The following is a 57671-nucleotide window of genomic DNA, read 5'->3' on the forward strand; positions in this document are numbered from 1 at the left end:
GCCCCGCAGCCGCAACCGCAGGCCCAGCCGCGCATGGCCGCCGAAACCGTCGTGTTCGCCGGCGGGCAGCAAGCGGCGACCCCCATGCCCGCGCAGGCCGCGGTGCGCGCCCGCCTCATCGACACCACGAACAACCGCGCGTACGACCTGGCGTCGGCGCGCCTGCTCATCGGCCGCGAGTCGAAGAACGACATTGCCGTGCACGACGTGAACGCATCGCGCACGCACGCCGAGCTGCGCTTCGAACCGCAAGGCGTATGGACTATCACCGACCTCGGCTCCACGAACGGCACCCTGGTGAACGGCCGCGAGGTTGCCACCCAGCCGCTCTCCGAAGGCGACCGCATCACTATCGGCATGACGAACTTCATGTTCACCCAAGCCTGAGCGGAAACGGAAGGATAACCCGTGATCGACGTCGTACTTCTTATCGTACGCCTCCTGTTCGTCGCGCTACTGTACCTGTTCCTGTTCGCAATTATGAAAACGGGCATCGGGCTGGTGCGCGGCCAGCGCAAGAAGGAACGCACCTGGAACCTCTCGGTGGAGAAGGGGCCGAAGGAGCTGCGCGGCGTATCCATCGTCGTTCGCGGGCCCGTCATCGTGGGCCGCAGCCCCGGAGCCGACATCGTGGTGGGTGCCGGATACGTGTCCGGCCGCCATGCGCGTTTCCAGCTTATGGGGCAGAACCTGTTCGTTGAGGACCTGGGATCCACGAACGGCACGGGCGTGAACGGCCAGCCCATCACCGAGCCTACCGCTCTTCGGAACAACGACGTCGTGAACGTGGGCGACGTGGCCATTCGCGTGAGGTTCGCCTAATGGCCGCCGATCGTTCGTACAAATCCACTCCGCGCACCCGCAAGGGGGCGCTCACCTCGTTCGGCAGCCGCACCGACATCGGCTGCCTTCGCGATCACAACGAGGACAGCCTCGTGGTCACGCCGCCCCTGTTCGCCGTCGCCGACGGCATGGGCGGCCACGCCGCAGGCGAAGTGGCGTCCGAGATAGCCGTGCGCGTGCTGTCCGAACTTGCCCCCGAACATCCTGACGGGGAAGCGCTCGGCCGCGCCATCGAGGAGGCGAACCGCGCCGTCATCCAAGCAGCGCGCGAAGGGCGCGGCCGCCAAGGCATGGGAACCACCATGACCGCGGCCATGCTGGAAGGCGAGCGACTGGTCATCGCCCAGGTAGGCGACTCGCGCGCGTACCTGCTGCACCAGGGCAAGCTCCAGCAGCTCACGCGCGACCACAGCCTGATGGCCGACATGATCGAGGCCGGGCAGCTCACGCCCGAAGAGGCGCGCACGCATCCGCAGCGTTCGGTGATCACGCGCGCGCTGGGCAGCGACGCGCACCTCCACCCCGACATCTACGAGATCAACGTCGAAACCGGCGACCGCCTGCTCATCTGCTCCGACGGCCTGTCGGGCATGATCTTCGACGACCAGATCGAGAATACCCTGCGCCGCGTGCAAGACCCGCAGCGCTGCGCGTCGCAGCTGGTGAACGAGGCTATCGCGGCGGGCGGCCACGACAACGTCACCGTCATCGTGGCCGACGTGACCGGCTACGCCGAAGTGCGCCGTAAGAAGCTTGCGCGCAAGACCAAGCTGTCCATTGCGCTGGTGCTGGTGCTGTTCGCGGCCATCGTCGCCGGAGCCGCCTGGGGCACGCAAACCTACCTGAACACCGCCGCTTATCTGGCAAACGACAACGGCAAGGTGGCCGTTTATCGGGGGGTTCCCGGCTCGGTGCTGGGGCTGTCGTTCTCGCACCTGGAACGCACCACCGACGTGACGGTGGCCGATCTGCAACCAGGCGTGGCTAACCGGCTGAACGAGGGCATTCGCGTGGACGACATGGAAGCGGCCGATGCTCTCGTGAAGGAGTACGAGGACGAGATCGCCGCACGCTCCAAGAACCAGGCGGAAGGCGGCAACGCCGAAAGCGGCCGAAACGCGGACGCGAAGGATGCGTCGGACGCTAAGAACGGCGGTGCCGCGTGACGCGCCGCAATGTAGAACTCGTCCTGCTGCTGGTGGCGGCGCCCGTGGTGGCGCTGCTGTTCGCCATGATCGCCATCAACCAGGGGCAATCGCTCGACATGACCACCCTCGGCGTGCCGGCGGCCATCTTCGTGGCCTTCGTCATCGCGCACCTCGCCGTGCGCAAGTTCGCCGCCAACGCCGACCCGGCCCTGCTGCCCCTCTCGTTCGCGCTGTCCGGAATCGGCATCGCGTTCGTCACCAGCCTGGCGCCCAACCTGGCCGTCGGCCAGGTGATGTGGTTGTTCGTGGGCGTAGCGTGCATGGTGCTGGTGCTGGTGTTCGTGCGCAACCTCGACAAGGTGGCGAACTACAAGTACACGCTCATGATCGTGGGCTTCCTGCTGCTGCTGTCGCCGCTGGTTCCGGGCCTCGGCCAGGAGATTTACGGCAGCCGCATCTGGCTGCATATCGGCAGCTACTCCTTCCAACCGGGCGAGATCGCCAAGATCGTGATCGTGCTGTTCCTGGCGGGCTACCTCGCGCAGAACCGCGAGATGCTGTCGGTGTTCACCTGGCGCGTGGGCCCGTTCAGGCTTCCCGACATCCGAACGTTGCTGCCGCTGCTGCTGATGTGGGGCATCGCGCTGGTCATCGTCGTGTTCGAGAAGGATCTGGGCAGCGCGCTCGTGTTCTTCTTCGTGTTCCTGGTCATGCTGTACGTGGCTACGGGAAAGAAGTTCTACCTGGTCATCGGTTTGGGTCTCATCGCCATCGGCGGCATCGGCGCGTTCATGGCCTTCGGCCACGTGCAGGTGCGCGTGAACACCTGGCTCGACCCCTTCGCCGATGCGCAGAACACGGGCTACCAGCTGACGCAGGCCATCTACTCCATCGCCGACGGCGACTTGTTCGGCGTCGGCATCGGGCGCGGCCTGGCCGAACAGATCCCCGTCGTTGAGAGCGACTTCATCTTCGCGGCCATCGCAGAAGAGATCGGCCTTCTGGGCGCGGCCGGCGTGCTGCTGCTGTTCCTGTGCTTCGCCGTGCGCGGCTTCGTGACGGCGGCGCGCGCGAAGAGCGACGTCAGCTCGTTTGTGGCCGTGGGTCTCACGTCCATGATCGTGCTGCAGGCGTTCATCATCGTAGGCGGCGTGACCAGGCTCATCCCGCTGACGGGTCTTACCCTGCCCTTCATCAGCCAGGGCGGCTCGTCGCTTTTGGCCAGCTTCATCATCGTAGGCTTCCTGCTGCGCTGCGGCGACGAGGGCACGGGCGTGGGTCAGGAGATGGCCAGCGCCACCACCTCGCTGCACGCCAACAGCGTACTGGGCCGCGTGTCGCTGGGCAAGCGCCTGAACCACAGCATGCTCTTGTGCTCCGCCCTGTTCGCGCTGCTGGTAGCGAACCTCACGCTCATCATGGTGGTGCAGGCCGACTATTACCAGAACATGCCGGGAAACAACCATACGCTTGCGAAAGAAGCGCGCTCGGAGCGCGGCACCATCGCCACGTACGACGGCGTGGTGTTAGCGCGCAGCGTGAAGGAGGAAGACGGCACCTACGAGCGAGAGTACCCGGCGGGCGACTTGGCCAGCCACGTGGTAGGCTACTCGTCGCCTCAGTTCGGCAACTCCGGCATCGAGAAGGCGTACAACGACACGCTGAAAGGCGAAGAGAACTTCGCATCGTGGACCGACGTGCTGAACTCGTTCGCCGGCATCGGCACCGCGGGAAACGACGTGACGCTCACCCTCAACTCGAAGATCCAGCAAGCCGCGCAGGATGCGCTTGCCGGACGCAAGGGCGCGTGCGTGGTGATGGATCCCGACACAGGCGCCATCCTGGCCATGGCCTCGGCTCCCACATACAACGCGGCCGACTTCGCGGCGGTCATCGAGCAGGCGAACGCGAACCCTGACGACAGCACCCTCGTCGATCGCGCGGCAGGATCGCTGTACGCACCGGGCTCCACGTTCAAGATCGTCACGCTGGCCACCGCGCTCGAGGACGACGTGGCCGACGAGGACACGGTGTTCTCCTCGCCCGGCACCATGGAGATCGGCAACGCAACCGTCTCTAACTTCAACAAAGCGAACTACGGCAGCCTCACCTTGGCCCAAGCAACCGAGCTTTCGTCGAACACGGTGTTCGGCCAGCTAGGCGTAGAGATGGGCGCTGACAAGCTGGTCGCCGGAGCCGAGAGCTTCGGCTTCAACAAGGAGATCGACTTCCCGCTGTACACGCCCGAATCACTCATGCCCTCGGCCGAGGACCTGCAAAAGAGTCCCTGGGAGCTGGCATGGGCAGCCGCCGGCGAGCCGGTGGGAGACACCACGCGCCCCGGCCGCGAGAGCCCGGCCGGCCCCCAGGCCACCGTGCTCGAGATGGCCATGGTGGGCACAGCCATCGCCAACGACGGCGTCATCATGCAGCCCTACCTCGTCGACAGCGTGAACAACGCCAACGGCGAACGCAGCTTCTCGGCCTCTCCGACGAAACTGATGCAAGCCGTCAGCAAGACCACGGCCGGACGCGTGCGCGACGTGCTGCTGGGCGTCGTGCAGAACGGCACCGGCACCGCGGCCGCCATCCCCGGCATCGACGTAGCCGGCAAAACCGGCACCGCCGAGAAGGAGAACGGCAACGACAGCTGGTTCGTGGGCATGGCGCCGGCCGAGGATCCGCGCGTCGTGGTGGCCATCGTCATCGAGGACGGCGAAGAGGGAGTGGGAACCGCTAAAGCGCAGAATGTATTGAAAACAGCTTTGGAAGTTCAGGGACTTTTGTAGATAAGGTATGCTGATGGCCCGTATACTGTCTGGAAGAAGTATACAGCCCAGCATGTAACCTAAAGGAGCTAAAACGTGACCGGAAACATGATAGGCAGGGTATTCAACAACCGCTACCAGATAACCGAGCGCATCGGCATCGGCGGTATGGCAGAGGTGTACCGGGCGCAGGACAACGTGCTTGGCCGTCTGGTCGCCGTGAAGGTCATGCTGCCCCAATACGCCGCCGACCCGAACTTCACGCAGCGCTTCAAGCAGGAAGCCGCCGCTGCAGCCAACCTCCAGAGCCCCTACATCGTGAACGTGTACGATTGGGGTCAGGACGAGGGCACCTATTACATCGTCATGGAGTTCGTGCGCGGGTCCGACCTTAAAACCGCCATCATCGAGCGCGGCGCCATCAACCAGCGCAAAGTCGCCGAGATCGGCTCGCAGGTATGCCAGGCGCTTTCCGTGGCGCACGGACTGGACATCATCCACCGCGACATCAAGCCGCAGAACATCATGGTGCAGCCCGACGGCAACGTGAAGGTCATGGACTTCGGCATCGCGCGCGCGAAGAATTCCGTCATGACCCAAACCTCCTCGGTGCTGGGCACGGCTCACTACATCTCCCCCGAGCAGGCGCAGGGCAAGGACCTCACCGCCACCAGCGACATCTACTCGCTGGGCATCGTGCTGTACGAGTCGGCCACGGGACGCTTGCCGTTCGACGGACCCGATGCCGTGAGCGTGGCCATGAAGCAGGTCAACGACCTGCCCGTGCCGCCGCGCGAGATCAACCCCGATATCGATCCCGCGCTCGAGGCCATCATCATGAAGGCCATCGCGAAGAACCCGGCCGACCGCTTCGCCACCGCGAAGGACATGCGCCTCGCGCTGAACGACTACCTGGCCGGACGGCCCGTCAACCTGGGCGAAGGCTTCACCAGCGCCGAGACCGTGGTCATGGGCGGCGTGGTGCCCCCCGTCGGCGTGGCCGACGGCACGGCCGTCATGCCCGCGATGGGCGGCGTCAGCCCCGCATCCCCCACCGCGGCGCAGCGCTCCTACAACGCGAACAACACCAGCGGGAAGAAGAACAACAAGAAGACCATCGCCATCGTCATCGGCATCATCGCGGCTCTTGCCGTGGTAGGCGGCATCGCGTTCGCCCTCATGTCGGGCAGCGGGAACGACAAAGACAAGGTCGCCGTTCCCAGCGTGGTAGGCCAGACGGTGGATCAGGCCACAGCCGCCATCGAAGGAGCCGGTTTCGAGCTGGGGAAGGTGGAGGAGTCGTTCGACGACAAGGTCGAATCCGGCAAGGTGATCAGCCAGGATCCGAAGGGCGACAGCAAGCAGGCCAAGGGCACTAAGATCAACCTCACCGTGTCGAAGGGCGTGCAAGAGATCACCGTGCCCGATCTGACGGGCATGACTGCCGATCAAGCGCAGAAAGCGCTCACGGCCAGCGGGCTGAAGTACGCAAAGGGAGCCGCCGAGTACTCCGACACCGTCGAGAAAGACCACGTGGCGCGCCAGGACATCGCAGCAGGCGAGAACGTAGCCAAGGACACCGTGGTCACGTACTACCTGTCGCTAGGCTCCGAAGGCATCGAGGTTCCCAACGTGGTGGGCATGTCGCGCGGAAACGCCGTGACCACGCTGAATAACGCAGGCCTGATCGTGGATACCGACAACTACACCTACGAGGCCAGCGACCAGCCGGAAGGCACGGTGCTCGCCCAAACACCCGCAGCAGGCTCGAAGCTGCAAAAGGACGGCTTGGTGGCGCTAACGCTGAGCAAGGGGCCCGAGAAGAAGACGTTCTCCGTCGCGGTCAACGCGAATGGAGGCGGCAAGATCTCGGCCAGCGCTTCGTCGGTAACCGAGGGCGACAGCGTCACCATCACCATCACGCCCGATAGCGGCTACGAAGTAGCATCGGCCAGCGGCTTGGACGACGTGCCGAAGTCAGGCGGCACCTTCACCATCTCGAATGTGAAGGCGAACGTCAACGTGAACGTGACCTTCCAGGCAGTTACGCCATCCCCCACGCCGGATCCCAAGCCAACCGACGACACCAACAAGAACTAGGAATCTCCGCGATGCGTCTTCGGGCGCATCGCTTTTTTTATGCGTCCTGCAAGGCGTCCTGCAAGCTCGGGGCAAGCCGGACGATTAATGCTACAATATCAAACGCGCCTCCGTAGCTCAGGGGACAGAGCACCGCTCTCCTAAAGCGGGTGCCGCGCGTTCGAATCGCGCCGGGGGCACCATCTGATCGCAAAACGGCGCCTCTCGGGCGCCGTTTCTTCTTGCAAGCCGGAAGCGCGTTCCGCCCTCCTCCTACTGGTACTCGCGCAGAGCCCCTTCCTTCAATACGAGGATCACGCAGGTTCCCTTGCCGAGCTCGCTTTCCACTTCCATATGCGTACCGGGACCGAAGTAGCCGCAGATTCGATCGTGCACGTTCTTCACCGCGATGCCGAGGCCGAGCGACGATTCGGGATGAAGAATGTTGCAGCGCGCCTCTTCGGTCATACCCACGCCGTTGTCGCACACGCGCACAATCACGTCGTTGCCCGTGACCTCGCCCGTCACCTCGATAGTCAACTTCCCCTCGCTCGGCATGGCGTGGCGTACAGCGTTCTCCACGAGCGGTTGCAGCAAAAAAGGCGGCACCAGCATGTCTTCCACACGAGGATCGATCCGCATCTCCATCTCCACGCGGTCGGCACCGAAACGCGCCACTTCGAACGTGAAGTACCGCTTCGTTTGCTCCATCTCACGCGCGAACACGATCAGATCGGCGGAGTCTTCAAGCGTTCGGCGATAGAACACGGCGAATTCGCGCAGCAACTTGCGCGCCGTTTCGGGGTCGGTGCGAATGAGTGAGGCGATGGTGTTGATGGTATTGAACAAGAAGTGCGGATTGATCTGGCTTTGGAGCATCTTCAGCTCCATGCGCGTGGCCAACTGCGTCTGCTCTTCCAGCGCCGATGCCGCCATCTGCGTGGACAGCAGTTTGCCGAACCCTTCGGCGATGGACTTCTGCGTCTCGCTGATGTGCTTCGCTCGGCGATAGTAGAACTTGAGCGTGCCCTCGACGTTGCGGCCTACGGCAAGCGGCACGATGATGGCCGCCTTGATATTCGACGACTCGCTGGGGAAGCCGATATCTTCGGGCGTGAACAGGATGCGCAACTTGCCGTCGGCGAGCGTGGCATGGGTCGCGTGGGTGCGGATGATGCTGCCCGGCAGGTTCTGAGCTTCCTCGAAGCCTGCGTATCCCAAAATCTGCTTTTTGTCGGTGATAGCCACGGCGATAGCCGCGGTGGACGGCAGCAGCAACCCGCAGATCTTCTGCGCGGCCTTGTAATCCATGCCGTCGTTCATGCAGGTCAGCGTTTGGCTAGCCAGCTTCAACATGGAGTCAGACTGACGAGCGCGCACCGAATCGGGATCCATGATGAGACGGATGACCACCACTATGGACAGCGTGAACACCACGCCTGCGCATACCATGATTGCCACATTGCGATACGGCACCGCGATGGACCACAGCAACACAAGACCCGAAAGCGCCGTCACCGTGAACATGAACATCTCGAGCGTGAAGAAGCGCGGCAGCGCCGATTTCGACTCCCTGGTCTCTTCCTGCATGGTACCTCCCCGCGTTGCTCAACCCTGCCCAAGCAGCGCGCTTGAGCCCATCAGCCCAGTATACCGAATTCGTTGAGAACAAGTATGACGGCGGCCACAATCAGGAAGAAGCCGAAGACGAAGCGCAATGCGAGCTCGGGAACCACCCGCACAAGACGCGCGCCGATGACCGCGCCGGGAATAGAGCCCACGGCGATGGCAATGCCCGCCGCGTAATTGATGTTTCCCAGCAACGCCTGCTCGACGACGCCGGGAATGGCGAGGATCATCACGGCGATCAGCGACGTGCCGGACGCCTGGCGCATCTCGATGCCGATAAGAGACAGCATGAGGGGCACCATGATGAACCCGCCGCCCACGCCGACGTAGCCGGATGCCACGCCCGCGCCCAGGCCGATCCCTGCGCCGATGAGCAGCTGCTTGCGCGTGAGTTTGCGCGGCACAGGGTCGACGGCAGCGCCAGCCTGTGCGCTCACCTTCGTCGGATCGTCAATCGCGTCGTCGTTCGCCGCAGCGTCGCCTACACGCTCGATGGCGGCTTCGTCCGGCTCGATCGTGCTGCTCGACGCTGCATGCTGTTGCGTGCGGTTCTGCGAGCGCATCTTGAAGGCCTTGCCCAGCATTTTCACCGCCGACCAGCCGATGATGAGCGCCGCAGCCACCATAATCATCCAGGCGGGCGAAATCTGCGCAAGCCACACGCCCAAAGGCGAGGTGAGCGCTCCGCCGAGGCCTGCCGCCACGCCAAGCGACACGATGCACGTTTTATGGCGTATATGGGATGCCGCGCCCGATATGGACGTGGGAATAATGGCGAACAGCGACGTGGCCGTGGAAACGACGGGGCTCATGCCGAACGCCAAACGGAAGATGGGAACCATGACCGTGCCGCCTCCGATGCCCAGCAATCCGGACAAAATTCCGATAGCCACGCCGGCAATAGCCGGCAGCACGAACATAGCGAGCACATCCATAGTTTGACGCCCGATCCTTTCCCGATCTCTCAACACGCGAGCCGCTCAACTGCACGCCATCGTACAGCTTAGACTGCGCCCCGTGGAGGCTCCGTCATGCAAACGTTGCCGAGCGTGCTTATTTATTCCGCGACGTTCAGGCGAATCTCGCTCGTCACACCCGGATCGATGCCGGCCGCCGCGATGGCCGCCTGCGCCGAAGCAAGTCGATCGGCTCCGTTGCCGGCGCTGGCCTGGCGCTGCGCGGCCGACTGCATAAGCGCCGTACGCAGGATCTGATCGTTCTCCATGCGCGCCATCAGCTCCGGCCACACGAACTGGAACTCGAAGTACTTCGAGCAGTTGCGCTGGGCATACGTCGTCGCTTCGCCGGTGGCCGCCTTCGCCGCTTTCCGGTACGCCTTCTTGTCGGGGCGCGCCAAGCTCCTCAGAAAGGCGGTCAAACGAATGCGCTTCGTGATGCCTGGCTCAAGGAACGGGCCCGGATACGGCTCCAGCGAAGACGGCTTCACCTGCAAAAGGTCGATCTGCGTGCGGCTGTACTCCATCTTCCGGTATTCGTAGAGCCATCGGAAGATATCCTGACGGAAGCGCGTGCCCTCGCTCTCGGTTTCGGGAGGAAGGTGGCGCAGGCTCCACTGATTGTCGAACCAGATGTCCGAACCGTACATACGCAGGTCAAGCATGTAATCGAGATCTTCGCCGCGCGCGATCCAAGGATCGAACGACAGACGCTTGAACGCCTCTTTATGCAAAGCAAGGCAGCCGCCGCACGTATGGTTCGATCGGGAAAGACGAGGGCCGCGCATGGCCTTCGAGATCCATTTGTTGAAGGCCTTTCCCTGCTGCCAGAAATGGTTGTACCACTTGTCCTGGCTCTTCGACAGGTAGGAGCCTTCGGAATTGAAGTAGAAGCCGGTCTTGGCCAGGATGGGAATGCCCTTCTTCGTGAGCTTGCCCAGGCCGTACATGGCCTTCTGCAGGAAGTCGGCGTCATCCACCACTTCGTCGTCGTCGAGGAACACCACCGAGTCGAAGCCCAGCACGTCGGCCATCACCAGACCCAGGTTGCGCACCGCACCGTAGCCGGACAGGCCGATCTCCTTCTGCAGCTTGCCCAAACCCAGCTGCTCCATGCGCTGCTGGATAAGTGCCAGCTCGGGAGCGCCGATGACCACGGTGTTCAGCGAGGGAAAGCGCGAGACAACGCTTTGAACCTTCTCGGCCGCCTGGTTCTCGATCGACGGCTCGCTGACCACGAGCACGATGATCTGGCCGGCGCCGCGCACCTTCTGCAACGACGCAAGCAAACGCGGGAGCTCGCCGGGTTGCGAGATGGGAGTCGCGTGATCGTAGGTCGTGAGCACGCTGCCGCCTTCTTTGCGGCGACGCGCGGACACGAAAGTGGGGATCACAATAACGGGGTTCATGCACGTCCTTCACTCGGGTACAACTGCGAGGGCTCGGCCCAACCCCATATTGTAGCGATATACGCCCCGCAGCCTTGTCAATTCATCGAATCAGTGAAGGCGAGCTATTTGGTCATATATTAAAAGAAAGCAGGCGCGGCTCACGCGTTCCGCGCCTGCTTTCCCGCTAGCGGGCTACTGCCTTCTTCACCACGTCGAAGCGCTTGAGCGCGGAGAGCAGCGGAAGCCCCAACACGTAGATGACCAGGGCTTCGCCGAGACCGGTGGCCACCACGCCGAACAGGTACATGGGCAGGTACAGCCCGTCGAGCGCGATAGACGTGAACGGGATGGTGTAGTAGCCCAGGCCTTGCAGCAGAAGGGGTAGATACGCAGGCACGATGAGCGCGTTCGCGATCACGGGGCCCAGCAGCGCCAGCTTCGGACGCTCGCGCATTTTCCAACACCACAGCGCGCCAAGGAACGTGGCCAGGCTGCCGAACACCACGTCCAGCATGCCCAGCGCCCCCGTTCCGTTGATGGCGAGCGCCATAAGGTTCGCGATGATGCACCCGACAGTGAGGCCGGGCACGGCCGCCGGCGTAAGCACTGCCAGCACGCACACCGCCTCGGAGATGCGGAACTGCACCGGCCCCCAAGCCAGTCCTTGCAGCGCCAAAAGCGTGATGAGGGTGGCAGCCGCGTACACGGCCGCGATCATGCCCGCTTGGGCGACGTACGTCGTCTTCTTGTTCATGGATATGCTCCTGTTCTCCGCGCGGCGCGGTGCCGCGGGCTTTGGGCAGCTAGTAATCCGCGAGTGCAGGGCCCAACGATGCAAACGCGGAGCCGTCGACGGATGCGAGCGTGAGTTTCGCAACCGGCAAAGGCCGAAAGGAAGTATAGCAGAGGCGCGGCCGAGGGCGCACGGTAAAAGCACGAGGGGCGCCGCATGTCGCAAGCATCGAACACGGGGACGAACCGCCCTGCTTGCTATGCACGCCATGAAGCGCTTTTTGCACAAAAACCCGCGACGTTCGATAACAAGAAGGCCCGAAAGCGCGCCCAAGGGTGCAGCTTTCAGGCCTTCGATTATGCACGATGCTCTGACCTGGCGCTTCACATTATCGCGCAGAAGCCTATCGCAAGCGAACGGTCGGCGAAATCACACATCGGCGCTTTTTGTGCGTAGAAGCACGCGGAGCGTGCATCACGCTGGATTCTGCACGGCATCGCCTACGCGCCCGGACTCCTCCTTGCGGCGGTCGACCGCGGCGCGGCGGATGCGAAGGACGGCGTAGCCTACGAACACCACCGAGTACACGGCGACGGCCATCTGCGCAGGAGCGCCGCCGCGCAGGGCGGAGGGCACCAGCATGAGCAGCAGATGCACGTACACGAGGCCCCAGAAGGGATACGCCAGCAGCTGCACGCGCTTCCACGTCTCCTTCTTCATGCGCTTCTTCACCACGTTGAACGACGTCACCCCCAGCACGACCAGCAGCGCGAACAGCGCCAACGCAAGCGCAAGCGCCACGGCGACATTGGTTTGCGGCAGCCCCGTCGAGAGGTTGGCCGCGTACGAGGAGAGGTAGATGGCCATGTGGCCCAGCGACAGCAGCCACGCCATGATGGACAGCTCGGCGCGGATGGGACGCAGGTACGTCGCCACGCGCGAGTCGCGCGCGAACACCCCGATGTACATCACGACGGCGAACAGCGCGGTAGCCAGCGTGCACTTGTGCAACAGCAGGAACAGCGCGTCGTACAGCATCGGCGGTAGTCCCGCGAACGAGCCGACCACGAACAGCACGTCAAGCGTGGCAGCCAGGGCGTAGAACGCCAACGGACACGACTTGATGGGCCGCTTGCATGCGAACGCGAATGCCACAGCGCCCGCAAGAACCAAGATGAGCGTCATGAGTGCACCTCCATCACCGTCAACGCCAGCGCCGCGAACGCGCAATAGGGCTTCTCGGCCGCAAGCTCCTGCGTGCGCTGCATGAACGCAGGGAGCCACGCTTGCGCATGCTCGCGCTCAAACGTCTGAATGCGCTCGGTCCAAGCAGCGACAGCTTCGGCATCGTCGCAGTTCAGAGCATCGGCGAGCTTCGCGTACAGATACGACAGGAATTCGAACTCCTCGAACACGCTATCGCACGGCTCTTTGCGCGCATTCTTCGCCACCACGCCCGCCTCGCGCATCAAGCGCTCTACATCCAGCGTCACCGGCGTGCGGAACAGCGCGGGAACGCCTTTCATCCCCCGCTCCACGTGCAGAAACGCGCTTTCGTACGGGAAGATGGGGGTGTGGCCGCCGGGTGCCAGGTACAGGCGCGAGTACACGATGCGCATATCGGCCAACAGATCGGCCGCCGACGCATCGCGCCAAGCAGCAAGCGCTTCAGCCGTCGAATCCGCCGCCGCCGGGTCGGCGCCCGCATCGAGCAGGCATGCCCGGGCATCGTCGGCGAACGACCCGTCGACCAGCCCTTGCGCCAGGCGCTCATCGGGATACGCGAACGCGCACGACAACAACTCGAACGCATCGGCCTTCCCCACCGCCCGCTTCACCGCTTCTTCTCGCCCCATAAGTCCCCCTTGTTCCGACATCTTCGCCCCAAAAACACGCCACAGCGCGTGAGGCGTGTTTTTGGAGCGAAGATGCCCCGTGCGCCGGAGCCTAAAGGGGGCGATCCCCTTTAGGCCGTCAGCGCCTTATTTACTGCAAGTAGTATACGCTCGGTTTCGTGCCGGCTTCCTCGTTGAGGAACATCGTCTCGCGTCCCTCGATGGCCTTCGACACGTCCGACTCGGGATCGTCTAGGTCGCCCCAGTAGCGCGCGCGGCCCGGGCACAGCTGCATGCAGGCGGGCACGTCGCCGCGGTCGATGAGGTTCTTGCAGAACGTGCACTTCTCCACCGTGCCACCCTTATGCGGCGGGGCATCGTACTCGCCCACCACGACGTCGAGGTAGTACTCGGGGCTCTTGATCAGCGTGCGCACGCCCTCGTACGGGCACGCCTTGATGCACGACTCACACCCGATGCACAGCTCGCTGTCCACCGAAACGATGCCCGTCTCCTCGTCCTTGGCGGTAGCGCCCGTCGGACACACATCGAGGCACGCAGGCTTCTCGCAATGCTGGCACTGCATCGGAAGGAAGTTCAACGTGCAATTGGGGAACGTGCCACCCGCGTTGTCGTTTGCGAGAGCCCCGCGCACCACTGCCGTCCCCAGCGTGTTCCAGTCATCGTCCGCCTTGGTGTACACCACATTGTACGAGAGGTCTTTCGGAAGGTTATTCGCAAACTTGCAAGCAGTCGCACAAGCTTGGCAGCCAATGCAGCGACGAAGATCAATAGCCATTCCGTATCGAGTCATATTCCCAACCTCCTAGAGCTTTTCGATGGCCACGGCGCAGTCGAAGTACGACTGGTTCCTGCAAGCCTGGTTGTAATCATTGAACGTGGTACGTGCGAGATCGCCATCTATATGCTCACGCGTCAGGAAGCTGCGAGGGCAATGGAGCGACTTGCGCTGCTGCCCCGCGTTGAGCACGGCGAGCAAGGTGACGGATCCGCGATCGTTGTAAAGGCGAATCTCATCGCCCTCTTCAATGCCAAGCTCGGCGGCATCTTCGGGATTGATGCGGCACACCGGCTGCGCTTCAAACTCTTTCATATAATCCACGTCGTACCATTGCGTGTGCGTGCGCGTGCGCATATGCTCGCAGCAAATGGTGAAGGGGAACTGCTCGCGTATGGGATTGCCGAGATCTGCCTCGCGCGCCGGCTCCCAGTAGCAGGAGAACTTCTCCTTCTCAAGATCAACCTCTTGACCCATGTTGTAATCAGGCTTAGGAGCTTCACGATAGAACATGGCCCGCTTCGATGCCGTCTTGAAGATACCGCCTTCGAAAGCGACAGCCGGCTCGGTGTCGCAGCGCAGGTAGTTCTTCTCGCGCACCTTGTCGATGGTGATTCCGTTCTCCTTGCCGAAGGGCGTTGAGAGGCAGGTGTTCAGGTATTCGTCAGCAGTGAACTGGAAGAAGTCGCCATAGCCCATGCCCTCGGCCAACAGCTTGTAAATCTCGAAGTCGGGCTTGCTCTCGTACAAAGGCTCGATGGCTTTCTGGTTCCACAGCAGATAGGGGTTGCCGTAATAGCGCACACGCAGGTCCTCGGTTTCGAACCAATGGCACGCAGGCAGCAGGATGTCAGCGTATAGAGAAGTGTCGTTCATGGTCATGTCTTGGATAACGATGAACTCGAGCGCCTTCATAAGCTCGATGGTCTCGTTCTGCTCCGTCTGGTTTGAGACGATGTTGGTGCACGAAGCGTAGAAAGCCTTGACGGGGAACGGCTCGCCAAGCTTTTGACCGCTCGATACGACATTGAAGAAGTCGCTCCAGTTGATTATGGCACCCACTCCTTGAGGTACCTCGCCTGTCGTGCTCGGCAGCTGGAGGCAGGCTTGCACGTTGCCTTCTCCGAAATTCGGCTCACCCGTGTACAGGCCCGAACCCGGCTTGCCCATCTGGCCGGCGACCAGAAGGAGCGTGTTAACGCACTTCGAGCTGTAGATGCCGTTGTTGTAATGATTGAGGCCGAATTTCATATCCGTCTGCACGTTGCCTTCTTGCGTGTACAGATGAGCGAGATGTTTGATGTCGTCAGCGCTCACGCCGGTCACTTCCGAGGTATGTTCCAAAGTCCACGGCGCGACGGCTTCTCGGATCATCTCCATCTCCGTTTTCACGGCATGCCCGGCAATCTCGGGAACGTCGCCCATAGCAGGCTTCTTGGCTTCGCTGTGAGCAACGGCCTCGCCGGCTTCTTCGTCCCACACAACGCACGGATCGACCTTCTCTTCTTGGCCTTGCGCGTTGGTGGTCGTAGTAGGTTCTACCCCCAAATCGCTCATGCGCAGGAACATGCCGTCTTCTTTGATGAGGAACGGCGCTTCGGTATGATCTCGCAGGAAGTCCGTCGCTTCCCAGCTCTGTTCGAGAATCTCGCGCACGACTCCCAGAGCAAGCGCGCCGTCGGTCGCAGGATGAACGGGAACGAACCAGTCGGCTTTCGAAGCCATGGTGCGGTAGGCGATGTCGATGACTACGAGCTCGGAGCCGGCATCGCGGGCCTCGAGATAAAAATGCGTGCGCTGCTTGTCCGACACCGCAGTGTCACCACCCCAGATCACATGATGGTCAGCGTTGGGAACGTCCGAAGCACGGTTTCCGGCCGAGCCGGGGCCGAACATGTAGGTCCAAGACATGGGCGTGGCGATATCGCGGTCCGGCAGAACACGGCTCGCCCCCATGACATTGAGCAGACGCGCCATGACGGAGCCTTCCGGGGCTCCTCCGCCAAGTTCGGCGGTGTTGCCACTACCCAGGAAGAACGCAATGGACGTGGGACCAAACTCGTCAATGTACTGCTTCCACTTATCGGTGATTTCGGAGATGGCCTCGTCCCAGGTGATACGCTCGAACTCTCCCGCGCCACGTTCGCCGACGCGACGCATGGGATATTGCAGACGCTCAGAGCTGTATACGCGCGCAGGCTGCGAGAGCCCCTTGGGGCAGATGCGGTCGAATTCCGGGCCGTCCTCGAAATGGCCCGCCGTGGTGCGGACGACCTGCCCGTCGCGAACATGGACATCCAGATAGCAGCCCTGGCCGCATTGGGAGCGGCAGGCACCGGAGAAGATTTGCGTCTCGGGGGCTCCCTTTTGCGGTTCGGCTTTTTCCAGGTTCTGGGTTTGGGGGCTGCAGCCTACCAGCGCGCCTGTCGCCGTCAGCGCCGCCGCACCCTTGATGAAGCTCCTGCGGGTGAACCCATGCGTTGCTTGTTCAGCCATGTGTGCTCCTCTCTTTTTCACTCCTCGGCCGCAAGGCCTTCCGATGCTCGCCCTTCGCAGATAGCGGGGAGGGGATCGCGTTCTGCGAAGGGCGGGGTGAAAAGCCTCGTTCCCCTGGCCTTTCATGAGTTTCACTTTACGGAGCGCCGAAGGATATTGCGATAAATCGGAAATAAGTTTTGCGTTAAAAAATTCTTAACCACGTATTAACGCCGCTGGTCAAAGAGCTGTTCGAGGCATTACAGCGATCAAGCGCCATCCAGCTCGAGCAACCAGGCATTGACGACCTCCGCCGCCTCTTCAGCGCTCATCCTCAAGTCAACGGCCTGAGCAGCCGCAAGGTAATCGTTAGCCCAATGTGGATAGACAACGACCTTCGTAGGCCATACCCTCGGTTCACGATCGGCCTTCACCGCTTCTTTCGCACGGGCTTCGAAAATGTCGATGACGGCACGCTTGATATCCGACTTAGAGGGATGCCCTGTCGAATCGGAAAGCTGCTTGATCAGCACGAGGTCGACCAGGTCTCTCGGTCGATTGTTTCTATACCCCTTGTCAGGGTCATGAGGATCGGTTGCCGCATGAATTTTTTGAGCCGCTTGATAGCACATGGCCATACCGACAAGCTTTTCCGGAGTAGGTATGCCAAAACCCTCAAGCGACGGCGCGGCGAAAGGCTCCTGGGCTGAACCCGCCATGCCTTCATCAGGAGACACTTCCACTTTAATCTTGCGCCAGGTTTTGTTCCTCAGAGAAACGGTTACGACGAACCTGCGCGGGCAGATGCTTTTGCCTGGCACCCTAATCTGCTCAATCTCCGAACGAGCGAACTCGAACGGCCCCCAATTTCTGCTAACGAACTGCTCGTCCATTAGTTCCAAGAATTCGTCCAAATCCCCACGGACTATCCCGTCGATATCTTTAGTGGCTCTTGAAGCGAGGCCGAACACGTGCTGGAGAAGCGTGCCGCCCTTCAGCGAGAACCTGCACGCATTGTCATCATCGACCACTTGTTGAAGCATGGCGGTTATAACCGTCGAAGCGATGAGCCATCTCACCCTTCCACTCGCAGCAATACCGAAATCAGCTTCGGCATGATCGATCCATGAGTCTAGAACACCAGCGTTTCTGGGCTCTTTGCCTCGGGGCTTCATGCCGGCCATCAGCTCATGAAGGCTCTCCTCTTTGTTCTTGCTCATCAGCTCCCCCTACCATCGCTTCGAACCGCTCGGCCTCCCTTTTTCCCAGCAGCCCCCTTTTCCTGCCGTTTTCGACAGCCTGCTCCAACAAGTAGCGCGGCGTTCCGGTAGCCGCGCACTGCTCGATCGCAGTAGCCAGCTTCACGCAGCGCATCCCTTCCCACCAACCAACTTGTTTCGCGTCCACCGTTTCATAATGGATCGCATAACCCTCGCCGCCCTTCCTACGAATCCGGCGCCCGCCATCAACTACTACATGTATCGAAGTGGGATTCACATCGCAAACATCGTACGCATCGAGCGCCGTTTCATGGCTGAGCGCAGCTTCGTCGCACCCCGTCCATAAGAGCGCCAACATGAACCTATCGAAACTCGCCGGAGGTACTTGGGGAACGCGATAGACGCTGCGAACGACGCGCTCGAGCCTTCCTCTTTTTACAAGCATGGCCAGAGAAGGCGCGCTTACCCCTGCTTCTTCCGCTTGAGCAGTCGTCACGAACCCGTATTGGTCTAGAGCCACTTCGCGAAGACGATCTATGTCGAATACAACTTCATTCATGTCAAAATATTAACACGGTGTGAATATTTTGACAAACCAAAACTAGGCTGCGCAAAAAGTAAACACGGTGTTCACTTTTTTGCAAGCTTGTTGCTCCGCGGAAGCCGAAGCCGCGGCAGCGGCTCTCACTCCAAGGTGTCGGCCATCTTGTAGCCTACCCGCTGGACGGTGAGCAGGTACTTGGGCTCCGAGGGGTTCTCCTCGATCTTCTCGCGAATCTTGCGGACGAACACGGTGATGTTGTTCGTGGGCTTGCAGTCGGCATCCGACTCGCCCCAGATGTACTCCTGGATCTGGCTGCGCGTGAACACCTTGCCCGGATGCGCCGCCAGAAACGCCACGATCTCGAACTCCTTCGTGGTCAGCGCCACCGGGCGCCCCTTCACGCGCACCTCGTATTCGCCGAACCGCACCTCCAGCTCGCCGATACGCGCCACGCCCTCGCGGTTGCGGCAGCGGGCGAAATCGATGGTGTCCTTGTGGCGGCGGATGTTCGCCTCGATGCGCAGCAGCAGCTCGGTGGAATCGAACGGCTTCGTCACGTAGTCGTCGCCGCCGGCGCGGAAGCCGATGCTCTTGTCCACGATGTCGCACTTCGCAGACAGGAAGATCACCGGGATGCGGCGGCCCTGCTCGCGGATGCGCGCGCAGAGATCGAAGCCGTTCGTGCCCGGCAGCATCACGTCCAGCAGCAGCAAATCGGGATGCTCGCTGGCCAGCAGCTCCAGCCCGCTTTCCGCATCCCTCGCGCCGCAGAACGCGTAGCCGTTCGACACCAGCAGCTGCTCGAGCGCTTGCCGCAGGTTGTCCTCGTCGTCGATGACCATGACCTTATACATCGTCCTCCCCCTCTATCTCGCCCACGATCGCGCTCGCGGGAATCGTGATGACGAACCTGCTGCCGCGACCGAGCTCGCTTTCCACCGACACGGCGAACCCTTGCATGTCGCCGTATTCGCGCACCAGTGCCAAACCGAGGCCGCTGCCGTTGTATTTGCGCGTGGACGTGCTGTCCACCTGCACGAACCGCTCGAAGATGCGCGCCTGGTCCTCGGGCGCGATGCCGATGCCGTCGTCCACCATCGACAACGTCACCACGCGCGCCTCGGCGTCGTACGCCACGCGCAGCTCGATGGAGCCGCCGTCGGGCGTGAACTTGATGGCGTTGCTGGCCAGGTTCTCCAGCATGCGCGTCGTCTTCTCGTAGTCGCCGTTGACCAAGGGCACGTCCGACGCCACCTTCGTGCTGAACGACACCTCGTACTTGCGTGCCAGCGGAGCCATGGTGCCCTTCACCGATGCCGCCACGTCGCCCAAATCCATCGGCTCGCAGGTGGCGCGCATGCCGCCCGCATCCGAACGCGCGATGTCCAGCATGTTGTTGATCATGTTGAGCAGGATGCGGCTGTTCTTCTCGATCTCCTCCCACGAGCGACGGTCGTGCTCGTTGGCCGGGTCGCACGCCTCGCGCGATATCTGCGCGAACGTGATGATGGACGTCAGCGGCGTGCGCAGCTCGTGGTTCACCATGCTTAGCAGGTCGGACTTGAACTGCGTCTCCTGCGCCAGGTCGGCGTTCAGCTGCTCCAGCTTGTCGCGCTGGCGTTCCAGCAGGGCGTTCGCCTCGCGCAGGTCCACCGTACGCTCCTGCACCTGCGATTCCAGATGCTCGTACATGCCCCGCAGCTCGCCCGCCATGTCGTTGAAGCCGGCGATGAGGCTCCTCACTTCCTTCGCGGCGAAGCGCTGGCTGACGGACGCGCCCAAGCGTCCCTGTTTCAGCTCGCCGAACGCCGCGTGCATGCCGCCCAACGGCCGCAGCACGAACACGGTGGTCACCACCAAGATGACCAGGCCGATGAACACGGTGATCAGCAGGAAGTACGCCATGTCTCGGATGACGTTGCCGCGCATGGCCGCCTGCTGCTGATCGAGGGGGATCACGATGCTGATGGCCCCGCCGACCGACTCGAGCGTCCAACCTTCCTTCGCGTGGTCGGTGATGTCGAGCTCGCCGACCGGCTCGCCGTGGCATTCAAGGCAGCTGTCGTCCACTTCGAGCGCTTGAAGGTAGCGGAACCGATCCTCGCCGTCGAACGGGGCCACGCCGTAGTATTCGGTCACCGAACGATCGGCGTTGAACGCCTCGAGCGCCTTCGTCTCGAACTCGTCGGGAATGTCCTGCTCGCTGCGCGGATCGAAGTTCGTGTACCGGATGTGGTAGTCGCTGCCCGCCGAGAACAGCCGGCCGACGCTTTTGCCCACCACCGAGCAGTGCAGGCCCTTGAACTCGTAGCCGCCGCTGGACGAATTGTTGATGATGCTTTGGGAGTTGTCCATGAACTGCCACACCGCGTCCATCTCGCGCGCGAACGTGCGCGCCTCCTCCAGCATGGCCTGCTCGGTCTGCCGCTGCTGCGAGTACAAATCGAACGCGACGAACGCGAAAAACGACACGGCGAACACCGCCGTCAGAGCGGTAAGATAGATGGTCTTCAGACTGAAAGCATGCTTCCCCATGAGCGCCCCCTACGCTGCGTTCGGAAAAATTCGCAGCGTGCAAGCACCGTAGCATAATCGTCTGATCGAAGCAAAGCTGCGACGAGCAATCAGCGACCTGGGGAAACACACGCATTCGCATCGCCCATCTGGCTATTATGATCTCGTTGCTCAAAGAGAGAAAACCTCAGCGCTTCTTGCGCGGCCTGCCCTTTTTGGGAGTTTTTCCCCGGTCGGAGGCTTTTTCGCCGCGCATGCGGCGAGCCTCTTCGCGGCGCGCGCGCAGGTCTTTCGTCTCCTGGCGAAGCGCCTGGTACGATGCGTAGCGCTGTTCGCTGATATCGCCCGACTCGACGGCGGCGCGCACGGCGCATCCCGGCTCGTCCTCGTGGCTGCAATCGCGGAATCGGCAGCGCTCGGCCGCCTCCTCGATATCCGCGAACGCTGCGCCGATGCCGGTATCGGCCTCCCACAGGCCCAGTCCGCGCACGCCCGGCATGTCCATGATGAAGCCGCCGCCGGGAATGGCCACCATCTCGCGGCTCACCGTGGTGTGCCGACCCTTGCCGTCGCGGTCGCGCACGGGGGTTGTTTCCTGCAACTCGTGTCCTACCAGCATGTTGATCAGGCTCGACTTCCCCACGCCGCTTTTGCCGATGAGCACGGCCGTGGTGTTCGGCGGCACAAGCGCGCGTACCGCTTCCACGCTGGAAGGATCGTCGGCCGACACGACGACGGTCTGCACGTCGGGGCCGGCCAGCGCGCGCACGCGATCGCGCACCGATGCCACTTCGGCATCGCTTTCGGCGAGATCGGCTTTCGTCAGCACCACGGTCACGGCCGCGCCCGTCTCGTAAGCCAGCACCAGCTCTCGCTCGAGCCGCCTCACGTTCACATCGGATAGCGGTTGCGCCACGAACACACGGTCGAAATTCGCAGCCAGCACCTGCGGGAGCGCGCGTTCGGTGGGATCTTTGCGCACGAACGCGCGCGTGCGCGGCAGGATACTCTCGATGATGCCCTTGTCATGGCCCTCCGGCACGGTCACCTCGACGAAGTCGCCGATCACGGCGCGCACTTCCTCGCCTTTCACCAGCGCGGTGGCATGCTCGCAACGCACGAACGACCCCTCGTCGGTGCGCACGAGCGGATATCCTCGATCAAGCTTGACGACCTGGCCTCTTTGCAAAAGCCCTCCTTCGAGTCACGAACAGCGCGCCTACCGCTGCCGTTCCCTCAGCCAATAGAACACGCCCAGCATCACCAGTCCGACGACCACCACGACAATGCCCGGAACGAACGCGTTGAAGTCGAACTCGTCGGGATGGCGTTCGCCCGGCGCGATGACGGTCACCGCCTCCGCATGAAGGTCGCTCTGGCCTTCATGATCGGCGCACACGAGATGGAACGTGCCACGCACTTGCAAGATGGTGCCCGTAGTACCATACTCGCCGAACGTGTCGATCTTCGATGCCGATTCGTTGCTCATATACACCGAGATCGTCGCAGAATCGCCCTGAGAGGAAAGCGTGATCCACCGATGCCTCCCCGACACGCCGGCACGGATGCTGTCGCCGATGACCTCGCCTGTTACCTGCACGGTCTGATTGTCGTAATAGGCATCGGCGCCGCTGAGGTCGACGATGGACGTGTCGTAGATGAACGAGCTGTCGGGCAGTTGCTGCGTGTTCACCGCATTGTCGCCCTCGGCAGGCTCATCGGCATGCGCGGCAGCCGGCAGCGCAAACACCGCCGCAAGCAGCACGGCCAGCACCGCGACGAAACGCACGAACGCAATCGGCAGCGGCAGCGGTTGACGGGTTCCCCACCTCATGACTTCAACACCCGCCTTTTCGGATTGAGCGACACGATAATCTCCGCCACCAGAGCCAACAGGGTGACGAATTCCAGACGACCTGCCCACATCTGCGCGATGTAGAAGAGCTCCAACGACGGAGACATGCCCGGAGCGGCAAGCCCCGACGACACGCCGCCGTTGCTGGCCATGGCCACCGATTCGAAAATGGCCTGCGGCGCCTCGTAGCCATGCGCGATGCCCACCAGCGTGCCCACCGCGTACGTGGCCACGTACAGCACGAACACCGTCATGGCCTCCTTCACGACTTCCGGTGAAAGAATGCGCCGGCCCACATGGTTGTACGACACCACGACGCGCGCCGAATCGGGCGCAAGCGCCTCTTTGATGGTGGCGACGATGGACTTCATGATGATGCCCATGCGGCTGAACTTCAAGCCGCCCGAAGTGGACCCGCCGCTGCCGCCCACGGCCATGAGGATGGCCAGCACGAAGAACGCGCCCGACGACAGCGCGGTTGTCAGCTCGTTGGTGGTGATGTTCTGAAAGCCGGTGGTGGAGAACGCCGATATCACCATGAACAGCCCGCGTCGCAACATGGCAGGCAGACTGGAAAACTCGGGGCTTGCGCTGAGCGAGGCTGCCAGCACGCATGTCATCACGGCCAACCACAGCACCATCGTGCGGATTTCCAGATCGCGGAAGAAAACCTCCACGTGTCCTTTCCACATTTCGGAGTGCAGAACGAAGTTGATGGAGCCCAGCAACATAAGCAACATGAGCACGATCTCGAGCGGGAACCAATGATAGTACATGACGCTCTGGCTCATAGGGGCAAAGCCGCCCGTGGTGAAACCCGAGATGGCCAACCACAGCGATTGCAGGAACGCGCGCAGCGGTTCCATGCCGAGGAACAGGCACATGGCCGTGAGAATCACCGTGGCGACAAAGATCATGCCCATGCCGATCTTCGCGATGAACTGCGTGGTCTGCACAACGTTGGGCACCACATGTTCGCTACGACCCTCGGACATGTACAGGCTGGCTCCAGCGCGTTTGCCGAACAGACCGAACGACAACGCCACCACGATAAGACCGAAACCGCCCAACAGGTGCATCATGAAACGCCACATGTTGTCGGCGTTCGACAGGTGATCGAGATCGACGATGACGCTTGCGCCTGTGGTGGTGAGGCCCGACACGCCGTCGAACAGGGCATCGAGGTAGCTGAGGTAATGGCCCGACAGGTACAGCGGCACCGCCGCCACGAACGCGAGCACGATCCACGCGAACCCGGTAACGGCGAGCGCCTGCTGGCGATTGAGCCGACCCGGATCGATGCGCAGGAACCGCAGCGCCGATCCGACGATAAGCGCAATGCCGATGGTCAGCAGATAGTGCGTCGCAGGAGTCCACTCAGCGCACGCAAGAGCCGTGACGAACGGCACCAGCAGAGCAAGGCTGGAGAAGAGAACGAGCACGCCGAGATAATGGCCGATGACCCGAACGTCGTACAATGTGAACCGTTGCCACATTCTGCGTCTACCTTTGCCTCGAACCGCGCAAACGGGCGAGTGTTTCGATGTCGATCAACCCAGCACGATCCTTACCAAGATGATAAGCGCCCACAGCAGCAACAGGAAGCACGACAGCGACAGCAGCACCACGCTGTAACCCAGCAGCGGCGTCTCGATGACCTGTCGGATGTCCTTGTTCCTTTTGCGCATGCGGGTATTCTAGTACAAATGGCCGCTGTGCGATACGCCCGGCGCGGCAACAGACACAATGATGATGACTTGGGCGCCGCGAGGCTCGCAGGAAGGCCGTTCGACGCTCTCCATAATAAAGTTTACACGCGTAGCTATCGAAGCACGCATGAGCAAGGTATAATCCCACCATTCTTTGATCATTCGATCAAAAAACGCGAAGAGGAACGAGAAAGGTACGATCATGGCTCCTGAAAACGACATCGATTACTCGCTGTCGCGCGTTCCTGATGAAGCGAAACAGCCATTTTGGCGGATTCTTTTCATCAGGATCGGCGCGATCTGCTGCGTATCCCAGCTCATGTTGGGCGCGGCACTAGGCTACGGCCTGACGTTCTGGGATGCCTTCCTAGCAACCATGCTCGGCTCGGTGCTGCTTCAGGTGGTCAGCTGGGCGCTGGGCACGGCGGCCGCGCGCGAAGGCTTGTCCACCAGCCTGCTGTCCCGCTGGACCGGGTTCGGCAAGGTAGGATCCGCCCTGTTCGGCGGCGTGGTGGCTATCTCCATGGTGGGCTGGTTCGGCGTGCAGAACGCGGTGTTTGGCCAGGGCATGGCTGAAATCGTCCCGTTCACAGATTTCCTCGGCACGCAGGAGATCCTGCCCGGCATCATGGCTGGAATCACGCCCGAGTACATCTTCTGGGCCATCATCACCGGCCTGGGCATCACGCTGCTCGTGGTGTTCGGCATCAAGGCCATCGCGAACTTCGCCACGGTGTTCGTGCCGCTGTTCGTGATCGTGGTCATCGTAGCCGCAGCCATCATCCTGCAAAACCATTCGCTGACCGAACTTCTCACCACGGCCCCTCCGGGACCGGCGCTGTCGCTGGGCGCGGCAACCACCATGGTGGCGGGCGGCTTCATTGCGGGCGCCATCTGCACGCCCGACTACGCGCGATTCCTGAAGAACGGCACCCAGGTGTTCTGGATGACGCTCATCGGCACGTTCGTGGGCGAGTTGGGCATGAACCTGCTTGCAGTGCTGCTGGCGCACGCCATGGGCACCGAGAATATCGTCGACATCATGATGGGCACGTCGGGCATCATCGGCGTCATCATCGTAGTCGCCTCCACGGTGAAGCTGAACGACATCAACCTGTACTCGTCCAGCCTGGGCTTGGCAACCATGATCAACGCGCTGTTCAACAAGGCCATCAGCCGCAACGGACTCGTGTGGGCGCTCGGCATCGTGGGCACGCTGCTGTCGGTCATCGGCATCATCAACTACTTCACCAACTTCCTCACGCTGCTGGGCGTGGCCATCCCGCCCGTCGCCGGCATCATGGTGGTGGACTACTTCATCTTGAAGCGCAGCCGCGCGACGCTTGACGCTTCGCGCGCCAAGGGCGAGCTGCCCGAGAAGGTTGAGAAGTGGAACCCCATCGCCATCGTCTGCTGGATCGCCGGTTTCGCCGTGGGCGAGATCACCAGCATCATGAACGTGGGCATTCCGGGCCTGAACTCGCTGATCCTGGCCGGCGTGCTGTACTGGATCGTGATGAAGGTGTACGCCTCCATGAAGAAGGTGGACACCGTTACGTTCACGGAAACGGACCAAGTGCTGTAAGGCTCGCCGCGATGCGGTGGGTGTGGGCGGGGCGAAGCGAAAGCACACCCCACCGCCGCGAAAACCCCGATCAGCAATGCGAAGCCCCTGATCAACAATGCGAAGCCCCCGATGTTTCACGTGAAACATCGGGGGCTTCTTGCTTTGCGGCGACGTCTTCAGACGCAAGATCCTGTGTCGGACTTCGTTTTATGGGAGCAGCACCAGATCGTAAAGGTCGGGGCGACGGTCGCGCAGGTAGGGGCTGCGCTGGCGATAATCGACCACTTCGTTCAGGTCGAGCTCCACATGCAGCACCCCTTCGGCCTCTTCGGCCAGCTCGGCCACCACGTGGCCGCGCGGGTTGCACACCTTCGTGTGGCCCGGCATGACCAGCTGATCCTCGACGCCGTAACGGTTCACGGCCGCCACGAACGCAGTGTTCTCTAGCGCGCGGGCGGGCGCGTTCACGTCCCACACGTCCATATCCTCCTGGCACCACGCCGAGGGGCACAGGATAAGATCAGCCCCCTGCAGCGCCAGCATGCGCGCGACCTCGGGGAAGCCCATGTCGTAGCAGATCATCACGCCGATGCGCCCGAAGTCGGTGTCGAACACCGGGCAGTCGCAGCCGGAGCGGAAGTAGAAGCGCTCGAGCGCCCACAGATGCTGCTTGTCGTACGTGCCCAGAAGCTCCCCCTGGCGATCGATGACGACCGAGCTGTTGAACGGGACCCCAGCCATATCGTACGCGAGCGCGAGGCCCGCCACCACGTAGCAGTTGCCTGCGCGGGCAGCGTCTTGCAGCGCACGCACCGTGGGGCCGTCTACCGGCTCGGCCAGTTCGGGCACGTGAGGGCCGACAATGTTCAGCTCGTAGCCTGTAGAGAACAGCTCGGGCAACACCACGAGGTCGGCGCCTTCGGCAGCCGCCTCGGCGATCATCCGGCACGCCTTTTGGGTATTCGCTGCCGGATCGCACAGCACGCTCTCGAACTGAACCAGTGCCAAATGCACCGTGCGGCCGCCAGCCGCTTGTTTCGTTTCGGTCATGGGTTTCTCCTTCAACGCCTCAAACCGTTTCGCTGCATTATCTCATGATCAAAGCGCCTTGCACGCCCTCAGTTGAACCGGCGCTAGAAACGCGTCGGAATACCGGGCAAGGTACGTAGAAATAGCATTGGAACCGCGTGGAATCTGTGCGAGATTCGAGCGACTTTCCATAGTGATGCGCGCCATCGAGACGTAAGACGAGCTGCCTATACTATATAGCGCGGATGCAGCGAAGGCGGCGCGGTGCCTCTCCCCCTCATAATTTTGATGGATGGAGGTGAAGACCGTGACCGCTTGGGATTTTATGGTGCTGGCTAGTGCGCTTTTGGAGTTTGTTTCTCGCGTCATCGAGCTTATTTTGGTGATAAAAGAGGCGCTCCTAACCCATCGGGGAAAGGAGCGCAAACACCAAACCCAAACCGCCTGAGCGATCCGATAGCCGTGGGGAGTCTAGCCCCTCCCTGCGGCTTACCTCATTATACAAGCAACGCGTACGCGAGCCAAGGCAACGACGAACCGACAAAAATCAGTTACAGCATCAGATCGCCGACGGCTTTGACGCGGATGCACAGCGCGTCGCCCAAGTAGGCCATCGGGATGTCCTCGACGTCGACCACTTCCACGGTGCTCGGATCGGCGCCGGCTTCGATGGCCTCGTCGCACGCGCGCTGCTTCGACTCGGCGAGCGCCTGGTCGCGCGGGGTCTCGGTCAGCGAGAACACCTTGGCGATCTGGCCGGACACCTGCGCGATGGCCGAACCCACTGCGTTCGCCACGCCGAAGTTCTCGGGGCGCAGCACGTTGTCCGAGCCTTCCAAGCGGTCGGGCGCCAGGATGGAGCCGCCGCCCACGAGAATCACCGTCACGTCGCCGGCCGAAGTCTTCATCGCGTCCACCGCGTCCTCGATGATGCGCGTGATCTCGGCATAGGCCGCGTCCACGAGCGCCGGCTCGAGGTCGGCCACCAACGCCGGATCGCCCACGCCCTCGGCCAGGCCCTTCGCCACCACGATATCGGTCGCAGTCAGCGTGTCGCCGCCGAAGCACCGCGCCTTCTTCGTGACCAGGTAGCCCACGCTGTCGGGGCCCACCGTCACGCTGCCGTCCTCCAGCTGGCGCACGAGCGAGCCGCCGCCGAGGCCCACCGACACCAGGTCGGGCATGCGGAAGTTCGTGCGCACGTCGCCGATTTCCACGGCCACCATGCTCTCGCGCGGGAAGCCGTGCGCCAGCACGCCCACGTCGGTGGTGGTGCCGCCGATGTCGACGACCACGGCGTCCTTCTCCTGCGTCAAGAACGACGCGCCGCGGATGGAGTTCGTAGGCCCGCACGCGATGGTGAAGATGGGGTAACGCTTCGCGTAGTCCACGCTCATGAGCGTGCCGTCGTTCTGGCCCAGGTACACAGCCACATCGGCGAGGCCCTCAGACGCGAGCGCCGCCTCGAAGCTGTCGGCCGTCGTGCGCGCCACGTCGTACAGCGCCGCGTTCAGGATGGACGCGTTCTCGCGCTCGAGGAAGCCGAGCGACCCGATCTCCGACGACAGCGTGATGGGGAAGCCCTCGCCCAGCTCCTCGCGCAGAACGGCGGCGGCGCGCTTCTCGTGCGCGTCGGACACCGGCGAGAACACGCTGGTCACGGCCACGGACTCGAAGCCCTCTTCGCGCACGACGCGCGCGACCTCGCGGATCTCGTCTTCCGACAGCGCGCTGATCTCGCGACCGTCGAACTCGTTGCCGCCGTGCACGAGGAAGTCGCGCACGCGCATGGCGTTCTTCAGCTCGTCGGGCCAGTCAGCCATGCAGCTGATGGCCGTCGTGGCCGGAGCGCCCACGCGCAGCGCGGCCACCTTGTTCAGGCGCTTGCGCTCGACGATGGCGTTCGTGCAATGCGTGGTGCCCAGCATGGCGAACCCGATGTTGCGCGCCGCGTCGGCACCGATCTGGGTGATCACCTCGTGCATGGCGGCCACGATGCCGCTCATGACGTCCTCGGTGGTGGGGCTTTTCGTCGCGGCCACCAGCTTGAGGTCGCCGTCGATGACCACCGCGTCGGTGTTCGTGCCGCCCACGTCGATACCCAGACGCCAGATGCGCTTCTGATCTGCCATTACGCCTGCACCTCCTCGTTGTTCATCGCGGCGACGCGCTGCTCAACCGGCACGTAGTCGATGTCGTAGCCGAACGCGCGCGGCCCTACCACGGCCAGGCCCTCGGGCGTGCGCCACTGCGGCGCGCAGGGCATGCCCACCACCACAATGCGAGCGCCGTACTTCAGGCCCTCGGTAGTCACGGGCGAGCCGGACTCCATGTCCAGCGACATGATGAGGTCGGGCGACGTGGTCACCGGCTGGCCGTCGCGCAGCGCGATGAGGTTCTCGTTCTGGAACTCGATGATAAGCTGGCTGCCCTTGTCCTGGTCGAGCCCGTCCACCACGGCGCGACCGCGCACGAACATGCCGTCGGTCTTGCGCTCGACGTCCACCACTTTGCCGCGGAACAGGCGAAACCCGTTCGTCACGTTCAGCACGGCCTCGATGGGGTCGGCATGCTGCTCGCGCGCCTCGCGCAGCGTGCGGCCGATCTCCTCGCACAGCGTAGGCGTGTCGGGGATGCAGTAGTCCTTGAGCTGGCGCCCCGTGCACGGATACGACGCCAGGATGGTGTAACCGCCCATCACCGACGTGGCCTGGCGCGAGATGCGCTCGAGCCACTTGTCGTCGATCGCGCGCACCGTGACCGTGTTGCCCTTCTCATCGGCCATGACGGCGGGCTGTCCCTTCACGCCGTTGATGCCCAGCGTGGTCATCTGCAGCTCGGGGAACGCGCGGCCCATGAGATCGCAGTCCACCACGGGGATGCGGCGCGTGGCCGCCAGGATGAACGGGATGGTGGAGTTCACGCCGCCGGCTTCCACCGCGTAGATGGCGTACGGCTCCTGGCCCAGCTCCTTCACCAGCTCGTCGTACGTGGCCATGGGCTCCAGGCCGCTGCAGATCTTCTCCACCATGATGGTGGGGGCGCCCATCATCTGGGACACGCACACCACGGCGTCGTCAGGAACTTCGTCGGGCGAGATGAGCTCCACCTCGCCGTACTTCTTGATGGCCTCGATGGCCATGAGCTTGCCGACGTACGGGTCGCCGCCCCCGCCGGCGCCGAGAACCGTCGCGCCAAGCGCCATGTCCTCGATCTCTTTGATGCCGATTTTCCTTCTCATGATGGAATGGAACCTTTCGTCGAAGATGCTATGAACCGCATTGAACCGTATTATCATGGAATCGAACGAGGAAAGCGACCGCGATACAAACAAAAGGAGATACCTCCCATGATTTTCAAACAGTTGATCGAACTCTACGACCTGCTGGACTCGCCCTCCGCAAGCGGCGCGGGCGTGGTGGAGTACCTGCGCGGCATCGACCCCGCGTGCGATGCCGAAACGTACGTGCTGGAGGGGCCGAAGGGCTCCACCGACATGGTGCGCGTGCGCATCCCCGGTTCGCGCGGGCGCGCCGCCGGCGGCGAGGCGCCCACCATCGGCTTGCTGGGACGCTTGGGCGGCTTGGGCGCGCGGCCCGAGCGCATCGGCTTCGTGTCAGATGGCGACGGCGCGCTGACCGCGCTGGCCTGCGCGGCGAAACTGCTGTCGATGCACGCACGCGGCGACGTGCTGCCGGGCGACGTGTTCGTCTCCACGCACGTGTGCCCGCACGCGCCTACGTTCCCGCACGAGCCGGTGGCGTTCATGGGATCGCCCGTGGCCACGGCCGACGTGAACCGCGAGGAGGTGGGCGGCACGCAGCTGGACGCCGTGCTGGTGGTGGACACGACGAAGGGCAACCGCATCATGAACGAACGCGGCTTCATGATCTCTCCCACGGTGAAGCAGGGCTGCATCATGCGCGTCAGCGAAGACCTCGTGTCGCTGGTGGAAATCGCCACCGGGCGTCGCGCGCGCACATATCCGCTGTCCATGGCCGACATCACGCCGTACGGCAACGGGCTGTACCACCTGAACTCCATCCTGCAGCCGTGCACCGCCACCGACGCGCCTGTCGTGGGCGTGGCCATCACCACCGAGACGGCCGTACCCGGCTGCGCGACCGGAGCCACCCACCTGACCGACCTGGACGAGGCGGGGTCGTTCATGATCGAGGCGGCGAAGGCGTTCGGCGAAGGCAAGTGCGCGTTCTACGACGAAGACGAGTACGCCCGTTTCGTCGAACGCTACGGAAGCATGACCCACCTGCAAGGCATGGGCGCCTTGCCCGCCGAGGATCCGGAGGCGTAAGCGCTGTTCGCCATCCCGAACACAGTACGCGGGTCGTCATCCCGAGCGAAGCGCCGAAGGCACGAATGTTTCACGTGAAACATTTCATGACTTGAAAGGTTATCCTATGGATCTACAGCAACGTGCACGCACCATTATCGAAACGAATCTTGCGCTTCAGCCAGGCGAGACGCTGCTGGTCGTCACCGATGACCCCACCCGCGAGGTGGGCGAGCTGTTCTACGAAGCGGCACGCGCCATGGATCATCGGGCTCTCATCATGCAGATGCCCGAAGGCTCGGTAGCCGGCGAGGAACCGCCCGCGCCGGTAGCGGCGGCTATGAAGGCGGCCGACGTCGCACTGTGCCCCACGGCGAAGTCCATCACGCACACGAACGCGCGCATCAAGGCAGCAGCGGCGGGCACGCGCGTGGTCACCATGCCCGGCATTACCATGGACATGCTGCGCGACGGCGCCGCCTGCGCCGACTACGACCAGGTGGAGCGACGCACCCGCCAACTCACCGAGCGCCTGACGCACGCGAAGCATGCGCGCATCGAGAAGGATGGCCATGTGCTGGAACTTGCGCTGACAGGGCGCGACGGCGTGGCCAGCCCCGGCGTGTACCGCGAGCCGGGTGCCAGCGGCAACTTCCCCTCGGGCGAGGCGTACATCGCACCGCTCGAAGACGGGGCGAACGGGACGGCCGTCATCGACGGCTCGATGGTGGGCATCGGCACGCTGACCGAGCCGATGACGGTCACCATCGAGAACGGACGCCTCACGCGCATCGAGGGCGCCGACGCGCAGGGCCCCTACGCCGAACGCCTGAGCGTGCTGTTCGAACAGCCCGAAAACGGCACCATCGCCGAGCTGGGCATCGGCACGAACGAGGCCGCGAAGCTGTGCGGCATCATCCTCGAAGACGAGAAGCTCTACGGCACCGTCCACATCGCCTTCGGCACGAACACCTCGTTCGGCGGCATCACCAAAGCGGACTGCCACCTCGACGGCATCATCCTCAACCCCACCCTCTACCTCGACGACGAATGCGTCATCCGCAAGGGCGAGTTCCTGTAGCGAACTAGCAACCCTCCGCAACCGCCTGGGTTGTTCCAAGTGAAACACTCCTGCGGACGGGGCGGTGAAACGGGGCGCGGAGCCGACGGATCGGCGCCGCAACACGTAAACGGCCCGGCAAATGCCGGGCCGTTTACGTGTTGCGACCTTGCGGGAAGCCGCGCTCGTTCTGTCCAGACGACTTACTTATCGCCTTCGGTCAGCAGGTCGTCGAGGGGCATGGCGTCCAGCTCCAGGGGCTCTTCCACGGTGCATTCGTAGTTGCCGTCCTGGTCGATGCTGATCAGCACATGGCTGCGATCGCGCAGCTTGCCTTCCACCACCTTCTGGGCGATGCGGTCGACGATCTCCTTTTGGATGAGGCGCTTCAACGGACGCGCTCCGAAGATGGGATCGTAGCCGTCGATGGACAGGTGCTCCATCGCCGCCGGCGTCACGTCGAGCGTGATGCGGCGGTCGGCCAGACGGTCGCGCACTTCTTCCAGCTGCAAATCGACGATAGGCTCGATGTTCGTCATGTTCAGCGCGTTGAACACCACCACGTCATCGATGCGGTTGATGAACTCGGGGCGGAACGTCGCGCGCAGGGCGCCGTCGATGGCCTGCTTCATAGCCTTCTCGTCGCCGTGCTCGGCGAACTCGCGGATGAACTGCGATCCCACGTTCGACGTCATGATGATGATGGCGTTCTTGAACGACACCACGCGGCCCTGGCCGTCGGTCAGGCGGCCGTCGTCCAGCACCTGCAACAGGATGTTGAACACGTCCGGGTGCGCCTTCTCGATCTCGTCGAGCAGGATCACCGAATAAGGCTTGCGGCGCACGGCCTCGGTCAGCTGGCCGCCCTCGTCATAACCCACGTACCCCGGAGGCGCGCCGATCAGGCGCTGCACCGAGAACTTCTCCATGTACTCGGACATGTCGATGCGCACCATGGCCTTCTCGCTGTCGAACAGGTACTCGGCCAGCGCCTTCGCCAGCTCGGTCTTGCCCACGCCCGTGGGGCCCAGGAACAAAAACGAGCCGATGGGACGGTTCGGGTCGGACAACCCGGCGCGGTTGCGGCGGATGGCGCCGGCCACCGAGGACACGGCCTCGTCCTGGCCCACCACGCGCTCGTGCAGCTTGTCCTCCAGGTCGACCAGCTTGGCCATCTCGCCCTGCATCATCTTCTGCACGGGAATGCCCGTCCACGTGGAAACGACCTCGGCGATCTCGTCGTCCGACACCTCCTCCTTGAGGATGGCGCCGTCCTGCTGCTTCACGTTCAGCTCTTCCTCGGCCGCATGCAGCTGCTGCTGCAGCGCGGGAATGCGCGCGTAGCGGATCTCGGAGGCCTTCACCAGGTCGCCCTCGCGGGTGGCGCGCTCCTCTTCAAGCTGCGCGCCCTCGAGGTCGCTCTTGAGGTTCTGCACGTGCTCGATGGCGTCCTTCTCGTTCTGCCACTCGGCCTTGCGCTTGTCGAGGTCCTCCTGAGCCGTGGCGATCTCGCGGCGCAGCGCTTCCAGGCGCTCTTGCGAGGCCTGGTCGCTCTCCTTCATGAGCGCCTGCTCCTCGATCTGCATCTGGGTGAGCTTGCGCTCGGCGGCGTCCACCTCCTCGGGCATCGAGTCGATCTCGATGCGCAGGCGGCTGGCGGCCTCGTCCATGAGGTCGATGGCCTTGTCGGGAAGGAAGCGGTCGGAGATGTAGCGGTTCGACAGCTCGGCCGCCGCCACGATGGCGGCGTCGGTGATGCGCACGCCGTGGTGGATCTCGTACTTCTCCTTCAAACCGCGCAGGATGGCGATGGTGTCCTCCACCGTGGGCTCGGTGACCAGCACGGGCTGGAAGCGGCGCTCGAGCGCGGCGTCCTTCTCGATGTACTTGCGGTACTCGTCCAGCGTGGTGGCGCCGATGGCATGCAGCTCGCCGCGGGCCAGCGCGGGCTTCAGCATGTTGCCCGCGTCCATGGAGCTGTCGCCCGTGGAGCCGGCGCCCACGATGGTGTGCAGCTCGTCGATGAACAGGATGATGCGTCCTTCGCTCTGCTTCACCTCGCGCAGCACGGCCTTCAAGCGGTCCTCGAACTCGCCGCGATACTTCGCGCCGGCCACCATCGCGCCCAGGTCGAGCGCCACGAGGTCGCGGTCCTTCAGCGAAGAGGGCACGTCGCCGGCCACGATGCGCTGAGCCAGGCCCTCGACGATGGCCGTCTTGCCGGTGCCCGGCTCGCCGATGAGCACGGGGTTGTTCTTCGTGCGGCGCGACAGCACCTGGATGGTGCGGCGGATCTCCTCGGCGCGGCCGATGACCGGGTCGAGCTTGCCTTCGCGCGCCTTCTGCGTGAGGTTCTGGCCGTACTGCTCCAGCGCCTCGAACTGCACTTTGTTCTGCTGGTCGGTGACGCGCGTGTCGCCGCGCAGCTCCTCGTAGGCAGCCTCAATGCTCTTGCGCGTGACGCCGGCCGTAGTGAGGATCTTGCCCGCGGCGCCCTTCTCCTCGGACAGCGCGATCAGCAGATGCTCGCTGGTGGCGTAGCTGTCGCCCAGCTTCTCGGCGATCTTGACGGCGTTGTCGATGAGGTTCATCAGGGCCGGGCCAGGCACGCCGCTCATCATGCCGGGGTTCCCGCTGACCTTCGGCATGCGCTGGATCTCGGCATCCACGTTGGCCTGCAGCTGGAACGGCTCGGCACCGATGCGCTTGATGATAGCGGACAGGTTGTTCTCTTTCGATTCCAGCAGAGCCTTCAACATGTGAATGGGCTCTGCCTGCGATGACTCGTTCTCGGAAGCGATGACAATCGTCTGTTGCAGCGCTTCCTGAGCGGTCAGGGCTAGCTTGTTCAGGTTACCCATGTTCATACAACGTTCCTCCTTCGCTTAGGGCAGCTGCCGCAAAGCAGTCGGTAAGTCGGATACGCGCACGAGGGCGTTCACGCTTTCGCGCGTTTCAAGCTCGTGCACGCGATCGGCCAGACGGCGCACGCGCTTGTGCAGGTCGTCCAGCTCGGTGTCGCGCTCCTCCAGGCGGCCCTGGAGGTCGAGAATGCGGATGACGCCCGCCAGGTTGATGCCCTCGCTCGTCAGCTCGTTGATCAGCTCGAGCCGCTCGATGTCGGCCGGCGAGTACATGCGGGTGTTGCCGCTCGTGCGCTGGGGCGATACGAGCCCCTTCTGTTCATATGCTCGCAGCGTTTGCGGGTGAACGCCCGCCAGCTGCGCGGCCACGCTGATCATGTACAGCGGGCGGTTGCGGTCGGTTCGGTCGCTCATCACCAGCTCCTCACATCATCGGTCGTAGCCGCTAAATAATCTTCCATGGCCTTCTTCTGGCCTTCGTTCATCTCCTTGGGCACGACCACCTTCACGGTGATCTTAAGGTCGCCCGAGCCGTCGCCCTTCACCTTGGGGGCGCCTTTGCCCCTCACCGACAGCACGGTGTCGTCCTGCGTGCCCTTCGGCACGCGCACGCGCACCTTCGTGCCGTCGGGCGCGGGAACCACCACGCTGGCGCCCAGTGCAGCTTCCGCCACGCTCACGGGCACGTCCATCAGCACGTCGGCGCCTTTACGAGTGTAGTACGGATGCGGATCGATCTTGGTGGTGATCAGCAGGTCGCCTGCAGCACCGCCGTTCTCGCCCGGGCCGCCCTTGCCCTTGAAGCGCAGGCGCCCGCCGTCCACGGCGCCCGCCGGGATCTTCACGGTGAGCGTCTCGGACTCGCCGCGACCGGGGACACGCACGGTCACGCGCTTCTCGGCGCCTTTGAAGGCCTCGTCGAACGTCACGTTGAGGGTGACGTTCATGTCCTGGCCCTTGCGCGGACGCGGCTGGCGGCCGCCCCCGAAACCGGACATATCGTTGAAGTCCCAGTCCGTTCCGAACGCGCCTTCGCCGTGGCGGATGCTTTCCAGGATGTCGGCCCAGCTGCCGAAGCCGCCGCCCGCGCCGCCGAAGATGTCCTCGACGTTGACCGAGCCGCCGCCCCAGCCCTGGGGGATCTGGTTCTCGTTCGCCGTGCCGTACTGGTCGTAGAGCTTGCGTTTCTTGTCGTCCGACAGCACCTCGTACGCTTCGTTCAGCTCTTTGAACTTCGCCTCGTCGCCGCCGGCGTCGGGGTGATGGGTGCGCGCGAGCTTGCGAAAGGCCTTCTTTATCTCGTCGGCCGTCGCCGTGCGTGGAACGCCCAGCGTCTTGTAGTAATCAGGAGTCGCCGCCATAAAACGCTCCACCTCCTCAATCTATCGAGTAAACCAAAAGCGGGCAGCCTCTTGGCCTTGCCCGCTCTGGTCGTTTGCTTTTACTTTTCCGCGTCTTCCTGCGGTTTCTCCCGTTTGGGACCGCCGGAGGTGACGGTTACCATTGCAGGCCTGAGAACTTTCGTTCCCATCTTGTAACCTCGTTGGTATACCTCGGACACCGTCTCGTCGGGCACGCTGGCATCGTCCACCGTGGCCACCGCTTGCGCTTCCAGCGCGTCGAACGCTTCGCCGGCCGGGTCGATAACCTCAACGCCGTCCTTCTTCAGCACGTCGACGAGCTTCGCATGCACGGCCTTTACGCCGTCGAACAGGCCGCCTTCGCCGTTCTTCGTCGCGTAGTCGATGGTGCGCTCGAAGTCGTCGATGACGGGCAGCAGGCTGGTGACCAGCTTCTCCGTCGCGCGCGCCTTCTCGACCTCGCGCTGCTCGGTGGTGCGGCGGCGATACGTGTCCCACTCGGCGTGCAGGCGCAGGTACTTGTCCTGCCAATCCTGGGCCTCCGCCTTGGCCTGAGCCACCTGCTCGTCAGCCGAAGGGCCGGCGTCTTCGATGACCTCGGCCTCGATCGCCTCGCCTTGCGGCGCCGCTTCCGCGGCGGCAGCGTCGGAAGAGGGGGTTTCCTTGCTGCCGCTCGCGTCGGCGGGCCGGGCCTGCGGCTGGGCTTTCGCATCCGCAGGACGGTCGTCTTCGATGGGAATGCTCTTGCCTGCGCCTTGAGCCGCGCGCTCGGGCGTGGGCTGGTTGGGCTGGGCCATAGCGATTACTTCCCTTCCTTCTTGTCGTCGTCCTCGACGACCTCGTAGTCGGCTTCGATGGTGTCATCGGCCGGGGTGGACTCGGCGGCAGCGGCCTGCGAAGCGGCGTCCGGGCCCTGCGTGGAGTACACGACCTCGGCCAGCTTGTAGCCCGCCTGCTGCATCTTCTCGGTCGCGGCCTTGATGGCGTCCATGTCGGAGCCCTCGAGCGCCTGCTTCGCCTCGGCGATGGCCTCCTCAGCGGCGGACTTCACGTCGGCCGGAGCCTTGTCGCCCACTTCCTGGAGCGTCTGCTCGGTGGCGTTCACCAACGCGTCGGAGTTGTTGCGAACCTCGATCTCTTCCTTGCGCTTGGCGTCTTCCTCGGCATGGGCCTCGGCGTCCTTCACCATGCGCTCGACCTCGTCGTCGTTCAGCGCGGTGGAGCCGGAGATGGTGATCTGCTGCTGCTTGCCGGTGCCCAGGTCCTTCGCCGACACGTTCACGATGCCGTTGGCGTCGATGTCGAAAGTGACCTCGATCTGCGGCACACCACGGCGCGCAGCCGGGATGCCGGTGAGCTGGAACTTGCCCAGCGTCTTGTTGTCGGAGGCCATCTGGCGCTCGCCCTGCAGCACGTGCACCTCGACCGACGTCTGGTTGTCGGACGCGGTGGAGTAGATCTCGGTCTTGCGGGTGGGGATGGTGGTGTTGCGCTCGATCATCTTCGTCATGACGCCGCCCATCGTCTCCACGCCCAGCGACAGCGGGGTCACGTCGAGCAGCAGGATGCCCTCGACGTCGCCGGCCAGCACGCCGCCCTGGACCGCCGCACCCATGGCCACGACCTCGTCCGGGTTCACGGACATGTTCGGATCCTTGCCGGTGAGCTTCTTCACGAGGTCCTGCACGGCGGGCATACGGGTGGAGCCGCCCACGAGGATGACCTCGTCGATGTCGCCCGTCTTGAGGCCGGCATCCTTGAGCGCCTGCTCAACGGGCTTCTTCACGCGGTCGAGCAGATCCTTCGTGATGCGCTCGAACTCGGCGCGCGTCAGCGTGTAGTCGAGGTGCTTCGGGCCGGAAGCGTCGGCCGTGATGAACGGCAGGTTGATGTTGGCCTGCGTGGTGGAGGACAGCTCCATCTTCGCCTTCTCGGCGGCTTCCTTCAAACGCTGCAGAGCCATCTTGTCCTGGCGCAGGTCGATGCCGTTCTCGGCCTGGAACTTGTCAGCCATCCAGTCGATGATGCGCTGGTCCCAGTCGTCGCCGCCCAGGTGGTTGTCGCCCGCGGTGGACGCAACCTCGAACACGCCGTCGCCCAGCTCCAGGATGGACACGTCGAACGTACCGCCGCCCAGGTCGAAGACGAGGATCTTCTCATCCTTGTTGGTCTTGTCGAGGCCGTAGGCCAGCGCGGCGGCCGTGGGCTCGTTGATGATGCGGAGCACTTCGAGGCCCGCGATCTTGCCGGCGTCCTTCGTGGCCTGGCGCTGCGCGTCGTTGAAGTACGCGGGCACCGTGATGACGGCCTGCGTCACCGGGGAGCCCAGCTGCTTCTCGGCGTCGTTCTTCAGCTTCTGCAGTACCATGGCGGAGATTTCCTCCGGCGTGTAGTCCTTGCCGTCGATGTCGACCACCGCGCGGCCGTCCTTGCCCTTCTGCAGCTTGTAGCTGACGGTCTTGCGCTCTTCCGGCGTCTCGTCGTAGGAACGGCCGATGAAGCGCTTCACGGACGACACGGTGTTCTCGGGGTTCGTGACGGCCTGGTTCTTCGCGGCCTTGCCCACGACGCGCTCGCCGTCCTTGCGGAAGCCCTCGACCGACGGGGTGGTGCGGTCGCCCTCGGCGTTCACGAGGATTTCGGGCTCGGAGCCCTCCATGACGGCCATGGCGGAGTTCGTCGTGCCCAAGTCGATACCAAGAATCTTGCTCATTATCCTGCTTCCTCTCTGTTGGAGTTGTTACCTAAGTAAGTCGTTAGCAGTCGGTTTCTGTTTATGCGCCAAAGCACGCCCTGAGGGCGCACTCGGTGGACGAAGGGCGGCGGCTTGGAGATGCGATCCGCAAGCTCAACCTCGCTTCGACAAATTGGACTATATAATCTAAGTCTCATGCTGTCAAGTTAGTTACCAATTTGTCATATAAGTTTTGTTAACGTCCCAAACTATAGCTATCGAATGCCTATTGCGCTCCTCTCGCGCCGCACCGTTACGCCGCTTCCACGCACTTGTTTCCCGAACGCAAAGAACCCCCGCCTCATGAAAGAGACAGGGGTTCTCGTTGCGCTTGTCGAAAGCGAATTGAGCGGGAGGTTAGTCCTCGATGACCTCGGGGATCGCACCCATGGGGCACTCCTCGACGCAGTCGCCGCACGCGATGCAGGCGTCCTCGTTCACGACCTCAGCGACGCCGCCGACCACTTCGAGCACTTCCTGCGGGCAGGCATCGACGCAGATGCCGCAACCGATGCACTCATCGGCTTCGATAACCGGGTGAGACATAGTTAACTCCTTCTCGTCTAAAGCATTCCGACGGGATGCGTCGGGTCACTTCCCCAAAAACTTTATGCCCGCAAGATACCATTGTTGTCCGCAAATGCAAGAAGAAATGGCGAATTTCTCAGGGTGCGGCGGCAAATTCTCTATCGAAAGCGCCGCCGCTTTCATGCCCCGAAAGGCGCTATCGAAGGCCTTTGCGCATGTCAGCGCTCTCTTCCATACGCATGAGGGTGCTGCATGGAGAGCTTCTAGCAAATGCGCGGCAATTGCTCGCCCACCAGCATGTCGAGGATGCGCGTACCGCCGAACGCCGTGCGCAGGAACACCTTGGAGCCGCGCTCGGGACGGGCGGCCGACACCTCGCCGATGATGGCCGCATCGGCGCCGTACCGGTTCGCGCGCATGGCCGCGAGCGCTGCGTCGGCCTCCTCGGCCGCCACAACGCACACCATCTTGCCCTCGTTCGCCACCTGCAGCACGTCGTAGCCCAGCATCTCGCACGCGCCCTGCACGGCCGGCTTCACGGGGATGGCGTCTTCCTCCACCGTGATGTCCGTGTTCGACTGGGCAGCCAGCTCGTTCAGCGTGGAGGCCAGGCCGCCGCGCGTCGGGTCGCGGAAGCAGCGCGTGTTCGGCGCCGCCGCCAACACCTCGGCGATGAGGTGGTTGAGCGGGGCCGCGTCGCTTTCCAGATCGGCCGAGAAGCTCAAGCTCTCGCGGCAGCTCATGATGGTGATGCCGTGATCACCCAGCGTGCCGGTGACCAGCACTTTGTCGCCCGGCTTGCACTGCGCGCCACCCAGGTTCACGCCTTCGGGAATGGTGCCCACGCCGCTCGTGTTGATGTACACGCCGTCGCCGTGGCCGCGGTTCACCACTTTCGTGTCGCCGGTGACCAGATGCACGCCGGCCTCCTGCGCGCATTCCGCCATGGAGGCGCAGATGCGCTTGAGATCCTCAATGGGGAAGCCCTCCTCCAGCACGAAGCCGCAGCTGAGGTAGCGCGGCACGGCGCCGCTCGTGGCCACGTCGTTCACCGTGCCGCACACGGCGAGGCGTCCGATGTCGCCGCCCGGGAAGAAATGCGGCGTCACCACGAAGCTGTCGGTGGAGAACGCCAGCCGCTCGCCCGGAGCGGGCGCGGGCAGCACCGCCGCGTCGTCGCCGCGCAGCAGCTCGTCGCCGGCGTACGCGGCGAAGAACACATCGTCGATGATGCGCTTCATCATCGTCCCGCCGCTGCCGTGCCCCAGCATGACCGTGGTATCCATAAAGCTCCTTGCCCTTCTCGTGAGTCGATGCGAACGAATGTTTCACGTGAAACACCGCCCGTCCTGCAAAGCCGACGAGGGTTTCCGCGGCGCCCGAGATCGCTCCGCTTCGCGGCCGCGCGTGCTTCGCGCGCAAGGGAAAGCGAGCAAATGGCGAGATCGGGTGACACGGGAAGCCGCAGCGTCGACCCGTTCCGATAGCCGGTAGGCCGCCGGAACCGTATACCTATATATGCTGCCCCGTCGTGGTGACCACGAGACGACCGTTCTTCACGCCCTTCGTGCCCAGGATGAGGTTCGCGATGTCCTGCACGAGACCCGTTTCGCCGCGCAGCACGATGACCTCAAGGCAATGGTGCGCGTCGAGATGCACGTGCATGGACGAGATGATGGATTCGAAGTAATCGTGCTGGATAGCGTGCAGCTTCTCCTGCAAGTCGCTGGCGTGATGGTCGAAGACGATGGTCAACGTGCCCACCACCTCCATGCCCGGCGTGGAGCACTCGTCCTCCACCAACGCGTCGCGCACGAGGTCGCGCACCACTTCGCTGCGGTTTTTCGCCAGCCCGCGGCGCGCGACCAGCTGGTCGAAGCGAACGAGCAGCTCCTCGGGCATGGCCACCGAGAAGCGCATGAGATCGTTGCTCATACGTGCGGCGCCTACACGAGGTTGACGGTGACGTTCGCCGAAGCTTCGGCATCGTCCTCGAGGGCATCCTTGGCCTCGTCGAGCAGCGCGCGCACGTCGTCCAGCATGGCCTGGGCGGCATGCATCTTCTCGGAAACGGTGGCGAAGCCGGCATCTCCCGCCATATGCCCCAGGTTGTGCGCCCAGCGACGCTCCAACTTGATATGGTCGTCGATCTGCTCGATCATCTGCTCGAATTGCCCTGTGTTGATTCCGTTCGTGCACATACGCGCTCTCCTATCGTGATGCCGCCGCAGCGCCCATGCCGCGGCGGGCGTTTCTTGCTATCATTACGGTTATACGGCGAACCTATCTCGACCGCAAGGGATCGTGTGAAAAAATCTGCGAATGGTAACATGTACGAAGTGGCTCTCGACGAAGCGTGGGAGCTGTTCGACGAGCACCTTGATGGGGCGCGCTTGGCGCTCGTGTGCGTAGCGAGCGGAAGCGCCCTGAGCGAGCGCAGCCGAGCAGCGCTGAACAGCGCGATGGCTTCGTTGGGATACGGAAGCGGCGCGTGCACGTTCGCCGCCGTGGAAGGGCTGGACGACCAGGCGCTGTTCCTGCTGGTGGAGGGGCTCGACCCGCTCTGTCTGATCGCGACCGATTCGACAGCGGCCGCCGCGCTGGGACGCGCGTACCGCTGCGAGGTTCCCTTGGGAAAGCCCGGCCGCGCGTTCGGGCGCAGCGTGGTGGCATTCCGCGACTTCGACGCGATGCTCGACGACGGGCAAGACAAGCAGATCGCCTGGGCGCTGCTCAAGAAGCTGCCCCGCTTCGGAGAATAGGAAACGCCCCGAAAGCTCGATGCCTCCGAGGCGTTCTACGTACAAATGTTTCACGTGAAACATTCGCTTCGCTCTTCGTTTAGGACACGACCACGCTTTCGGCGGCCTTCAGGAGGTCGTGGACCTCGTCCACCGTCTCGGCTTCAGCGTAGATGCGCACGAGCGGCTCGGTGCCGGAGGGGCGCATCATCACCCACGCGTCGCCTTCCAGGTAGAACTTCACGCCGTCGCGACGATCCACGTCCACCACCTGCTTGCCGCAGATCTCGGCAGGCGCGTAGTTCGGCACGATCTCGACGCGGAAGTTCGCCATCTGCTCGTCAGTGATCTTCAGGCCTTGGCGCTCGAACTCCAGCTTGCCCACCTTCTGGAACATATCGTCCACCAACTGACCCAGGCTCATGCCGCGCTGCGCCATCGTCTCGCACAGGAGCAGCGCCATCAGCAAGCCGTCGCGCTCCATGACGTGGCTGGGGATGCCGATGCCGCCGGACTCCTCGCCGCCCAGCATGACGTCGCCCTTCTCCATCTCGGCGTAGATCCACTTGAAGCCCACCGGCGTGCTGGTCAGCTCCAGGCCCAAGCGCTTGCACTGGCGAGCCAGCATGGCCGACGCGGTGATGGTGGACACGACGCGACCGGTGAGGCCCTTGTCCTCGGCGAGGTGCGAGGTAAGCAGCGTGATGATGCGATGCGGGTTCACGAAGTTGCCGCGCTCGTCAACCGCGCCGATGCGGTCAGCGTCGCCGTCGTTGATGAAGCCGGCGTCGTAACCCAGCTCGGGAACCTTCGCGATGCAGCGGTCGACCCAGGGCGGAATAGGCTCGGGGTGCAGTCCGTCGAACGTCGGATCCTCGGCGTTGTTGATCTCGCACACTTCCACGCCCAGATCGCGCAGCAGCTGCGCCAGATAGATGCGGCCTGCGCCGTACAGCGGATCCACCACCACGCGCAGGTTGGCGTTGCGGATGGCCTCGACGTCCACGCGCTCCTTCAAGGTGGCGAGGTACGGGGTCATGAGGTCGACCGTTTCGAACGCACCGCGCGCGTCGGCGGGTGCGTCGGCGAACGCAGCCTCCACGCGGTCGGTGAACTCCTTGCCCGCCGCGCCGCCGTCGTTCATGCGCAGCTTCACGCCCAGGTATTCGGCCGGGTTGTGGCTGCTGGTCAGCATGATGCCGCCCACCGCGTCGGCGTCCTGCGCCACCGACCAGCACAGCGTAGGCGTGGGGCAGTAGTCCTGCGTGAGCAGCACGCGGAAGCTCTGCGCCGCCGCGACCTCGGCCGCCAGCTGCGCGTAAGCGTGCGCATCCTGTCGGCAATCGTGACCGACGATGAGGGTGCCGGGCGCGTCGGCCGGACGGCCGGCTGCAACCGCGTCCTCCTTGAACACGCGCGCAGCCGCGTCGATGACGCGCACGAGGTTGTCGTTGGTGAAGTCCTCGCCGATGATGGCTCGCCATCCATCGGTTCCGAAATGAATTTCTGCCACGGAGCTTCCTTTCTCAAAGCCTGTTGCTCACCAGTATAGTCAATCGGCCGAGCAAGGCGCGGTTTCGTCGCAAAATAGACAGGGGAACGGATGTTTCACGTGAAACACTCGCCCGAACACGAAATGCATGTAAAGCCTCCCCGAACAAAACCCGTGCCGTCCTGATACGACGACGAGCACATACAGCACGGACGACCTGCACAGCAACGGACGACCCATCCGCCTCTATTTTCCTTCGCCAAATGCGATGCCGGTCATCCGACGAGGCCTCCGATGGCAAAAAAGCATCGAATTCGGAAGCCCGGAGTCGTGCCTTACACGCGCCGACGTCACGCCGAAAACGCTCGCCGCACAGAGCACCAGGTTACAGGCGAGACCCCTTTCGCCTTCGCGCGAAAAGTTTGCCCGAAAGACGGGATGATTTCCGAATTCGGTTGCTTTTTGCCATTTCGAGCGAGCAGGCTGACTAAGGCGCCCGCAAAGGAAGGCAATCCCGAGCATGATGCGCCAAGCAAGGAACCGAAACTGTTGTTTCGCATGCAGAAACCGAGGAAGGCATGCTCCGAGGGCGAGGGGCGGACCGAGAGGCGAAGGAGAAGGCGCACAGGCGCAACGGGCGCACGTCGCGCAAAATGACTCCGAAAGCAGCACAGGCCGCGGGGGGAAGCGGCCTGTGCTTGGACGAGTGAAACGAGGAGAACCGTTGGAGTCGGTGTTTCCACGAGTCATACTTTACGACGTTTATTATCCTGTGTCAAGAATAATATTCCTGCCTTTTCCGAATGTTTCACGTGAAACATTCGTGCGGCTTCCCGCGGCGCCGCACGGGGTCCCGCGCGAGCCCGTGCGGCCTTGCCGCCGAACGGAACGACCTCCATGTGCCTTTTGACGAATTTGCGCGTGATCCGTTCCACCTGCTACTATGGCAACAGTCAGTACCGAGAGGAGCTTCAATGGCGAACAAGAGCTTGGCCAAGGATCATGCCGATATCTGCGTGCTCGTAACGGGCGGAGCCGGGTTCATCGGAAGTCACACCTGCGTCGAATTGCTGGAGCAGGGCTACCGCGTGGTCGTCGTGGACGACCTGAGCAACTCGAGCGAGCTCGCGCTTGACCGGGTGCGACAGATCACCGGCCTGGCGGCAAACGACGACCGCCTGAAATTCTACGAGGCGAACATCCTCGATCGCGCGGCGCTCGACCGCGTCTTCTCCGAGAACGACGTGGACGCCATCATCCACTTCGCCGGCTTCAAGGCCGTGGGCGAAAGCGTGCAGAAGCCGCTGGAATACTACTGGAACAATTTCGCGGGCACGCTGGCCCTGTGCGACGTGGCCCGCGCGCACGGCGTGAAGAACCTCGTGTTCTCGTCGAGCGCCACGGTGTACGGCGAGCCGGAGTTCATCCCCATTACCGAGGATTGCCCGAAGCACGACGCCACGAACCCCTACGGCTGGACGAAGTCCATGCTGGAGCAGGTGCTGACCGACCTGTACGTGGGCGACGACGAATGGAACGTTGTGCTGCTGCGCTATTTCAACCCCATCGGCGCGCACGAGAGCGGCCTGATCGGCGAGGATCCCAAGGGCATCCCCAACAACCTGCTGCCCTACGTTGCGCAGGTAGCCGTAGGCAAGCTGGAAAGCGTCGGCGTGTTCGGCGACGACTATCCCACGCACGACGGCACCGGCGTGCGCGACTACATCCACGTGGTGGATCTTGCGCGCGGCCACGTGGCGGCGCTCGACTGGATGGGCGGCAAAGTGGGCACCGGCGAAGCGAAAACGGCCGGCACCATGGCGGGCGAACCGGCCGCCGACGGCACGCGTCGCGGCGTGGGCATTTTCAATCTGGGAACCGGCACGGGCTCCAGCGTGCTGGACGTGGTGCATTCCTTCGAGCGCGCCTGCGGACGCGAGCTGCCCTACCAGATCAAGCCGCGTCGCGCGGGCGACGTGGCCGTGAACTACGCGGCCTGCGACAAAGCGCGCGACGAGCTGGGCTGGGTCGCGCAGTACGACCTCGACCGCATGTGCGCCGACGGATGGCGCTGGCAGTCGCAGAACCCGGACGGCTACGCGACCGCTCGGGCCTAGACCGAATCCTCGACGCGGCCCTCGTTCTTCTCGTCGTACATCGCCCGATCGGCCGCGTCGAACAGCTCCTGATAGGTAGCGCCATCCTGAGGATAGCGCGCCACCCCGACGCTCAAAGCGATGGGAACCCCCAACGAGCGCGAGGCTTCTGCGATCGACGAGCTCAGAGCCTCGCGCTTCGCCTCGATAACCGCATCGTCGTTTGCGCCCACGAGGAACGCCACGAACTCGTCGCCGCCGACGCGCCCCACCGGATCGCGATGACGGAACACGTCGAGCAACGAACGCGCCACCTCTTCCAGAACCCGGTCGCCCATGCTGTGGCCGTATTCGTCGTTGACCTGCTTGAAGCGATCCATGTCGATCACGAACAGCAAGCCCCTGCTCGTCTCGGGCAGCAATGCCGCCATCTTCTCCTGGAACGCCATCTTGTTGAACGTCTTCGTCAGCCCGTCCATTTGCGACTTGCGCGTGAGCAGCTCCTCGGTTTCGCGCTGTTTCGTGATGTCGACGATCTTTCCCACGGCCATGTACGGTTGGGAACCTTCGTACAGATACCGGCACGTGAACGAGAACCAACGATATTCGCCCGACAACACGCGTGCGCGACAGGTGATGGTGCGCAGCTCGTTCGGCGGCGCAGGGTTTTCGAACGCCATCCGGACACGCTTGTAATCATCTTCCAGGAAATCGATGAAAGGGACGCCTTTGGCCAGGTAGCCTTCGGCGGAAAGGGAGCTGAGGGAGAACATCCCGCGCGCATTCGGTGTCAGCTCAAGCGTGTCGCGCGGATAAGAATACTCGAACAGCACCGTGTCGGAAAATTCAGCGAGAACCTCGTAGCGCTCCGCGCTGCGACGCGCCCTTTTGCGGATGCGGCCAACCACCAGCGCCACGGCAAGGCATGCCGCCGCGCTGATGACGATAAGCAGCGCAGCCGTGTACACCGTCAAACGCAGAATGCTCTCCGAATGCTCGACCAGCGAACTTTCCTGCGTGAAGTTCACGATAGTCCAATCGTTCACATCGAGGCGAATAGACGTGAGAAAGGTCATGTAGCCGTTCTGCTTGCCCAACATGACCGTTGCCACATCTCGCTCGTTCTCGATGCTGGCGCGTACATCGGCGATCTGATCGGAAGACACGCCCCTTCCCTCAAGCACCTGGTACAGGGTGGATCCCCCATAACCTTCGAATTCCTTCGACACGGGAACGACGGTTCCGTCCTCTTTGATCAGCAGCGTGCCAAGCAGCGTAACCTGCGAGCTCGCCTGGCTCGTATCCAGAAGCTTCTCCGCTTTTACGATGCTGCGCAGCACACCGACCACGCGCCCGTCGCGAGTGACGGGCTTGGCGATGCTGAAGTAGTAGCCGTTCAGGCGGTTCGACTTGCGCACGTCGGACACCACCGTCTCGCCTGCGTACAGATGCCGAAGCGTTTCCTCGTCCCGCTCGTTGCGATTGCTCGCAACGCCCTGCTCCAGCGTCTCGATTGGAGCATAGGTAACCTGGAACGACCCCTGTTGGTTCCATTCCTCTAGATACGCAGCGAACGTCGAGCCGGAAGGATCGATGTCCGGGGACTCGGCCAACACGCACATGGTGGAGATGACGGAGCTCACCTCGCTGATGAACGACTCGACTTCCACTTTTTGCGCAGCCGTATAATCGTCCATGCTGACGCTGGCTAAATCGTAGAATTCGTCGCTGAGCTCGTTGGAGTAGACGCGGAAGATCGCGAACATCACGAGGCAAACCGCGATGATGGAGACGATCACCCCTATCACGGTGCGCAAAGAGCTGGCAGGGCCGACGCCCTTGTTTTCTTTCGCATGTTCGTGATTGTGTACGTCGCTCATGTCTTTGCGAGCCCCATCCGTCTTTGCAACCGGTGATCACCAGTATCCCGCAGAGGGTACGAAAACTCAACAGGAGAGCCGAAGCTCAACCTACCGGTTGAGGAGCCGATTAAAAAGCGGCATCGATCGAAGCCGATGCCGCTTGCGCAGTTCGAGGATCCCAACGAGACGCCGGCTAAGCAGCGGATGCCGTCCCGTCGTAGGCGCCCGGATCGGTATAGCCGGGGTCGTATCCGCCTGCACCGTCGGTACCGCCCGCGCCGCCAGCAATAGTTCCGTTGTCGTACCCGCCGGTTCCACCCGCTCCGCCGGTGTTGTCAACGTAACCGTTGTCAACATAGCCGCCGTTGTTGGCCCCTCCGGTTCCCGATGCATCGGTGTAGCCCGGATCGTAATAATTGGTGTTTCCTGCGCCGTTGCCGGCGGCCGAACCAGTGCTGCCGTAACCGTTGCCGTACGTGCTGGCACCGCCTGTGGTGTCGCCCGGATCAACGTATCCTGACGAGACAACCGAGCTCGGATCCTCTCCAGCCTCAACCAGCTTCATCATCTCCTTCGTCGCCACGGGATCGTTGATGACGTACGATACGTCGCCGATCATCGCCGTGGTAGAAGGAACCATCGCAGAGTAGATGGTAAGCTCTTCGTCGCCTTGGAACTGTTGCGCCAGCGCAGCAATATCGCCTACCGCAAGGTCGGTGGTCACGCAGTTCGACGCAGCTTGAACAACACCCAGCAACTCGGTTGTGTTCATCGCCAGCACCTTGTTGACGATAGCCATGATCAGCTTGCGCTGGTTCGCCGTGCGCGTGAAGTCGCCGTCAGCGTAAGCGCGGCTGCGCGCGAACACCAGCGCTTGGTTGCCGTCGAGGTGCTGCTCGCCTTCCTCGATGATGACGCGCGGCCACTCGGGATGAGCCGTGGTACCGTCTGCGTCGGGATCATCGACGCGCTCGGTCACTTCGACGTCCACGCCGCCGACTGCGTCGACCAATTCCTTCAACTTGCCGAAGTTCACTTCCGCGTAGTGCGATATCTCGATGCCCAGCAGCTGATTCGCTTCGCGGATGGTTCCGGCAGCGCCGCCGTAAGCGTAAGCGGCGTTGAACTTGTTCGTCCCGTAGCCGTCGATGTCGATCTTCGTATCGCGGGGGATGGATACCATCGTGGCCTGGTTCTTTGCAGGATCGATGCGCACCACGATGTTCGTGTCGGAACGATGCATGTCCTCGGTGCTGTCCTCGGCCTCGTCGGTGCCGATGAGGATCATGTAGAAGGGCTCGGTGAAGGTCATGTCCTTTTCAGGCTTGAGCGCATCGTTGATGGCCATGATCTCTTCGTCAGACTTGTTTCCCTTGATCAGCTTCTCGTTGACGGAGTTCTTCCACAAGGCGAACGCCGAACCGCCCCCCACGGCCACCACGAGAATCGCGATGATCACGCCGAGGGCTATCTTCTTGCCGCGCCCGGCTTTCTTGCGGGCTGCCGAGTAGCTTGGATTGTTGCGCGAATATTGACTTGCCGCAGTCTGCCGGGCGTACGCGCCGTTCGCGCCGGAACCTTGGCTGCCGGGCGTGTAGGCCGCACGGTACGAAGAGCCATCGCCATACGCATCGCGGGAGAAAGCGCTTGCCTGGCTGTACGGGGCGATGCGACCCGACTGCGCGGCCTTGGCAGACCGCACGGCGCGAGCAGACTGAGGAGCCCGCGATGAGCGCGCTTCTTTACGGTTCGTTCGAGAGTTTCTTGACGCCATATGGTCTCCTCATCGACTCCGAACACGTCTGCCAAAGCAGGCACCGTACGTCGCGTACCCCTCGCGACACAGCGCTTCGATTGTCGAAGCCTTCATTTTCTCATACCTACGAGAACCCGCTTTCGCCGGCGATTACACCATTTCCGCAACATAACCCGAGGTCGACGCGCATAGATTCTCACGTATGGCAGATATTGTAGCATCGTTGACCTACCATCATAAAATAGGCATGGGCTGGGTACAAACCGCACATTTTCTAAAAATGAACCGAAACGTATTCATGCGGTTACAGCCTTCTGCTCGCACGCCGGTACTCTAGTGGACATGCAAGCCGAGCACGAACATAGTCCGCTGAATGATGACGAGCCTGATCAGAGCAGGTTCTCTCCCGTGCTTGGCGAGAACGTCAGACGCATGCGCTCGTACAGCAACATCACGAAAACGCGCCTCGCGCTCATGGTGAGCATAGGTCGCCCGCTGCTCAATAGGATAGAGGACGGCACGGCGGACGTACGGCTATCCGTCGTCACGAAACTGGCGGATTCCCTTGCCACGACACCGAGCTTCCTGCTGGCGAAGCACAGCGATGAGGACATCCGCCACGAAATCGCCCATCGGAAAGCAAGCTCCCCCGTCGCTGCGGTGCGACACGCGCGCTTTTACTAAGAGCGGGCATCTCTTTTTCGCAGCACCGCGTACGCGATCCCGGAACCCAGCGCGCTGCCCGCAGTATCCACCATCCAATCCACCGGGTCGCACATGCGCTCGGGCACGAACAGTTGATGAACCTCGTCGCTCACCCCGTACAAGCTGGCACAGGCGATGGCGATGAGGCACGCACGACGCAGCGGCATGTGGCAGCGCAGCGCGTTGGCCAGAAGCGCGCCGAACATCGTGTACTCGCAGAAGTGCGCGATGGACGACAGCGCGTCCACCCCAGGCCCCAGCAGCTGCTCCTGCACGGCCTGCATTGCCCGGTAGATGCTGGAGAAGATGCCGAGCCCCGTGTTGAGACCCGTGCCGGTGTTCGAAGACATGAAGAAGATGAGGAACGCCCACGCCGCCACGAGAGCCCAGCTGACGATGACGAACCGTTTCGACGGGCGGGGCTGATTGGAGAGGGTCGACGGCTGATGCTCCATAATGCCCGCCGCCTAGCGCTCGACCGCGAACTGCAGCAGTTCGCGCGCGTCTTCGATAACGACGTCCGCGCCCGCCTTACGCAAGGCGTCGGCGTGGTGATAGCCCCACGACACGCCGATGGCGAACGCGCCGGCGTTGCGCGACACCAGGACGTCCCCCGGCGAATCGCCCACGTACGCCGTGCGGGCTGGTGCGGACCCCAGCTCGTCGATGCAGCGCAGCAGCCCCGTGGGGTCGGGCTTGCGCGGAATCTCGTCGCATTCGCCATACTGCACCGGGAACAAGCCGGGAAGATAGGCGTCGATCACGTCATGCACGCCCTGGTCGAACTTGTTGGACAGAACGCCCAGGCCGATGCCGCGCTGGGCGAGGGCAGCCAGCGTCTCTTCCATATGCGGGTAGGGCTTCGTCAGCTTGTTCCCGATGACGGGATAGAGCTCCATCCAGCGGCGCATGGCGGCCTCGGCCTGCTCGGGCGAAGCATCGGCGGGCACGGCCTGGTACATGAGCGCGCGGGCTCCGTTGCCCACGAAGCTGTGGATCTCGTCGGCCGTGCGGCTGGGGAAGCCCTGCTCGTTCAAGGCGGCGTTCGTCAGAACCACCAGGTCGGGCAGCGTATCGAGAAGCGTGCCGTCAAGGTCGAACACAAAGGTATCGAAACGAGCCATGTCAATCTCCTCGCTAAATGAAAAATCCAAGCCGAAGCTTGGATCGTAGGTTCATGGAGCGGGTGACGGGACTCGAACCCGCGAATACAAGCTTGGGAATCTCCGACGTGCCGCCTGTTTCTCAGTATCTCCGAATTATACGAAACAGGAGTGCCGGGTGGAAGGGGTATTCCGGAGGCGGCAGAAGAAACAGAGGCCCCTTGTATTTCCTGCCGATACCCCTGTTTTTCCCGTCGCCATCCCGTGCGCATCCCGTCCTTTCGATATGCGCGAAACCTGCACTCACTCTTGAAACAGCCATTCTGACCTCCCGACGCGGACTCGTCCGCAGTGAGGAGGCAGACCATGCCATGCAAGACCATCGCCGTAGCCAACCAGAAGGGCGGCACCGGCAAGACGGCGACCACCCTCAGTCTGGGCGTCGCCCTCGCGCGCCTCGGAAAGCGCGTGCTGCTCGTCGACACCGACCCGCAGGGCGACCTCACCAAGTCGCTCGGCTGGAAGGCCCCCGACTCCCTTGAGACGACGCTCGCCGACCATCTGGCCGCCGTCATCGCGGGCGAGCCCCTGACCCCGGCCGAGGGCATCCTCTCGCACCGCGAGGGCGTTGACCTCATGCCCGCCAACATCGAGCTCGCGGGCATGGAGATGGCCGTCTTCATGGCGATGTCGCGCGAGCAGGTGCTCAACATGTGGGCGTCCCCTCTCAAGGGGGCCTACGACTACATCATCATGGACTGCGCGCCCACGCTCGGCATCATCCCGGTCAACGCCTTCGTGGCCGCCGACAGCGTGCTCATCCCGGTCTCTGCCGAGTACCTGCCCGCATCCGGCATGGCCGGCCTCTTGAAGACGGTCGAGCGCGTGAGGCGGCAGATCAACCCGGCCCTTGAGGTGGAGGGCGTGCTCGTCACGCTATTCGACTCGCGCAACAACCTCGCCAAGGAGGTGGAGGCTACCGTGCGCGAACAGTACGGCAGCGCCTACCGCGTGTTCGACGCCGTCATCCCGCGCGCCGTATCGGCCGCAGAGTCCCCCGCCGCCGGCGAGAGCATCTTCTCCTACGACGGGGAGGGCAAGGTGGCCCGCGCCTTCGCGGCGCTCGCCGAGGAGGTGGTCGGTCGTGGCTAGGAAGAAGCTGGAGCTCGCGCTTCCCACCGTGGACGACCTGTTCACCTCCCAGGGAGAGCGCGAGCAGGATGCGGGCGAGAAGGTGCGCGAGATCGCGCTCGAAGCCATCGAGGCCTTCCCGGGCCATCCCTTCAAGGTGGCCGACGACGAGGACATGGCCCGCTTGGCCGAGAGCATCGCGGAGAGCGGGGTGCTCGTCCCCTTGACCGTGCGCCCCTTCGGCGATGGAATGTACGGACTTGTGAGCGGGCACAGGCGCAAGCGCGCCGCAGAGATCGCCGGGCTCGCCACCGTGCCGTGCGTGGTCAGGTGCATGGGCGACGACGAGGCCACGATAGCCATGGTGGACTCGAACCTTCAGAGGGAGACCATCCTGCCGAGCGAGCGGGCGTTCGCTTATTCGATGCGGCTTGAGGCGATGAAGCGCCAGGGGCAGCGCACCGACCTCACTTCTGTTCAAGTTGAACAGAAGTCTGGCGGCAGGTGGTCGCGGAGCATATTAGCCGAAGAGCTTGGCACGAGCGAGGCCAAGGTGCAGCGCTTCATACGCTTGACCTTCCTCGTCCCGCAGCTCCTCTCCCTCGTTGACGCGGGCCGCATGAAGATGCTGCCCGCCGTGGAGGTGAGCTACCTCACAGAAGCTGAGCAGGAGCACCTCCTCGACGCCATGGAGGCCCAGGCCTGCACGCCCTCGCACGCCCAGGCGGTGAAGATGAAGCGCTACTCCAAGGAGGGCTCGCTCACGCCCGTCCTCATCCGCTCCATCATGGAGGAGGAGAAGCCGAACCAGGTCGAGCAGCTTCGCATCCCGAGGAGGAGCATCGCCCGGTTCTTCCGGCCCTCGGCCACGCAGAGCGAAATCGAGGGGCGCATCGTGAAGGCGCTGGAGCTGCTTGAGCAGGCGGAGCGGCGCCGCGACGGGCTGGGCGGTGCGTGATGGGCAACGTCCTGCACAGGGGCAAGGGCTCCTTCACCCACGTCGAGAACACCATCTTCTTCGACCACGGCCTGTCGGCCAAGGCGAAAGGGATCTACTGCCAGATTCGCTCCCTTGAGGGCAACCCCGAGTGGGTGTTCACCATCAAGGGGTTCGCTTCGCTCGTGCGCGACGGGGCGGATGCGGTGACGGCCGGCATCAAGGAGCTTGAGGGCGCGGGCTACATCATCCGCGCGCGCAAGCGCAGCGAGAACGGGCGCTTCCTCAAGGCCGAGGAGGCCACCTGGATCACCCTCGACGACCCGGCTATGCACGGCGAGGTCTGCGCGGAGCTGAAGGCCGACGGGTTCGCCATACTCTCGGAGTTCGAGCGCGGCGGAGAGCCGTCTGCCGCCGATGGCCCCGAAGGGCCCGCGAAGCCTCCCGAAACACGCGAAACGGGCGAATCTCCCCAGGTCGGAGCCAGAACGGGAAAACCCGTATCTGGGAAAGCCACATCTGGGAAACCGGCACCTATAAATTACTCATCCGATCAATCCCCTCAAACCGATAAACAACTCATCTCTTGCGACCCGGCACCGGCCGACAGGTCGGAGGAGAAGGCCTCGGGGGATTTCAGGGAGTACCGGAAGGGCGAGTTCCCAGAGGCATTCGAGCGGCTGTGCTCGATGTCGCTCAAGCCGCTCACGTCGCTCGCCTTCAAACGGGATGCCCTGAAGGCCTGGAAGGCGAAGGTGGTGGCGGGGTTCGACCCGGAGCAGATCGTGGACGCCTACGCCGCCTACGCCAAGGACTACTGGCTCAGGAACGGCGACGACAACCGCCTCGCGAAGAACCTGCCGCGCTGGCTTGCCTGCGACGACGGGCTGGCCGCATGGGCCGACGAGCCCATACCGCCCGACATCTTCGCCGCCGACGGGGAGCCCCTGGACATGGCCGGCCTCGCCCAGGCGGACCCGGACTTCGCGAAGCTGTGGCGCAAGGTGCAGACCAGGCGCAGCGTCATCCGATCGCAGCTCTGCATGGACGGCAGCCGCCCTCCCGAGGAGCGGGTACTCGAACTGTGCGCCGACGACGGCCCGTACAAGCGCTATTGGGCCGCCTGCGAGGAGCGCTATGCCCGCTACCTCAAGATGTGCGACCTGTTCGCCATGAGCGCCGAGGAGATGGCGCAGCTGAAGGGCGCGCAGGCCTCGCTCGGATTCCCGCTGCTCGGAAGGGGGTGCGCATGATGAAAGCCGTATGGCGCTTCCTGAAGTGGCTCTTCCGCTCGGTGTTCCGGTTCATGTGAGCTTTTCGCCATCTGCGGCACGCTGGTCTGCGGATGCCGTGCAGAGGGCTTCCGCCTTGCCGGCACGGTTTATAATGGAAAGGTCACGCTAACTGAATACGAACACCAAATACCGGACAGAGGGGCATCTGCCGTATTGGGTATTTGGTGTTCATTTCCCAACAGCGTGACAACTGAGGTGGATGCCTCTCATCTTTTTGACAAGGGGCCTACCATCATCCTTCTCGAACATCTCGCCTGAAAGGATGTCCCCAATGGCAGCGAACGAAGATTACGCCCCAAGCAAAGACACGGTCAACGCTGTGGTCCGGTCGTCCGAGAAGCTGGAGGGCGCGGCCAAGCTCATCTTGATGCTCGAAGACAAGGCCGGCATCGAGCAGATCACGCCCGCAGAGCTCGCGGCGGTGCGCTCCATCGTGGAGACTTGCGCCGCCGACCTCGACGACGCCTGGAAAGAGGCCTAGAAAAAACTAGAGCCAGTCCCAGCAGGACCGGCCCTTACAAAACCCTAGGGTTTTTCACGTGCAATCATGGTCGCAAAATCGAGGCAGCTCGTCAATGCCACACCGCTATGGAGCCTTATTAGAACGGAATATCGCCATCATATGTTGAGAATGGCTGAACGGGCGATTCCTCTTCAGCTTTTGCGCACGAGCGCTCGTGCAGCCTCCAGAGCAACAGGCCCAAGGTTGCGGTGGCGTTCACCACCGCCTCTGCCCACAGCGCATCATCAATGACATATTCGCCAGCAGCTTTCCCATGTGCCGTAGATTTGTCACTTCTCAGATTATCTATAGTGCTGCCGAGGCCGCGCAGCTGAGTGGAAAGCGTTTTTATTTCCTGAGGCGCACTAGGCTCGCATGAATCCACGAGTTTTTTCACTGTCTTGTTCGTCAGATCGCTTAGGGACAAATTGCCGACCGATGCCTCTGGGTCAATGTTCTGCAAAATGGTTTTAAAGACGCCTTCTAACGTTGAAGCGGCAAGAGCAACGGATTGGTCGGGATGGTCGTAAACGTTCTTCACGGCGCGCTCGAAGTTCGCGTAAGCGTTGGTATTATTCCGATTCAGCACGTTCTTCATTACAGGGATGCACGGAAGCAGCCCCGGTGTTTCAACACCAATATCAGCAGCTACCTTTATGAGGATGTCGTTTGGCATGCCAGCCAACGTGCGCCCGAGATCTATATGGTCATCTTTCCTGTATATACTAAAGTTCTCATAGTTGAAGTCATCCGACTCGTACCAGCGCCCGACGTATTCCTCAACTTGCCTATATTTCGACTTGGTGAACAGATTCCAGAGTGCATCCTCCACTCGTTCCTTTAATCGTTGCATATACAAGGGGGAGATATTCCTATATTCCTCTTCCATAATCCACCTCATCCCTCATACTCTCATTTCTGCGCTCGATTACTACGAAATTACTCCGAAATATTTTTCGTAGTAATTTCGTAGTACTGCTGCGGGTCGCGCGGGCTTTTCCCATGCCAAGTTAGAAGAGCGCGATTCGCGAGCCCTTTGAGAACGGTCGAGGCGGTTCGGGTGGTTACCCCTCTTTTGGCGGCCAACATCTTCGTTGTCACCCGGCCGTTTTCTGCGGCGATGCGTATTGCGGCAATCTCGTTCTTAGAGAGCGTCATGAGGGTAGCGAGATCGAGCGGCACCGGTATGCCATGCGCAAGAGAGTCGCTTTCGCCGCCTGAAACAGCTGGCAGTCCATGAGCAACCTCGTTGCGCAGCCTCGGAATACGTTCCTCAAGGTTGTTCCTCAAGGTTAGCTTCAGATAGTAGTCGTCGTCGTTCTCGTATTCAGGCTCTGGTAAACCAGCGTCGGACATCTCCTGATATATCTTATCCACGCCCTCGTTCAGCTCTCTGACCCAATCGAAGGCCGTGAAAACACGAGCGATGATTGGATTGCGAGAGAATCGCTTATGCCTGATGTTCTCAAGAGTGACAGCGCCGGGGAGCTTGCCGGGGCTTTGGATGAGCATACGATCGTCGAAGATGTAGACGCGGACATACTCGCCATAGATGCTGTAGTCACGATGGGTGATGGCGTTCACCAGCCCCTCAAACCACGGGTACTCCGGGTATTCGGGAACTACCCTGAACTCCATTGTCCCATGCACCTGGAATTGGTAGTCGCGGAGCTGGGAGGCGATGAAGTCGCGAGCCTCGGGGATGGACTTGATGAACGGCCCGTCAAACGTCTGGTCCTTCACGATGCGCAGTTTGTCGCCGTGCCCCATTTCGGTGCCGTCGATCTTGATTACCCTGAATCTGGCTTGCGGCAAAACCGCCCGTACGTTCTCTCCGAACAGCATCATGCCGGCGTTGGTGAGATGCCCGTCCTTGAGCACGCCAAGGCTGCGGAGCAGCCTCTCGTCGTCGACGTTGGTTCCAAGCGCATGGCGATAGGTCTCCACAGCTTCGCGGTCAACGTCGTTCATGCTAGAGTCACGGAGCACTTCGCTCTCGAAGAAGTACTCGCCTTTGTCGTATTCGAGGGCACGAATCTGCTCATGGTCGAGCCACACGCTCTCGTCGCCCTTCCGGAGCGCCACCTTGCCGTCTTTGCGACGTCGCACCACTTGTCTC

51 protein-coding genes and 1 tRNA gene (1 of these 52 running past the window's edge) are annotated in these 57671 nt (G+C 62.7%); 17 read left to right on the forward strand and 35 right to left on the reverse strand.

Annotated elements, in window-relative coordinates:
• The 6 genes from HMPREF1023_RS06475 to HMPREF1023_RS06500 form a co-directional block, all read left to right on the forward strand.
• Positions 1-387 (forward strand): FHA domain-containing protein (locus HMPREF1023_RS06475; protein WP_156788371.1); only part of this gene is annotated, 387 nt, incomplete at its 5' end.
• Positions 388-408: 21 nt separating this feature from the next.
• A complete protein-coding gene (locus tag HMPREF1023_RS06480; protein ID WP_009305393.1) occupies positions 409-822 on the forward strand; it encodes an FHA domain-containing protein in 414 nt (137 codons plus the stop codon).
• Positions 822-2009 (forward strand): Stp1/IreP family PP2C-type Ser/Thr phosphatase, encoded by a 1188-nt coding sequence (locus HMPREF1023_RS06485; protein WP_009305394.1) that lies wholly within the window; start codon positions 822-824, stop codon positions 2007-2009. Before HMPREF1023_RS06480 ends, HMPREF1023_RS06485 begins: the two co-directional genes overlap by 1 nt.
• Entirely contained in the window at positions 2006-4780 is a 2775-nt protein-coding gene (locus tag HMPREF1023_RS06490) for an FtsW/RodA/SpoVE family cell cycle protein (protein WP_009305395.1), read from the forward strand. Before HMPREF1023_RS06485 ends, HMPREF1023_RS06490 begins: the two co-directional genes overlap by 4 nt.
• 87 nt (positions 4781-4867) lie before the next feature.
• A complete protein-coding gene (pknB, locus tag HMPREF1023_RS06495; RefSeq protein WP_009305396.1) occupies positions 4868-6859 on the forward strand; it encodes a Stk1 family PASTA domain-containing Ser/Thr kinase in 1992 nt (663 codons plus the stop codon).
• 106 nt (positions 6860-6965) lie between these two features.
• Positions 6966-7041: transfer RNA gene (locus tag HMPREF1023_RS06500), tRNA-Arg, on the forward strand.
• Between the two features lie 70 nt (positions 7042-7111).
• On the opposite strand, the gene HMPREF1023_RS06505 is transcribed toward HMPREF1023_RS06500, so the two are convergent.
• The 16 genes from HMPREF1023_RS06505 to HMPREF1023_RS15685 form a co-directional block, all read right to left on the reverse strand.
• On the reverse strand, positions 7112-8428 hold the full coding sequence (locus HMPREF1023_RS06505) for a histidine kinase (RefSeq protein WP_009305397.1): 1317 nt from the start codon (positions 8426-8428) through the stop codon (positions 7112-7114).
• A gap of 50 nt (positions 8429-8478) precedes the next feature.
• Positions 8479-9402 (reverse strand): sulfite exporter TauE/SafE family protein, encoded by a 924-nt coding sequence (locus tag HMPREF1023_RS06510; protein WP_009305398.1) that lies wholly within the window; start codon positions 9400-9402, stop codon positions 8479-8481.
• A 122-nt stretch (positions 9403-9524) separates the two neighbouring features.
• Entirely contained in the window at positions 9525-10832 is a 1308-nt protein-coding gene (locus tag HMPREF1023_RS06515; protein ID WP_009305399.1) for a glycosyltransferase family 2 protein, read from the reverse strand.
• A 166-nt stretch (positions 10833-10998) separates the two neighbouring features.
• Entirely contained in the window at positions 10999-11568 is a 570-nt protein-coding gene (locus tag HMPREF1023_RS06520; RefSeq protein WP_009305400.1) for a QueT transporter family protein, read from the reverse strand.
• A 453-nt stretch (positions 11569-12021) separates the two neighbouring features.
• Positions 12022-12732 (reverse strand): ferric reductase-like transmembrane domain-containing protein, encoded by a 711-nt coding sequence (locus HMPREF1023_RS06525; RefSeq protein WP_009305401.1) that lies wholly within the window; start codon positions 12730-12732, stop codon positions 12022-12024.
• Positions 12729-13403 (reverse strand): molecular chaperone, encoded by a 675-nt coding sequence (locus HMPREF1023_RS06530; protein ID WP_009305402.1) that lies wholly within the window; start codon positions 13401-13403, stop codon positions 12729-12731. The genes HMPREF1023_RS06525 and HMPREF1023_RS06530 overlap by 4 nt, the downstream gene beginning before the upstream one ends.
• A 130-nt stretch (positions 13404-13533) precedes the next feature.
• Positions 13534-14196, reverse strand: a complete 663-nt coding sequence (locus tag HMPREF1023_RS06535) for a 4Fe-4S dicluster domain-containing protein (RefSeq protein WP_009608419.1) — start codon at positions 14194-14196, stop codon at positions 13534-13536.
• Between the two features lie 12 nt (positions 14197-14208).
• Positions 14209-16803, reverse strand: a complete 2595-nt coding sequence (locus HMPREF1023_RS06540; RefSeq protein ID WP_229040901.1) for a molybdopterin-dependent oxidoreductase — start codon at positions 16801-16803, stop codon at positions 14209-14211.
• A 122-nt stretch (positions 16804-16925) separates the two neighbouring features.
• A complete protein-coding gene (locus tag HMPREF1023_RS06545) occupies positions 16926-17876 on the reverse strand; it encodes a nucleotidyl transferase AbiEii/AbiGii toxin family protein (protein WP_009305405.1) in 951 nt (316 codons plus the stop codon).
• Positions 17845-18435, reverse strand: coding sequence for a type IV toxin-antitoxin system AbiEi family antitoxin domain-containing protein (locus tag HMPREF1023_RS06550; RefSeq protein ID WP_035578674.1), 591 nt, complete (start codon positions 18433-18435; stop codon positions 17845-17847). Before HMPREF1023_RS06550 ends, HMPREF1023_RS06545 begins: the two co-directional genes overlap by 32 nt.
• A 125-nt stretch (positions 18436-18560) precedes the next feature.
• Positions 18561-19274, reverse strand: coding sequence for a response regulator transcription factor (locus tag HMPREF1023_RS06555; RefSeq protein ID WP_009305406.1), 714 nt, complete (start codon positions 19272-19274; stop codon positions 18561-18563).
• Positions 19267-20955, reverse strand: coding sequence for a DUF3365 domain-containing protein (locus HMPREF1023_RS06560; protein WP_009305407.1), 1689 nt, complete (start codon positions 20953-20955; stop codon positions 19267-19269). The genes HMPREF1023_RS06555 and HMPREF1023_RS06560 overlap by 8 nt, the downstream gene beginning before the upstream one ends.
• Positions 20956-21121: 166 nt before the next feature.
• Positions 21122-22123 (reverse strand): ribosome small subunit-dependent GTPase A, encoded by a 1002-nt coding sequence (gene rsgA / locus HMPREF1023_RS06565; protein WP_009305408.1) that lies wholly within the window; start codon positions 22121-22123, stop codon positions 21122-21124.
• A gap of 30 nt (positions 22124-22153) precedes the next feature.
• Positions 22154-22768, reverse strand: coding sequence for a hydrolase (locus tag HMPREF1023_RS06570; RefSeq protein ID WP_009305409.1), 615 nt, complete (start codon positions 22766-22768; stop codon positions 22154-22156).
• Positions 22765-24285, reverse strand: coding sequence for a TrkH family potassium uptake protein (locus tag HMPREF1023_RS06575; protein WP_009305410.1), 1521 nt, complete (start codon positions 24283-24285; stop codon positions 22765-22767). Before HMPREF1023_RS06575 ends, HMPREF1023_RS06570 begins: the two co-directional genes overlap by 4 nt.
• Before the next feature lie 54 nt (positions 24286-24339).
• Positions 24340-24477, reverse strand: coding sequence for a hypothetical protein (locus HMPREF1023_RS15685; protein WP_181815922.1), 138 nt, complete (start codon positions 24475-24477; stop codon positions 24340-24342).
• Positions 24478-24700: 223 nt separating this feature from the next.
• Here HMPREF1023_RS15685 and HMPREF1023_RS06585 point away from each other — a divergent pair, with 223 nt between their 5' ends.
• A complete protein-coding gene (locus tag HMPREF1023_RS06585; RefSeq protein ID WP_009305411.1) occupies positions 24701-26083 on the forward strand; it encodes a cytosine permease in 1383 nt (460 codons plus the stop codon).
• A gap of 189 nt (positions 26084-26272) precedes the next feature.
• Here the strand turns inward: HMPREF1023_RS06585 and HMPREF1023_RS06590 are convergent, their stop codons facing one another.
• Positions 26273-27115: a nitrilase-related carbon-nitrogen hydrolase gene (locus tag HMPREF1023_RS06590; RefSeq protein WP_009305412.1), complete on the reverse strand. Its 843-nt coding sequence runs from the start codon at positions 27113-27115 to the stop codon at positions 26273-26275.
• A gap of 277 nt (positions 27116-27392) precedes the next feature.
• Between HMPREF1023_RS06590 and HMPREF1023_RS15425 the strand changes: the two genes are divergently transcribed.
• Entirely contained in the window at positions 27393-27542 is a 150-nt protein-coding gene (locus HMPREF1023_RS15425; protein ID WP_156788367.1) for a hypothetical protein, read from the forward strand.
• A 103-nt stretch (positions 27543-27645) separates the two neighbouring features.
• Here HMPREF1023_RS15425 and HMPREF1023_RS06595 read toward each other — a convergent pair whose 3' ends face one another.
• Both HMPREF1023_RS06595 and HMPREF1023_RS06600 read right to left on the reverse strand, forming a co-directional pair.
• Entirely contained in the window at positions 27646-29226 is a 1581-nt protein-coding gene (locus HMPREF1023_RS06595; RefSeq protein WP_009305414.1) for a hydantoinase/oxoprolinase N-terminal domain-containing protein, read from the reverse strand.
• On the reverse strand, positions 29226-30335 hold the full coding sequence (locus tag HMPREF1023_RS06600; protein WP_009305415.1) for a DUF917 domain-containing protein: 1110 nt from the start codon (positions 30333-30335) through the stop codon (positions 29226-29228). The genes HMPREF1023_RS06595 and HMPREF1023_RS06600 overlap by 1 nt, the downstream gene beginning before the upstream one ends.
• 108 nt (positions 30336-30443) lie before the next feature.
• Between HMPREF1023_RS06600 and HMPREF1023_RS06605 the strand changes: the two genes are divergently transcribed.
• Positions 30444-31406: a DUF1177 domain-containing protein gene (locus HMPREF1023_RS06605; RefSeq protein WP_009305416.1), complete on the forward strand. Its 963-nt coding sequence runs from the start codon at positions 30444-30446 to the stop codon at positions 31404-31406.
• Positions 31407-31512: 106 nt separating this feature from the next.
• The gene (locus tag HMPREF1023_RS06610) at positions 31513-32466 is read left to right on the forward strand and encodes an aminopeptidase (RefSeq protein ID WP_009305417.1); all 954 of its coding nucleotides are present in this window, start codon (positions 31513-31515) and stop codon (positions 32464-32466) included.
• 182 nt (positions 32467-32648) lie between these two features.
• On the opposite strand, the gene clpB is transcribed toward HMPREF1023_RS06610, so the two are convergent.
• The 9 genes from clpB to HMPREF1023_RS06655 form a co-directional block, all read right to left on the reverse strand.
• Positions 32649-35312, reverse strand: coding sequence for an ATP-dependent chaperone ClpB (clpB, locus tag HMPREF1023_RS06615; protein WP_009305418.1), 2664 nt, complete (start codon positions 35310-35312; stop codon positions 32649-32651).
• Between the two features lie 18 nt (positions 35313-35330).
• Positions 35331-35723 carry a heat shock protein transcriptional repressor HspR gene (locus tag HMPREF1023_RS06620; RefSeq protein WP_009305419.1) on the reverse strand — a complete coding sequence of 131 codons (393 nt, stop codon included), beginning with the start codon at positions 35721-35723 and terminating at the stop codon, positions 35331-35333.
• Entirely contained in the window at positions 35723-36670 is a 948-nt protein-coding gene (locus tag HMPREF1023_RS06625; protein WP_009608498.1) for a DnaJ C-terminal domain-containing protein, read from the reverse strand. The genes HMPREF1023_RS06620 and HMPREF1023_RS06625 overlap by 1 nt, the downstream gene beginning before the upstream one ends.
• Before the next feature lie 80 nt (positions 36671-36750).
• Positions 36751-37467 carry a nucleotide exchange factor GrpE gene (locus HMPREF1023_RS06630; protein ID WP_009305421.1) on the reverse strand — a complete coding sequence of 239 codons (717 nt, stop codon included), beginning with the start codon at positions 37465-37467 and terminating at the stop codon, positions 36751-36753.
• Positions 37468-37472: 5 nt separating this feature from the next.
• On the reverse strand, positions 37473-39383 hold the full coding sequence (gene dnaK, locus HMPREF1023_RS06635) for a molecular chaperone DnaK (RefSeq protein WP_009305422.1): 1911 nt from the start codon (positions 39381-39383) through the stop codon (positions 37473-37475).
• 378 nt (positions 39384-39761) lie between these two features.
• Positions 39762-39950, reverse strand: coding sequence for a 4Fe-4S binding protein (locus HMPREF1023_RS06640; RefSeq protein WP_009305423.1), 189 nt, complete (start codon positions 39948-39950; stop codon positions 39762-39764).
• A gap of 245 nt (positions 39951-40195) precedes the next feature.
• Positions 40196-41218, reverse strand: coding sequence for a hydrogenase expression/formation protein HypE (hypE, locus tag HMPREF1023_RS06645; RefSeq protein WP_009305424.1), 1023 nt, complete (start codon positions 41216-41218; stop codon positions 40196-40198).
• A gap of 226 nt (positions 41219-41444) precedes the next feature.
• A complete protein-coding gene (gene nikR, locus HMPREF1023_RS06650; RefSeq protein WP_009305425.1) occupies positions 41445-41867 on the reverse strand; it encodes a nickel-responsive transcriptional regulator NikR in 423 nt (140 codons plus the stop codon).
• Between the two features lie 11 nt (positions 41868-41878).
• Entirely contained in the window at positions 41879-42133 is a 255-nt protein-coding gene (locus HMPREF1023_RS06655; protein ID WP_009305426.1) for a hypothetical protein, read from the reverse strand.
• A gap of 105 nt (positions 42134-42238) precedes the next feature.
• Between HMPREF1023_RS06655 and HMPREF1023_RS06660 the strand changes: the two genes are divergently transcribed.
• Positions 42239-42694: a hypothetical protein gene (locus HMPREF1023_RS06660; RefSeq protein ID WP_015761527.1), complete on the forward strand. Its 456-nt coding sequence runs from the start codon at positions 42239-42241 to the stop codon at positions 42692-42694.
• Between the two features lie 79 nt (positions 42695-42773).
• Here HMPREF1023_RS06660 and HMPREF1023_RS06665 read toward each other — a convergent pair whose 3' ends face one another.
• Positions 42774-44186, reverse strand: a complete 1413-nt coding sequence (locus tag HMPREF1023_RS06665; RefSeq protein WP_009305428.1) for a phosphoglucosamine mutase — start codon at positions 44184-44186, stop codon at positions 42774-42776.
• A gap of 953 nt (positions 44187-45139) precedes the next feature.
• On the opposite strand from HMPREF1023_RS06665, the gene galE reads away from it, so the two are divergent.
• Entirely contained in the window at positions 45140-46282 is a 1143-nt protein-coding gene (gene galE / locus HMPREF1023_RS06670; protein ID WP_009305429.1) for a UDP-glucose 4-epimerase GalE, read from the forward strand.
• Here galE and HMPREF1023_RS06675 read toward each other — a convergent pair.
• The gene (locus HMPREF1023_RS06675; protein ID WP_009305430.1) at positions 46279-48141 is read right to left on the reverse strand and encodes a diguanylate cyclase; all 1863 of its coding nucleotides are present in this window, start codon (positions 48139-48141) and stop codon (positions 46279-46281) included. The two genes, galE and HMPREF1023_RS06675, sit on opposite strands and share 4 nt — an antisense overlap.
• 175 nt (positions 48142-48316) lie before the next feature.
• Positions 48317-49897 (reverse strand): LCP family protein, encoded by a 1581-nt coding sequence (locus tag HMPREF1023_RS06680; protein ID WP_009608423.1) that lies wholly within the window; start codon positions 49895-49897, stop codon positions 48317-48319.
• 324 nt (positions 49898-50221) lie between these two features.
• On the opposite strand from HMPREF1023_RS06680, the gene HMPREF1023_RS16165 reads away from it, so the two are divergent.
• Positions 50222-50563 (forward strand): helix-turn-helix transcriptional regulator, encoded by a 342-nt coding sequence (locus HMPREF1023_RS16165; RefSeq protein ID WP_324249153.1) that lies wholly within the window; start codon positions 50222-50224, stop codon positions 50561-50563.
• Here HMPREF1023_RS16165 and HMPREF1023_RS06690 read toward each other — a convergent pair.
• Positions 50560-51039 carry a VanZ family protein gene (locus HMPREF1023_RS06690; RefSeq protein WP_009305433.1) on the reverse strand — a complete coding sequence of 160 codons (480 nt, stop codon included), beginning with the start codon at positions 51037-51039 and terminating at the stop codon, positions 50560-50562. The genes HMPREF1023_RS16165 and HMPREF1023_RS06690 overlap by 4 nt on opposite strands.
• Positions 51040-51051: 12 nt before the next feature.
• Positions 51052-51708 carry an HAD family hydrolase gene (locus HMPREF1023_RS06695; protein ID WP_009305434.1) on the reverse strand — a complete coding sequence of 219 codons (657 nt, stop codon included), beginning with the start codon at positions 51706-51708 and terminating at the stop codon, positions 51052-51054.
• Positions 51709-52053: 345 nt separating this feature from the next.
• Here HMPREF1023_RS06695 and HMPREF1023_RS06700 point away from each other — a divergent pair, with 345 nt between their 5' ends.
• The 4 genes from HMPREF1023_RS06700 (at position 52054) to HMPREF1023_RS06715 (ending at position 55531) form a co-directional block, all read left to right on the forward strand.
• A complete protein-coding gene (locus HMPREF1023_RS06700; RefSeq protein ID WP_009305435.1) occupies positions 52054-52839 on the forward strand; it encodes a ParA family protein in 786 nt (261 codons plus the stop codon).
• Positions 52832-53776: a ParB/RepB/Spo0J family partition protein gene (locus tag HMPREF1023_RS06705; protein ID WP_009305436.1), complete on the forward strand. Its 945-nt coding sequence runs from the start codon at positions 52832-52834 to the stop codon at positions 53774-53776. The genes HMPREF1023_RS06700 and HMPREF1023_RS06705 overlap by 8 nt, the downstream gene beginning before the upstream one ends.
• Positions 53776-55008: a hypothetical protein gene (locus tag HMPREF1023_RS06710; RefSeq protein WP_009608422.1), complete on the forward strand. Its 1233-nt coding sequence runs from the start codon at positions 53776-53778 to the stop codon at positions 55006-55008. Before HMPREF1023_RS06705 ends, HMPREF1023_RS06710 begins: the two co-directional genes overlap by 1 nt.
• Positions 55009-55321: 313 nt before the next feature.
• A complete protein-coding gene (locus HMPREF1023_RS06715; protein WP_009305438.1) occupies positions 55322-55531 on the forward strand; it encodes a hypothetical protein in 210 nt (69 codons plus the stop codon).
• 118 nt (positions 55532-55649) lie between these two features.
• On the opposite strand, the gene HMPREF1023_RS06720 is transcribed toward HMPREF1023_RS06715, so the two are convergent.
• On the reverse strand, positions 55650-56441 hold the full coding sequence (locus HMPREF1023_RS06720; protein ID WP_009608473.1) for an abortive infection family protein: 792 nt from the start codon (positions 56439-56441) through the stop codon (positions 55650-55652).
• 50 nt (positions 56442-56491) lie between these two features.
• On the reverse strand, positions 56492-57671 hold the 3' portion of the coding sequence (locus tag HMPREF1023_RS06725) for an ATP-binding protein (RefSeq protein WP_009305440.1). The gene runs 338 nt beyond the window's last position; 1180 of the gene's 1518 nt are visible here — the last part of the coding sequence; the start codon falls outside the window, past its right edge — the gene reads right to left on this strand; it ends in the stop codon at positions 56492-56494.

It is taken from the genome of Eggerthella sp. 1_3_56FAA, assembly GCF_000185625.1.
In the GTDB taxonomy this organism is placed as follows: Bacteria; Actinomycetota; Coriobacteriia; order Coriobacteriales; family Eggerthellaceae; genus Eggerthella; species Eggerthella lenta.

Coding starts and splice junctions, on each gene's coding strand:
- HMPREF1023_RS06485 (WP_009305394.1), top strand. CDS start 822: ATGGCCGCCGATCGTTCGTACAAATCCACTCCGCGCACCCGCAAGGGG.
- pknB (WP_009305396.1), top strand. CDS start 4,868: ATGATAGGCAGGGTATTCAACAACCGCTACCAGATAACCGAGCGCATC.
- HMPREF1023_RS06505 (WP_009305397.1), bottom strand. CDS start 8,428: ATGCAGGAAGAGACCAGGGAGTCGAAATCGGCGCTGCCGCGCTTCTTC.
- HMPREF1023_RS06510 (WP_009305398.1), bottom strand. CDS start 9,402: ATGGATGTGCTCGCTATGTTCGTGCTGCCGGCTATTGCCGGCGTGGCT.
- HMPREF1023_RS06515 (WP_009305399.1), bottom strand. CDS start 10,832: ATGAACCCCGTTATTGTGATCCCCACTTTCGTGTCCGCGCGTCGCCGC.
- HMPREF1023_RS06520 (WP_009305400.1), bottom strand. CDS start 11,568: ATGAACAAGAAGACGACGTACGTCGCCCAAGCGGGCATGATCGCGGCC.
- HMPREF1023_RS06525 (WP_009305401.1), bottom strand. CDS start 12,732: ATGACGCTCATCTTGGTTCTTGCGGGCGCTGTGGCATTCGCGTTCGCA.
- HMPREF1023_RS06530 (WP_009305402.1), bottom strand. CDS start 13,403: ATGGGGCGAGAAGAAGCGGTGAAGCGGGCGGTGGGGAAGGCCGATGCG.
- HMPREF1023_RS06535 (WP_009608419.1), bottom strand. CDS start 14,196: ATGACTCGATACGGAATGGCTATTGATCTTCGTCGCTGCATTGGCTGC.
- HMPREF1023_RS06540 (WP_229040901.1), bottom strand. CDS start 16,803: ATGAAAGGCCAGGGGAACGAGGCTTTTCACCCCGCCCTTCGCAGAACG.
- HMPREF1023_RS06545 (WP_009305405.1), bottom strand. CDS start 17,876: ATGAGCAAGAACAAAGAGGAGAGCCTTCATGAGCTGATGGCCGGCATG.
- HMPREF1023_RS06550 (WP_035578674.1), bottom strand. CDS start 18,435: ATGAATGAAGTTGTATTCGACATAGATCGTCTTCGCGAAGTGGCTCTA.
- HMPREF1023_RS06555 (WP_009305406.1), bottom strand. CDS start 19,274: ATGTATAAGGTCATGGTCATCGACGACGAGGACAACCTGCGGCAAGCG.
- HMPREF1023_RS06560 (WP_009305407.1), bottom strand. CDS start 20,955: ATGGGGAAGCATGCTTTCAGTCTGAAGACCATCTATCTTACCGCTCTG.
- HMPREF1023_RS06570 (WP_009305409.1), bottom strand. CDS start 22,768: ATGAGGTGGGGAACCCGTCAACCGCTGCCGCTGCCGATTGCGTTCGTG.
- HMPREF1023_RS06575 (WP_009305410.1), bottom strand. CDS start 24,285: ATGTGGCAACGGTTCACATTGTACGACGTTCGGGTCATCGGCCATTAT.
- HMPREF1023_RS15685 (WP_181815922.1), bottom strand. CDS start 24,477: ATGCGCAAAAGGAACAAGGACATCCGACAGGTCATCGAGACGCCGCTG.
- HMPREF1023_RS06585 (WP_009305411.1), top strand. CDS start 24,701: ATGGCTCCTGAAAACGACATCGATTACTCGCTGTCGCGCGTTCCTGAT.
- HMPREF1023_RS06590 (WP_009305412.1), bottom strand. CDS start 27,115: ATGACCGAAACGAAACAAGCGGCTGGCGGCCGCACGGTGCATTTGGCA.
- HMPREF1023_RS06595 (WP_009305414.1), bottom strand. CDS start 29,226: ATGGCAGATCAGAAGCGCATCTGGCGTCTGGGTATCGACGTGGGCGGC.
- HMPREF1023_RS06600 (WP_009305415.1), bottom strand. CDS start 30,335: ATGAGAAGGAAAATCGGCATCAAAGAGATCGAGGACATGGCGCTTGGC.
- HMPREF1023_RS06605 (WP_009305416.1), top strand. CDS start 30,444: ATGATTTTCAAACAGTTGATCGAACTCTACGACCTGCTGGACTCGCCC.
- HMPREF1023_RS06610 (WP_009305417.1), top strand. CDS start 31,513: ATGGATCTACAGCAACGTGCACGCACCATTATCGAAACGAATCTTGCG.
- clpB (WP_009305418.1), bottom strand. CDS start 35,312: ATGAACATGGGTAACCTGAACAAGCTAGCCCTGACCGCTCAGGAAGCG.
- HMPREF1023_RS06620 (WP_009305419.1), bottom strand. CDS start 35,723: ATGAGCGACCGAACCGACCGCAACCGCCCGCTGTACATGATCAGCGTG.
- HMPREF1023_RS06625 (WP_009608498.1), bottom strand. CDS start 36,670: ATGGCGGCGACTCCTGATTACTACAAGACGCTGGGCGTTCCACGCACG.
- HMPREF1023_RS06630 (WP_009305421.1), bottom strand. CDS start 37,467: ATGGCCCAGCCCAACCAGCCCACGCCCGAGCGCGCGGCTCAAGGCGCA.
- dnaK (WP_009305422.1), bottom strand. CDS start 39,383: ATGAGCAAGATTCTTGGTATCGACTTGGGCACGACGAACTCCGCCATG.
- HMPREF1023_RS06640 (WP_009305423.1), bottom strand. CDS start 39,950: ATGTCTCACCCGGTTATCGAAGCCGATGAGTGCATCGGTTGCGGCATC.
- hypE (WP_009305424.1), bottom strand. CDS start 41,218: ATGGATACCACGGTCATGCTGGGGCACGGCAGCGGCGGGACGATGATG.
- nikR (WP_009305425.1), bottom strand. CDS start 41,867: ATGAGCAACGATCTCATGCGCTTCTCGGTGGCCATGCCCGAGGAGCTG.
- HMPREF1023_RS06655 (WP_009305426.1), bottom strand. CDS start 42,133: ATGTGCACGAACGGAATCAACACAGGGCAATTCGAGCAGATGATCGAG.
- galE (WP_009305429.1), top strand. CDS start 45,140: ATGGCGAACAAGAGCTTGGCCAAGGATCATGCCGATATCTGCGTGCTC.
- HMPREF1023_RS06675 (WP_009305430.1), bottom strand. CDS start 48,141: ATGAGCGACGTACACAATCACGAACATGCGAAAGAAAACAAGGGCGTC.
- HMPREF1023_RS06680 (WP_009608423.1), bottom strand. CDS start 49,897: ATGGCGTCAAGAAACTCTCGAACGAACCGTAAAGAAGCGCGCTCATCG.
- HMPREF1023_RS16165 (WP_324249153.1), top strand. CDS start 50,222: ATGCAAGCCGAGCACGAACATAGTCCGCTGAATGATGACGAGCCTGAT.
- HMPREF1023_RS06690 (WP_009305433.1), bottom strand. CDS start 51,039: ATGGAGCATCAGCCGTCGACCCTCTCCAATCAGCCCCGCCCGTCGAAA.
- HMPREF1023_RS06695 (WP_009305434.1), bottom strand. CDS start 51,708: ATGGCTCGTTTCGATACCTTTGTGTTCGACCTTGACGGCACGCTTCTC.
- HMPREF1023_RS06700 (WP_009305435.1), top strand. CDS start 52,054: ATGCCATGCAAGACCATCGCCGTAGCCAACCAGAAGGGCGGCACCGGC.
- HMPREF1023_RS06710 (WP_009608422.1), top strand. CDS start 53,776: ATGGGCAACGTCCTGCACAGGGGCAAGGGCTCCTTCACCCACGTCGAG.
- HMPREF1023_RS06715 (WP_009305438.1), top strand. CDS start 55,322: ATGGCAGCGAACGAAGATTACGCCCCAAGCAAAGACACGGTCAACGCT.
- HMPREF1023_RS06720 (WP_009608473.1), bottom strand. CDS start 56,441: ATGGAAGAGGAATATAGGAATATCTCCCCCTTGTATATGCAACGATTA.